Consider the following 57,165-nt stretch of genomic DNA (forward strand, 5'->3'; position numbering starts at 1 on the left):
CCAGTTTTTTTGAAACACGTATTCAGGGTGACAAATGGCCGCTGACGAAAAGGATAAACAGCCGGATGCCGTCTCTTCGGTGCAAAAAGTATTCGGGATTTTGCAGGCGTTAAGCGAAGAGCGCGATCACGGTATTACCGAGCTGGCACAACGGCTGATGATGTCCAAAAGTACGGTCTACCGATTCCTGCAAACTATGAAAGCATTGGGTTATGTCGCGCAGGAAGGGGAAAGTGAAAAATATTCGCTGACCTTGAAACTGTTTGAGGTGGGATCCAACGCGTTGCAGCATAGCGATCTTATCCGCAGCGCCGATGTACACATGCGCGAGTTATCGCGCCTGACCAAAGAGACAATCCATCTGGGCGCGCTGGATGATGACAGTGTGGTCTATGTGCATAAAATTGACTCGCTCTATAACCTGCGTATGGCCTCACGTATTGGTCACCGCAATCCACTGCACTCCACCGCACTGGGAAAAGTGTTGTTGGCCTGGCGCAGTCGGGAGGAGGTGAATGCCATTCTGGAGCGCATGACGTTCACTATTAACACCGCCAACACCTTACCGGACGCAGGCGCGTTACGCGAAGCACTGGGTCAGGTCAGGGCACAGGGTTATGGTGAGGATAACGAAGAACAGGAAGTGGGCGTGCGCTGCATCGCCGTGCCCATTTTTGATCGCTTTGGTGTCGCCGTCGCCGGACTGAGCCTGTCCTTTCCCACGCTGCGCTTTTCTGCCGCGAACAAGCAACAGTATGTGACGCTGTTACGTGAAGCGGGCCAACGTCTTTCGTCAGAGCTGGGCTATACCGGCAATGACGTGGGTTAAAAAAAAGCGGGCCAGTTGGCCCGCTCCTCCGTTATCCGTTGTCGACCACTTCGCTACTTTTCTTTAGCAGCGGGCAATCCGTCACGCCCACCACGCCGCTGTCTGTATGCAGATATTGCGCGGTCACCATCCCTCTTGCGGTCAGATAGTTACATTTCAGCCCCAGTCCCACGGCATTCTTGTTGCTGCCCGCCAGCACGCCGTAACCTGTGAACAGCATAGCCAGCCAGAGGATGCCGATAACGATAATCGCCCGAATGAAGAGTTTCATTGTATCTCCTTATGATACCCACGCAGCGTTCCAGTGACTGCTGCTTAACATGATGTACAGGATTAGCATGCCTCGCTTTCAGGCAGGATGCGATCAGAGATAACTGAAAGCGCAGAAAGCGCTATATCGCTGACGTCACCATTATCTTTTGCGGCGGCGCGGAGTAGAATAGACGGTCGTTCTTTTTTTGTGATTTCATCAGGTATCTTGAGGCAGTTATGAATGAGTTAGCCGCGAATGCGGGACCGGTAATCTTTTACGGCGTTTTTCTGCTGGCGCTGATTGTGGCATTAATGCTGTGGTTTTACGTTAATCGCGCCAGCGTTCGGGCGAACGAACAGGTTGCGTTATTGACGTCATTGTTAGAAGAGCAAAAGAAACAGAATGCACTGCTGCGGCGGATGATTGAGGCGCAGAATGGTGCAGATGAGCCGTCCCCCGAAGCGCCGTCGGAAAACGACGGACTGATTCGTTTAATCCCGGAACGTTAACCCTGCATGGAGGCCGGATGGCCTGGAAAAATCCCTGGTATGACAGCAGTAAACCCCATCACACCGCTGAGGGGTTTCGTAACCCTGAGCCCGACAGCCGCCAGCAAGGTGACCTGCAGCGCTGGCGACGTGAACGCAAAGCCCAGGGATTACCCCATCCGCCTCGTCAGGGCTATGACCAGTTTATTACGCAGTGGTGGCAACCTGCCGATCTGAACGGGGAGGATGACCGTCTCTGGTGGCTGGGCCATGCGGCGCTGCTGATGCGCATAAACCAACACTATATTCTGGTTGATCCCGCGCTGTCCCGGCGGGCTTCCCCTTTGCCGTTTATCGGACCTGAACGTAAAACGCCGTCTCCGCTGGCCATTGACCAGTTACCGCGGCTGGATTACGTCCTGATATCCCATAATCATTACGATCATCTGGATAAGCCCACCATCAAACAGATTGTGCGCCGCTTTCCGGACACTATTTTTCTGGTGCCGCTGGGGCTGGCGGAGTGGTGTAAGCGTCATGGGGTCAAACAGGTGCATGAGCTTGACTGGTGGCAACAGAAAGTGTTTGCGGGAATACAGTTTGATGCGGTCCCTGCGCGCCACTGGAGCATGCGCACCGTTACTAATCGCAACCGAACCCTGTGGTGCGGTTGGGTGATCAGGACCGCTTCGCTGCGGTTTTGGTTTTCCGGTGACAGCGGCTACAGCGACAGTCTTCTGGCGATTGCGCAGCATTATGGCCCCTTTAATCTGGCCGCTTTGCCGATAGGCGCTTATGCTCCGCGCTGGTTTATGGGGGCACAACACATGGATCCCCAGCAGGCGGTGGCGTTGTGGCGCGCGATAGGTCAGCCACTGACCCTTCCCATTCACTGGGGGGTTTTCGAACTGGCGGATGAGTCACTGGATGCGCCCCCGGCTGAACTCCAGCGAGCACTCGCGCAGAGCGGCGAGGGTCAGCAAAATTTTGCGCCCTGGAAAATTGGGGCGAGCCACAGTCTGAGCGATCTCAATCCGACCTAATCCGAAATACGGGGCCCTGTGTTTGTGAAACGGCAAGGCTCCGGCGTATTCGCTTTTTATTTCTTTTACGCGCTCGGGGTAATTCAAACGTCAGCTGTCAAGAAAATGATTAGTGCGGAGGGGAAGTCTCAACTTTTGATTTTACTAATAATAATTTTTATATTTGTACGAAATAATAAAAGCTGTACAAGCTGAAGCCGTCCGGGTTTACCGTTCCCCTTATCCATTCCTTTATTTGGTGCATTATTGCCATATTAGTGCATTGTAATTTATTTATTGTCATACATCATGATAAAAGCAGGAAAAGTAGTACGTTATCCCATCCGGGATGCAGGAAGCCTTTATTTTATCGTGAAGTTATGACGGTCGCTGGGTTTCGGTTCGCAGCATTTTGTACCATAAAGTACATTCTCTGGGAGCTACCCTGCAATTATGCAAAAACTAACGATCGACATATTAAAAATGGCTTGCCATTATTTAGCGGATATGTGATAACAATTCGTGGGTTAAACGAGGTACAGTTCTGTTTATGTATGGCATCTTCAGTAAAGAAGTTACGAGTAAAGACGTTGACGTTGAATACCGCTTCCTTGCCGAACTTTAATCAGTGCCTCATTCAGTAATGTCTCTGTTTTATCTGTAGGTTAGCCTCCGGGCAAATAAACACTTTAAGGAATTAGTAAAATGGCAAAGATTAAAGGTCAGGTTAAGTGGTTCAACGAGTCTAAAGGCTTCGGTTTTATCACTCCAGCTGACGGTAGCAAAGACGTGTTCGTACACTTCTCTGCTATTCAGGGCAACGGCTTCAAAACGCTGGCCGAAGGCCAAAACGTTGAGTTCGAAATTCAGGACGGCCAGAAAGGCCCGGCAGCTGTTAACGTTACTGCTATCTGATTTCGCCTCAGACGGGTGCCCTGCGCCCGGTCTCAGATATTAAAGCCTTGGCCTTCTGGCCGAGGCTTTTTTTACGCTTTCGCTCGGGTTCCCTGTCGAGTACACTGCTGCGCGTCGATAGATGCCGGAGCGCCATATGTCCTTGATCTGCCCACTTTGTCACTCTTCCCTGAACCTGACCGAACGCAGCTGGTGTTGCGAAAATCGCCATCAGTTCGATCAGGCGAAAGAGGGCTATGTCAATTTGCTGCCCGTTCAACATAAAGGCTCCCGCGAGCCGGGCGACAGCGCGGAGATGATGCAGGCGCGACGTGACTTTTTGCAGGCCGGTTACTATCAGCCCCTGCGGGACAAGGTGGTTGACGTGCTGAATCAGCATCTGCAGGTACCGGCCGCTCAGATCCTGGATACAGGCTGTGGGGAAGGGTACTACACCGGTGCGCTGGCGGATAACTTTGCGCCAGCGGGCAAGGTCTTTGGCCTGGACGTGGCCAAAATGGCCATTCGGCTCGCGGCGAAGCGCTATCCGCAGGTCCTGTTCTGTGTCGCCTCCAGTCAGCGTCTGCCGTTTGCGGACCATTCCCTTGATGCAGTGGTTCGCATCTATGCGCCCTGTAATGAAGCGGAGCTTAATCGCGTCATCAAACCCGGTGGATACCTGTTAACGGTTACGCCGGGCCCGCACCATCTGGCGCAGTTCAAAGCGCTAATCTATCGCGATGTTCAGCTGCACGCACCGGAAGGGAAAGTGTATCAGGGCTTTCAGCAACGTGCCCGGCATGCGTTGACCTATCCGATGGCCCTTACCGGACAGGCCGCCACCACGTTATTGCAGATGACGCCCTTTGCCTGGCGCGCGCGGCCAGACGTCTGGCAGACGTTAGCCGAAAGCGCGCAGTTTCAGTGCGAAGCGGATTTTGTGATAACCCTGTGGCAACGCGACTAACGCGCTTCGACCAGGGTTTGATAAATCCGCTCAAGATCGTCAAGCTGATGCACGGCGATCAGTAAGCGCCGCTGTTCAAGTTGGATGACTAAAATGCCGTCTTCAGACAGATTCATGCTCTGGATACGGGAATAGGCGATCCAGATACCCGCGAAGAACAATCCCTCCCGTTTCATGACCAGCGTGGGGCGGCGGAGCCAGAACAGCCAGAAGGACAAAAAGCACAGCATCATCAAGAGCGTGGTGGTCAGCATGGGTCCCTGATGCGTGACGTTGTTCCAGAGCAGGATGACCAGTAAACCAATAAAAATCAGGCTGTCGGCTTTATGACGGCGCTGCAGCGGCACACGTAACAACGTCGGGCCTTTACGTCGTGGCAGAATCGCCTCGTCGTAGATCTCAAACACCAGCAGAGCAGCGATGCAGAGGGCGATGATGATGTCCGTCAATGACATGGGGCTTCCTTTCGAGCTTCAGTGGATGTTACCGCCAAAAAAATCGGGAGCCTTGCTCCCGATTGCGTCAGGATTACAGCCCAAGCAGGCCGATCCAGTAGCCGAAGATACCGATAGCAAAGAAACCAACGATGATCCACAGGGCATTGACCTTACGCCGCAGCAGCCACATACAGGCAAAGGTCAACAGGAGCGGGACGATGCCGGGCATTAACTGATCCAGAATCGACTGGACGGTAGTGACTGTGGTCTTGCCGGTCTGGTCGGTAATGCGTGACACCACCAGCGGAATATTGACGTGCGTCCACTTATTGACCAGCGCGCCCATGACAAACAGCCCAAGGATAGAGGCACCTTCGGTCAGTTTTTGCAGGAAGCCACCGCCCATATCGCTGACGATATCAATCCCTTTCCGGTAACCGTAGGCGACACCGTAATAACGGGTGAGCAGGCGGGCCAGGTTAAACAGAATGAAGAACAGCAATGGACCAAGCAAACTGCCGCTCATTGCGATGCCCGCACCCAGGGCGGCAAACACCGGACGAACCGTTCCCCAGAAAATCGGGTCACCTACGCCAGCCAGCGGCCCCATCAGGCCCACTTTGATGCCGTTTATTGCACCATCATCAATTGCGGCACCATTGGCGCGCTGCTCTTCCATCGCCATGGTCACGCCCAGGACCGGGGCCGCAACATAAGGATGTGTGTTAAAGAACTCAAGGTGACGTTTTATCGCCTGCTTGCGGTCATCGTTGTTTTCAGGATAGAGACGGCGAATCACCGGCACCATAGAAAAACAGAATCCCAGCGCCTGCATACGTTCGAAGTTCCAGGAACCCTGAAACAGGTTTGAGCGTACAAAAACAGCACGGACATCGCCTGGCGTCAGTTTCTTTTCGACTTTTGTTATATCAACCATGTTGTCACCTGTTCCTTAATCGAGTTCGTTGTCAAGATCGTTAGCTGACGGCGAGGCCGCAGGCGCACCGGCGGTACGGTTATATTTCGGACTGAGCTGGATATAAAGCACGGCCATCACCACGCCAATCACCCCCAGCGCCACCAGGTTGAAACTGGTGAAAGCCGCCGTCACGAAACCGAGATAGAAGAACGGCATCAGGTAACCGGCCCGCATCATATTGATGACCATGGCGTAACCCACTACCACAATCATGCCGCCCGCAATGTTGAGTCCGTTCGTCACGACTTCAGGAATCGAACTGAGCAGAGAGTGCACCGCGTCCGTGCCAACCGAAATCGCAACGATCAACGCCGGAATGGCGATGCGCATGGCCTGAAGCAGCAGGGCGGAGACATGGATCCACGAAATGGCCGTAAGATTGCCTTTCTCTGCGGCTTTGTCCGCCGCATGCTGGAATGCCACGGTCAACGTGCGCACGATAATGGTCAGCACCTGGCCGGCGGCGGCGAGGGGAATAGCCAGCGCGATACCGGCGCCGACGCTTTGCCCACCTGCAATGACCAGAATGGTGGAGATAATGGACGCCAGCGCTGCATCAGGGGCGACCGCCGCACCAATGTTCATCCAGCCCAGTGCAATCATCTCCAGCGTTCCGCCGATGATGATGCCTGTCTTCATGTCCCCCAGTACGATCCCAATCAGGGTACAGGCCACCAGAGGGCGGTGAAACTGGAACTCATCCAGGATGGATCCCATACCGGCAATACAGGCGATAATAAAGATCAAAATAATTTGAAGTGTGGTTATTTCCATCATACTTCGTGTCCTCTACAGGATAGAAAAGAGTGCTGGCCCGTTAAGCGCCTACTTTGGCTATCAGATCCATCATTTTCAGTTTGGGATCACCTGAAACCTTGCGTACCTCAAGCTCGATATTGCGCTCATTGAGCTTTTGGAACGCGGCGATATCTTTCTCATCAACGGACACGGCATTGTTGACCTGCGTTTTGCCCTGCCGGAAGGCCATGCCGCCAATGTTGACGCTTTTGATATCGACGCCCTGTTCCACAACCCGCAAGACATCGGTGGGATTGGTGAACAGCAGCATGACGCGCTCACGGGCATATTTGGGGTTATTCCAGACGCGCACCATTTTATCGACGCCAACCACGTGCGCGGTCACGCCCGGCGGCGCGACCTGGGTTAAGAGTGTCTTGCGCACATTGTCGTTTGCCACCTCATCACTGACGACAATGATGCGGCTGACATTGGTCTCTTTGGTCCAGCGTGTGGCGACCTGGCCATGAATCAGGCGGTCATCAATACGGGCCAGGCAGATAATCATGTGTTCGTCAGGCGAGAGGGGTCTGACAGCGGCAGGGGTGGGAGGTGGAGTCGGTGCGGCAGCAACGGGCGCGGGTTTGACTTCAGGTTGGGCTTTCAGCGCTTTGACGCCTTCACGGCCAGTTTCAACCGCAATCGCCACCAGCTCATCGAAGGTTGGATTGTCATCCCGCGCCATCAGGGTTTCCACTAACATGGGAATATTCACCCCGGCCACGACCTCATAGCTGTCGTGATCCATGACCAGCCGACTTGCCGCATTAAAAGGACTTCCGCCCCAGGTATCTACCAGAAAAAGCACCCCCTTTGAGGTATCCAGTTCGGCCAGCTTTGCCTGATATTTTTCAATCAGCGTTTCTGCATTTTCGCCCGGTACAAAATCAATCCATTTGACGTTTTCCTGTTCGCCTAAAAGCATCTCTGCCGTTTTAAGCAGCTGTTCTGCTGCCCAGCCGTGTGTACCAATGATCAGAGCAATGGTCACGTGCTACCTCCGTTCGCTTGTTGATTCCATAAGGTGAGGAACCGTTAAGAATTATCGCGTTAACAATGCTGACTTCTTTATTGAGCCTGCCGGCCCGATATCCACATTGCAGGGATAACCAACTCACTACGTGCATGCCGGATTTATTTTAGTGACCGAAAAAATAAATTTTGTGATGTCGGTTGGCTATTTACAGCATAAAAGCGTGAAATTACGTTTTTATGGCGCATAAACGAAGTGATGACAGAATGTAAAAATAAGAAAATTTTTTGACCTTGTTGACCGAACTGATACATTAGCGATCTGTTAATTATTCAGGAGTAATGGGCTTCAGCCCACCCTTATGGACCGTCACCGACGTTGCTTAACCTTGTCTTTGCGCTCCTCAGCGCGTCAATTTACGCCAGACCGCGTTTTCTTTGCTTTTACACCTTGCTCACCGTCACGTCGTCAGACGCTGGTACGTTTTAGCGTAATCACATCCTTTTTCAGGAGTCACTAATGGAATTTCTGTTCGACCCCTCAATCTGGGCGGGATTGCTCACGCTCATCGTGCTCGAGATTGTGCTCGGCATTGATAACCTGGTATTTATTGCCATCCTGGCCGATAAGTTACCGCCGAAGCAGCGCGATAAAGCGCGTTTGATTGGCCTCTCGCTGGCGCTGATTATGCGTCTGGGCCTGCTGTCGCTGATCTCCTGGATGGTCACACTGACGCGGCCGCTGTTTAGCGTGGGCGGGTTTAGTTTCGCCGGACGCGATCTTATTTTGCTGGCGGGCGGTATCTTCCTGCTCTTTAAAGCCACGATGGAACTGCATGAGCGGCTGGAAAACCGTCAGCTGGAAAACAGCGGCAACCGCAGCTATGCCAGCTTCTGGGCCGTTGTGGCACAGATCGTCATACTTGATGCGGTCTTCTCACTGGATGCGGTGATTACGGCCGTGGGGATGGTGAATAACCTGCCGGTCATGATGACGGCGGTGGTGATCGCCATGATTGTGATGTTGCTGGCCTCTAAACCGTTAACAAAATTTGTTAACGCCCATCCTACGGTCGTTGTCCTGTGTCTCAGTTTCCTGCTAATGATCGGTCTGTCGCTGGTGGCGGAAGGGTTTGGCTTCCATATTCCTAAAGGCTATCTGTATGCGGCGATTGGTTTCTCGATCCTGATCGAGCTGTTTAACCAGATTGCGCGTCGCAACTTTCTTCGCCATCAGTCGCATCGTCCTATGCGTGAGCGTACCGCTGAGGCCATTTTGCGCCTGATGGGGGGCCGCAACCGCGTACAGACGGCCCCGGCCAGCACTGAAGAGCAGGCGATAGCCGTCGCGATCCCACAGGAAGCCTTTAAGGATGAAGAGCGCTATATGATTAACGGCGTACTGACGCTGGCTTCCCGTTCAATTCGCAGCATCATGACGCCGCGTGGCGATATCTCCTGGGTGGATGCCAGTCGTCCGGTAGACGAGATTCGTATCCAGTTGCTGGACACACCGCACAGCCTGTTCCCGGTCTGTCGGGGAGAACTGGACGAGATTATCGGCGTTGTCAGGGCCAAAGAGCTGCTGGTCGCACTGGATCATGGTGTGGATGTTGCCACCTTTGCGGCAAACACGCCGATTATCGTGGTGCCGGAAACGCTCGATCCGATTAACCTGCTGGGCGTACTGCGTCGTGCCAAAGGGAGCTTTGTGATCGTCACCAACGAGTTTGGTGTGGTACAGGGCCTGATTACCCCGCTGGATGTGCTGGAAGCGATAGCAGGTGAATTCCCGGATGAAGACGAAACGCCGGATATCATCATGGACGGCGACGGCTGGTTAGTGAAGGGGGGAACCGATCTCCACTCGCTCCAGCAGCTGCTTGATTTTCATGAGCTGGTGAAACCGGACGACGATCATGCGTCACTGGCAGGGTTGCTGATTGCTCAGAAAGGACAATTACCGAAGCCGGGTGACGTCATTGATATCGCGCCGCTTCACTTCCAAATTATTGAAGCGACAGAATACCGCATTGATCTGGTTCGTGTGACGCGCGATCCGCAGCATGACGAGGACGAAGAAGGTTAACCTCCCCGGAAAACGCAAAACGCATCACACTGTGATGCGTTTTTTTTACCCCAGGCATGGCACTACAGGTCGCTGGTCAGTTGATGTTGCCGTAGCCACGCGGGGAAATCCTCCAGCGGCATGGGGCGGGCAAAATAGTAGCCCTGCAGGTGATCCACGCCGCGGTCGCGCAGATAGTCAGCCTGCTCCGGGGTTTCCACGCCTTCCGCCACCAGGCTGATATTCAGCCGTTGCGCCAGTGAGATCACCATATCCGTTACGGTCGCGTTAATCGCATCCGTGCCAATCGAGGCGGTGAAGATTTTATCCAGCTTCAGCACGTCCGGTTGCAGGTCCTTCAGGTAAGACAGTGAACTGTGGCCTGTGCCAAAATCATCAATTGCCAGCCGTACGCCAATCTCATGCAGTTGTGAAATGACCGTTTGATCGACCACCGGCAGCGCATCACGTTCGGTAAGCTCGACGACCAGCTTTGGCACCGGATTGGCAGGCCACCAGATAGTTTGCAGATCTTCCAGAATGGCGCGGTCACGAAAATGACTGGCGGCGACGTTCACAGCAATGTGAAAATCCGGGCTGTGAGGCAGATCCGGCAAGGCTTCGACAACGCGATTTAACACGAAACGGGTTAAAGGTTTAATCAGATTCTGGCGCTCAGTCAGCGGAATAAACACATCGGGCGGGATCCAGCCTTGGCGCGGGTTATGCCAGCGCAGCAGGATTTCAATGCCGTCACACTGACCGTTTCGGGCATTGATGAGCGGCTGGCAGTAAACAATAAACTCCCTGGCGGTGATGCCATAGCTGATTTGCCAGCTCAGACTCATGCGGTTGGCGGTTGCCAGCCACATGACATAGCCTATTAACAAACTCAGCATTAGCGCCAGCGGCAACTGAGAAGGCAACGAGGCCAGTGCCAGACGGGATGGGGAAGGGCCATAAAGCGTTACCGTGTAGGGATAACGCAGTGACGCTTCATTATAGGTGACTTCATCTTCCGAAGGGACCGCCGACTCAATAAGCGGATTGCCGTATTCCAGGCTCTTGCCGTTAACGTTAAAGATGGCGCGTTCCACCCAGGGCGACTGCGGTTCCAGCAGATAACTGCTCATCAGTTCAATGTTGATGGCCTGCAGGATGCCTGAGCGGTTATCCAGCGTTGTTGGCGTCCAGAGTAATAAGACCGGCGAACCTTTAAGCAGATAGTCATCTGTAGACAGGATCATGCGCTTATCGTTAAGCGCCAGTTCAGGGTAGGTCTGACTAAAGGTGATATCCCGTGAGCCGAAAATACTGGAGCAGTACAGTAAGTCATCGTTCACCAGCAGAATCGCCCGCACGGTTTGTAAGGACGCAATCTTTTCGATTAAGGGAAAACGCGCGTCCTCACAGGGCATGCCCACTAAACCCAGCGTGTTATTGGCTGCCACATCCAGCGGAGAAAACATGCGATCAAAACGCGTAATCGCGTTATCGGCAAAGCTAATTGCACGCTGCTGAATCCGTGATTTTTCTTCGAAATAGCGCAAAGCCAGCGTTAACGTAAGAACAATAGAAGCAATCACCACAGCAATAAGCAAACGCTTACGTCTGTACTGTCCAACATATTGCTGGGCCATAAACATCAAGAATCACCTTCCCAAAACCAGAAAAATAGATATAGCTGGGTTGTTATCGGCACGGCCTGGAGCAAATTTAGGACCGGTGCGTAAAATGAAAGGCTGTGAAGAACGCGCTAAAGCGACTGTCGGGTCGCTTTAGCGTTGTTAATATTTATATCAGGCAGGACTTGCTAATGCACTGTTTAACGGGCGCAATTTAAAAATAAACAGACTGAATGATTAGTCACATTGAACTTTTATCGCCAGTCCGCCCCGGGATGTCTCGCGGTATTTCGCGTTCATGTCTTTGCCGGTCTCGTACATGGTTTCAATGACCTTATCCAGTGAGACGCGCGGTTCGCTGGTACGGCGCAGGGCCATACGTGCCGCGTTGATCGCTTTCACCGAGGCGATTGCGTTACGTTCAATACAGGGCACCTGAACCTGGCCGGCAACCGGATCGCAGGTCAAACCCAGATTATGTTCCATCCCGATTTCGGCGGCCACGCACACCTGCTCAGGGCTGGCGCCCAGCAGTTCGGCCAGACCTGCCGCAGCCATTGAGCAGGCAACGCCGACTTCCCCCTGACAACCGACCTCCGCGCCGGAAATAGAGGCATTCATTTTATACAAAATGCCAATGGCACCGGAGGCGAGGAAATAGCGAATAAAAATGTCGGGCGTGACGGGTTCAATGAAGTGATCATAGTAAGCCAGGACGGCGGGGACGATACCGCAGGCTCCGTTGGTCGGTGCGGTCACCACCCGACCGCCCGCCGCGTTCTCTTCATTAACCGCCAACGCAAACATGTTGATCCAGTCAATCACCACCATCGGATCGTTAGAGTGTTTGGCTGAGGAGATCAGCAAACGCCGCAGTGACGCCGCCCGGCGCGGTACCCGTAACGGCCCGGGCAGCACACCTTCGGTATTCAGACCACGGTCAATACAGGCCTGCATGGTTTGCCAGATGGTCGCAAAATATGCATTGATCTCTTCACGTGAGTGCAGTGCCAGCTCGTTTTTCATCACCAGCCCGGACAGGGAAAGTCCGGTCTCGCGACAGTGGGCCAGCAGTTCTTTGGCCGAGTGGAAGGGCCAGGGTACCGTGACTTCGTCCAGGGCCGACTGACCAAAATGCTCTTCATCGACAATAAAGCCGCCGCCGACAGAGTAATAGGTTTTAGACAGCACCAGCAGGTCGCCGGAGAACGCCAGCAGGCGCAGGCCATTTTCGTGCAGGGAGAGATTTTCGCTGCGGAACACCATACCGCCTTCACGCGGAAAATCGACTTCATGCGCGCCTTTGGCAAGGGGCAGGCGTTCACGTTGTTGCACATCCTTAATAAACGCGGGGATGGCGTCGATATCGACGCTGTCAGGCGATTCGCCGGCTAAGCCCATAATAATCGCTATATCCGTATGGTGACCTTTACCGGTCAGCGACAGGGAACCATAGACATCGACCGCAATGCGTGTCACCTCATGCAGCTTGCCTTGTTCAGACAACAACTCCACAAACTGTTTACCCGCTTTCATCGGACCGACCGTATGAGAGCTGGATGGGCCGATGCCCACTTTAAACATGTCAAAAACCGAAATCATGGGTGACACTCCTCACAAAAACTTGCAGACTGCCGTGGCAGTTAATGGCGCTAATAGTAAACGGCGAGGCAGGGTAAACGTGCTGCTTTTCGCATGAAATAAACTAATTAACTCCACCAGAAAAAATTATAGTGTGACATGGCGCAAAAGGCTGAATTCAGGCGCAGAAATGGGCTCGCCCTCAACTAAAATGCAATTTGCTGGCTCAGGGCACGAATAATGCCTGCTGTCATTCCCCACACCAGATAGCCCTGATAATGGGAAAGCCACACCGGGTGGCGAATGCCGGCACGATAATAGTCAAGTTCGGCGTAGCGGCTAAGACGAAGCGCTTCGGTCAGGGGCATTTCGAAGGCGCTCTGAACCTCGTCAGGATTAAGGCGCAATTCGAGGGTTGCAGGCACAATGCCGACCACCGGTGTGACCTGAAAACCTGTGCTGCTGGTCACCGGAGGCAGGCAGCCGAGCACCTCAACCCGATCGGGTGCGATGCCCACTTCCTCCTGCGCTTCTCGCAGCGCTGTCGCCACCAGTGAGCTGTCGTCGTGATCCTGCATCCCGCCGGGAAAGGCCACCTGACCGGCATGTTTACGTAAGGCGTGCGAACGTTGCGTCAGCAGCAAGCCGGGCTGTTGACGGGCAACGACGGGGATTAACACAGCGGCATGTCGCCCCGACAGCGGCTGGGCGTTATGCAGCGGCTGCTGCAGGAGAAAACGGGTGCGAAAATCAGCCAGCGTCAGCGCCATTCAGGCTCCTTTTTCCAGTGCAGGCAGAATGCGACTGACCTTATCCAGCGTTTCCTGATATTCCGAGGCCATATCACTGTCGGCGACCAGGCCGCCGCCCGCAGCGCAGTAAAGATGCTGACGCTCAGCAATCAGCGTACGAATGGTGATGCTGGTATCCATTCTGCCGCAGACACTGAGATAACCAATGCTGCCGCACCAGGCATTGCGGCGGTGAGGCTCCAGTTCATCAATGATCGCCATGGCGCGAATTTTAGGCGCACCGGTAATCGAGCCGCCGGGAAAACAGGCACGCAGCAGATCGCAGGCATGAAGATGATCCGGCAACGTGGCCTGAATAGTGCTGACCAGATGATGGACTGCCGGGAACGGCTCGACCACAAACAGTTCGGGCACGTGCACGGAGCCCGCGACGGCGACCCGACCGATATCGTTGCGCAGCAGGTCGACTATCATCAGGTTTTCTGCGCGGTCCTTCGCCGCCGTGCGCAGACTTTCAGCCTGGGCCGCATCCGCCTCAGGATCGGCCGCACGCGGACGCGTACCCTTGATGGGACGGGTGGTGATAACCTGCTGATCCAGTGCCAGGAAGCGCTCGGGAGACAGGCTCAGAATGGCGCTGTCGGGCAGGCGCAAAAATGCACTGAACGGGGCGCGATTGGCCTGGTTGAGCATACAAAATGCCCGCCATTCATCCCCCTGATAGCTGGCGCTGAAGCGCTGTGCCAGATTGACCTGATAGCAGTCACCGGCCTGAATATAGGCCTGTACCTTATTAAAACGTTCCGCGTAGTCGTCTATGCTGAGGTTTGACCGCCAGTCACTGGTAAGGGAAAACGCCGCCGCGTCACGTTCGGGCCAGTTTTCCAGCCAGGCAAGGCGCGAGGCGATATCGTCCAGGGCGACCAGGGTGAGTTTACCGAGGTGATGGTCGGCAATCAGTGCCCAGTTATAGATGCCCACGGCCATGTCTGCCGTAGTCAGATCGTGAAGGGCGGTATCGGGCAGCGTTTCAAAGCGTCGCCCCAGATCATAGCCAAACAGTCCCAGCGCTCCGCCCTGAAAGGGCAAATCGGGATGACGCGGTGGCTTAGCGCCCAGCGCATCACACTGCTGTTGTAATAAGGAGAGCGGATCGTCAGTATGCGTTTCAACGCGATCGCCCTGCTGAATTTCTGTTATGCTGCCACGGGTTGTCAGGGTGGTAAGCGGGTCCGCCGTCAAAATATCAAAACGGTTATCACTGTGACTGGCCTGGCCGGACGAAAGCAGCATCGCCCAGGGTAAATGCGCAATGCGCGAAAAATAGTGGGTGATGGCGTCGGGCGAATAACACAGGTTATGAGTTTGAACGATCATTGAGCACGAAATTTGACATCAGTAAGGCCGTTAGACTGACATATTTTTCCCTGACTGGCACCTGTTTGTTCCCCATGAAATAATGACAGCCCTTAACAGGAGAAAATGATGATGACAGGATTACCCGCACTCTCACACGATCAGCAGCAGCGCGCCGTAGAGCGCATTCAACAGTTAATGGCCGAAGGGATGTCCAGCGGTGAAGCGATTACCGTTGTGGCACAGGAGATACGTGAAAGCCATACAGGTGAAATGATCCGGGCGCGCTTCGAAGAGGACGATGAAGGCTGACGCCCGGGGCTCGGGATCAGCGGGCCGCGATAATTTTTATTTCAACTTTATACTTCGGATTCATCAACCCGGCCTGGACCGTACAGCGAACCGGGGCGTTATCGGGGGAAACCCACGCATCCCAGGCGCGATTCATCGCGGCGAAATCCGCCTTGTCGACCAGAAAAATGGTAGCGTCAAGGATTTTGCTTTTGTCGCTGCCTACGCGCGTCAGCAGGGCATCGATCACCGCTAACGCATTAGCCGTTTGCGCCTCGGCATCAGCGTCGAGGTTTTCGGGCACACTGGTGTAATAAATGGTGTCGTTATGAATAACGGCTTCGGACATACGGTGTTCGGGATCAACGCGCGTAATGCTCATTTTCTTCTCCTGATTTTCTGAACGCCTAGCCTGACATATTCCCGGTACGATTGTCATCCCTTGCAGAAGACGGTCGCCGTCAGTCGCGCAACCGTCAGCGAAAAGTGGTATAAAGCGTCGCTTACTTGTTCAGAACAATCAGGATTAACGCATGGCCAATACGCACTATCTCTTTTGGGTAATGTTCGGGGCACTGACGCTGCTGTTTATTGTGATCGCCACGTTTGTCGGTATGTCGCGTACCGCAAAACACGGTTTTTTTACGCTTGTCGTCCTGATGGCGATACTGGTTGCGGGTGCGCTCTACATCAGCCCGTGACGATAACGGGCGGCCTGGCCCGTCAGACTGACTGAACGCATCCGGTCAGCAGACTTCATGCAGAATGCTGCCGTTTGTGATTTCCTTCAGGGCTGCAATGCTGACATAATATACAGTGTTTTCGGCCGTAATTGAGAGGGTACGTGGCAGACGATTTTGCAATTGATGGCGCGCTGGCAAAAGGCATTGCGGGCTTTAAACCGCGTGAGGCCCAGCGTGAAATGGCGCAGGCGGTCACCGAGGCGGTACAGAATCAAGGTGAGCTGGTCGTCGAAGCGGGGACCGGCACCGGTAAAACCTATGCTTATCTTGCCCCGGCGCTGCGGGCGAAGAAAAAGGTGATCGTGTCAACGGGCTCAAAAGCCCTGCAGGATCAGCTCTACGCGCGCGATCTTCCCACCATTGCGAAAGCGCTTACGTTTACCGGTAAAACTGCGCTGCTTAAAGGCCGGTCCAACTATCTGTGCCTGGAGCGTATGGAGCAGCAGTCCGCGACCGGGGGCGATATGAGCGTTCAGGCTCTCACGGATTTTGTCACGCTCCGCAGCTGGGCCTCGCAAACCCCGGATGGCGATATCAGCACCTGTGCCGGCGTCACCGAAGACAGTCCGCTCTGGCCGCTGGTTACCAGCACCAACGACAACTGTCTGGGCAGCGACTGCCCCCTTTATAAAGACTGTTTCGTCGTTAAAGCACGTAAAAAAGCGATGGACGCCGATGTCGTCGTGGTCAACCACCATCTTTTCCTGGCCGATCTGGTGGTAAAAGAGGGCGGATTCGGGGAACTGATCCCTGAAGCGGACGTCATGATTTTTGATGAAGCGCACCAACTGCCGGATATCGCCAGTCAGTATTTTGGTCAGCAGCTGTCGAGTCGTCAGTTAGCCGATCTCGCCAAAGACATCATTATCGCCTACCGCACGGAAGTGCGGGACGTTCATCAGTTGCAAAAATCCGCTGACCGTCTGGCCCAGTGTGCCCAGGACTTTCGCCTGACGCTGGGAGAACCGGGCTACCGCGGCAACCTGCGCGACCTCCTCAGCGATAACAACATCATGCGCATGTTTACGCTGCTGGATGATGCGCTGGAACTCTGTTACGACGTGATCAAACTTTCGCTTGGACGTTCTGCCCTGCTGGATGCGGCCTTTGAGCGCGCGGCGCTCTATCGCACGCGACTGAAACGGATTCGTGCCATCAGCGAACCGGGCTTTAGCTACTGGTATGAATGTACATCGCGTCACTTTGTGCTGGCGCTGACGCCTTTATCGGTTGCCGAACGTTTCCGCGAGGTCATGGATAACCGTAAAGCGGCCTGGATTTTTACCTCTGCCACCCTGGCTGTAGATGAAAAGATGGATCACTTTGCCGAGCGACTGGGCGTCAGTCAGGCAAAAAACCTGATTCTCAACAGCCCGTTTGACTATGCGCGGCAGGCGCTGCTGTGTGTGCCACGCAATCTGCCTGAGCCCAATCGCCCCGGTGGCGCGCGTCAGCTGGCAAAAATGATGAAGCCGCTGATCGAGGCGAACAAAGGCCGCTGCTTCTTTTTATGCACTTCTCATCTGATGATGCGTGAGCTGGCCGCCGAGTTCCGGGCCTCCATGACATTGCCGGTGCTGGTGCAGGGCGAAACCAGCAAAGGACAGTTGCTCAAAGAGTTTATCGATAAAGGGAATGCTTTGCTGGTGGCGACCAGCAGCTTCTGGGAAGGCGTGGATGTGCGGGGAGATGCGCTGTCGCTGGTCATTATCGATAAGCTGCCGTTTACGTCGCCAGAGGACCCGCTGCTTAAGGCCCGGATGGAAGATTGCCGCATCCGCGGCGGCGATCCCTTCAGCGATGTGCAACTGCCGGATGCCGTGATTACGCTAAAACAGGGCGTGGGCCGGTTGATTCGTGATACGGACGACCGCGGCGTTCTGGTCATCTGCGACCAGCGGCTGGTGTCACGGCCCTACGGTGCACTTTTTCTGAGCAGTCTGCCGCCCACACCACGCACGCGTGATCTTGCGCAAGCTATTGCCTTTATTCATCAGCAACCTGGCGCGTAATTGTGTGCTAAGATGCGCGCCGTTTTGAATCTTCAGAGGTTGATATGTCGGTCCGAATTTTAGCGCTGGATACAGCGACAGAAGCCTGTTCTGCGGCATTGCTTAACGGGCAAGAGAGTGACGCACGTTTTGAAATTGCGCCGCGCGATCACACACAGCGCATTTTGCCGCTGGTCGCCGAGCTGCTGCAGGCTCAGCAACTGGAACTCACCGAACTCGATGTGCTGGCCTTTGGTCGCGGGCCCGGCAGTTTTACGGGTGTGCGTATCGGGATTGGTATTGCCCAGGGGCTGGCACTCGGCGCGGCGTTACCGATGGCGGGTATTTCCACCCTGGCCACGCTGGCGCAGGGCGCCTGGCGTCAGCACGGTGCCTGTCGGGTACTCACCGCGATTGATGCGCGCATGGGTGAAGTGTACTGGGCAGAATATCAGCGCGATGAGGACGGTATCTGGCAAGGTGAAGCAACGGAAAGCGTGCTTACGCCCGAGGCCGCGTTGGAGCGCATGCAGGCGCTGAGCGGGGAGTGGTATACCGCCGGTACCGGATGGCAGGCCTGGCCGGTACTGCAGCAGGGCCATGCACTCCAGCTCAAAGACAGCGGCGTTTTGCTGCCAGCGGCTGAGGACATGTTGCCCCTGGCGGCGCGCGCCTTAGCACAGGGGCAAACCGTGTTGCCCGAACAGGCTGAGCCAACCTATCTGCGTAATGAAGTGGCATGGAAAAAACTGCCGGGCCGCTGACAGGCAACGCAACTTATTGTTATCGGGGCACTCTAAACATCAACCTTCAGGAGAATGTCTATGTCAATGTGTCGTAGAGGCGTTGCCGGTGTGATGTTGGTCTGCGCCCTGGTGTTAAGTGGTTGTGTTTCCGTACCGGATACGATTAAAGGTCACTCAGCGTTGCCCCAGCAGGATTTACTGCGGGTGATGAGCAATCCGGCCCTCTATGTCGGCCAGGAGTCGCGTTTTGGCGGTAAAGTGGTCAACGTAATTAACCGCAATGGCAAAACCCGGCTGGAAATTGCGACCCAGCCGCTGGATGACGGCGCGCGCCCGGTGCTGGGGGCCAGCTCGGTAGGGCGTATCTATGCCGACATTCCCGGTTTTGTTGACCCGACGGATGTCAAAGACCAGTACGTCACCGTTCTCGGCACGATTAAGGGAACGGAGCCCGGTAAAATCGGCGAAGCAAACTACTCGTTTGTGGTCGTTGACGTTCGGGGTTACCAGCGCTGGCATTTGACCCGTCAGATCGTGTCACCGCCAGAGCCTCTCGATCCCTGGATTTGGTATGGCCCCACGCGCCATCGTGGTGGTTACTGGGGGCCGAATCCTTACTGGGGCATGTACAACCCCGGTCCGGCTCAGGTCGAGACCATCCTCACGCAATAGTGTGACATCCGTTTTGAACAGGCCCGGTCGCGGTGCTCGCAACCGGGCTTTTTATTTGCATCATTAACCAACACGAAATTTAGTGATGGGCTTCGCAACCTCAACATGCCAATAAGAGCAAACTGGTACAATCAGTTAAAATATTGTTAACAAATACGATTGTTGAGGCGGCGATGAGTACACAACAAGATTATCGGGGTGAATCCTTGAATAAGGTTTGGCTGAAACGCTACCCGGCAGACGTCCCTGCCGAAATTAATGCTGATCGTTATACGTCTCTGGTCGATTTATTTGAGCAGGCTGTCGTGCGTTACGCCGGACAGCCCGCATTTTACAACATGGGTCAAAAAATGACCTACCGCCAGCTGGACGAGAAAAGCCGGGCGTTTGCGGCATATTTGCAACACGAACTCAGGTTACAACCGGGCGCGCGCGTCGCACTCATGATGCCGAACCTGCTGCAATATCCGGTCGCGCTGTTTGGTGTGCTCCGGGCCGGCATGGTCGTGGTTAACGTCAATCCGCTTTATACCCCGCGTGAACTGAAGCATCAGCTAAATGATAGCGGTGCCAGTGCGATCGTCATCGTGTCGAACTTTGCACATACGCTGGAAAAAGTCGTCGCTGAGACGGCGGTCAAACATGTGGTGCTGACCCGGATGGGGGATCAACTGGCACCGGTAAAAGCCACGCTGGTGAATTTTGTGGTGAAGTATGTGAAGCGGCTGGTGCCCAAGTATCATTTGCCGGGGGCGATATCGTTTCGCCATGTGCTGGAAATGGGCGCGTCAATGCCGTATCGACGTCCACAGGTCAGTAATGATGATTTGGCGTTCCTGCAATACACGGGGGGGACGACCGGCGTCGCGAAAGGTGCGATGCTGACGCACCGAAACATGCAGGCAAACCTTGAGCAGACCAAGGCGACGTATGGCAAGTTACTCCGCGACGGCAAAGAGTGCGTCGTGACGGCCTTGCCGCTCTACCATATCTTTGCGCTGACCGTGAACGGCTTGCTGTTCGTGGAACTGGGTGGGCAAAACGTATTGATCACCAATCCGCGCGACATTCCCGCTTTTGTGAAAGAAATGGCGAAGTATCCTTTCACGGCGATAACCGGCGTGAACACGCTGTTCAATGCCTTACTCAACGACGATAATTTTAACAAACTTGACTTCTCGACGTTACGTCTGTCCGCGGGCGGGGGGATGGCGGTGCAAAAAGCAGTGGCGGAACGTTGGGAAAAACTGACCGGGCACTATCTGCTGGAAGGCTATGGGCTGACGGAATGTTCCCCACTGGTGTCGGTTAATCCCTACGACATTAACTGCCACACCGGCAGTATTGGTTTGCCGGTTCCCTCAACGGATGTCATTATTCTGGATGAAAACGGTAATGAAGTCCCCACTGGTGAGCCCGGCGAATTATGCATTCGTGGGCCGCAGGTAATGCTGGGTTACTGGCAGCATCCGGAGGCCACGGCAGAGGTCCTGAAAAATGGCTGGCTCCACAGCGGCGATATTGTTACCGTTGATCACGAAGGATTTATCCGCATCGTTGACCGCAAAAAGGATATGATTCTGGTTTCGGGCTTCAACGTCTATCCTAATGAGATAGAAGATGTCCTGATGCAGCATCCGAAAGTGCGTGAAGCGGCAGCCATTGGTGTGCCGAGTGAGTTGTCCGGTGAAGCGGTGAAGGTTTGTGTGGTCAAGAAAGATCAGTCGCTGACCAAAGAAGAGCTGCTGGACCATTGTCGCCGTCAACTGACAGGCTACAAAGTGCCCAGGATTGTTGAGTTTCGTGATGAACTGCCTAAAACGAATGTAGGAAAAATTCTGCGTCGTGAACTGCGCGACGAGGTGAAAACCAGCGCAAGCTGATTCGCCGTCAGGATTCAGGTTGAACGCCGGCACTGTCCGGCGTTTTTATTGCTTTTAACATGGAGCACCGCACGTTGTCAGCTGCGGTGGAAACTGAACGTGAACTATTCTCTGATCGATAACGATGATCACCTGGCCGAGGTGTGTCAAAAAGCACGCCAGCATACGGCTGTCGCCCTGGATACCGAATTTGTCCGTACCCGGACCTACTATCCTCAGCTGGGGTTAATCCAGCTGTTTGATGGCGAGCAGTTAGTCCTGATCGATCCGTTACCTGTCCGTGACTGGTCACCGTTTATTGCGCTCTTAACGGATACCCGCGTGACCAAATTTTTGCACGCCGGGGGGGAAGATCTGGAAGTGTTCCTGCACCGCTTTGGGGTACTGCCACAGCCCATGATCGATACACAGATTCTGGCGGCGTTCAGCGGTCAGCCACTTTCCTGGGGTTTTGCCTCAATGGTGGCGCATTTCACTCAGGTGGAATTAGACAAAAGTGAAGCCCGGACCGACTGGCTGGCCCGTCCGCTGACTGAGCGGCAGTGTCAGTACGCCGCAGCGGATGTGCATTACCTGCTGCCCATTGCGCATCAGCTGATGGCGCAGGTGGAGCAGGTGGGGAACGTGACGGCGGCACTGAGCGAATGTGAAAACCTGTGTCAGCGCCGTTTAGATGTGCTTGATCCCGAGGACGCATGGCGGGACATCACCAACGCCTGGCAACTGCGTCCGCGTCAACTGGCCGCGCTGCAGCGCCTGGCGGCATGGCGGCTTAACGTTGCCCGCGAAAAAGACATGGCGGTCAATTTTGTGGTGCGTGAAGAAAACCTGTGGAAAGTGGCGCGCTTTATGCCGGGCTCGCAAGGGGAGTTAGACCATCTGGGCCTGTCCGGTCACGAGATCCGTTTCCACGGCAGGGCAATGCTGGCGCGGGTTGCTGAAGCCGCCGCGCTGGAGGACAGTGCGTTACCACCGCCGTTAGCGAATCTGGTGGATCACGTGCATTACAAACGGGCTTTTAAAGCGATTAAAGCACTGGTACAGCAGGTCAGTGAACAGAGCGGATTAAGCCAGGAACTGCTGGCATCACGTCGACAGATTAATCAGGTGTTGAGTCAGCACTGGGGATTAAAGCCACAGAACCGTGAGCCCGAACTGCTGGCAGGCTGGCGCGGTGCGCTTCTGAAACCCGGCATTAGCGAGATACTTGCCGAGATATAAAAAAATTCCCCTGCTACTGCGCAGGGGAATCTCAGGAAACCAGACGCGTCATTTCGTTACGTCTTCCGTTTCAGGTAAGGTGACGTTCAGTTCCAGAATCGAGATATCATCTCCTTTCTGATCAAGCTGAACTGTCACCATGTCCGGATCAATCTTCACGTACTTGCAAATCACGTCCAGAATGTCGCGCTTGAGTTGCGGAAGATAGTGGGGCTCACTGTCGCCCCTTCTCCGTTCTGCCACAATAATCTGCAGCCGTTCCTTGGCTATGTTGGCAGTGTTCTTCTTCCGGGATAAAAAGAAATCGAGTAATGCCATGGTTTATCCCCCGAACAGGCGTTTCAGGAAACCCTTCTTCTCTTCTTCAATAAAGCGGAAGGGGCGAACTTCACCGAGCAACCGTTCAACGGTATCGGCATAGGCTTTACCCGCATCGGACTCCGCGTCCAGAATCACGGGTTCACCCTGGTTTGAGGCACGCAGCACAGACTGGTCTTCCGGGATGACGCCGACCAGCGGTATGCGCAGAATTTCCAGCACATCTTCCATGCTCAGCATATCGCCACGGTTAACACGACCCGGGTTATAGCGGGTCAGCAGCAGATGCTCTTTAACCGGCTCCTGGCTGGTTTCCGCACGGCGTGATTTGGACGAAATGATACCGAGAATACGGTCAGAGTCGCGAACCGAAGAGACTTCCGGGTTGGTGGTGATGATGGCTTCATCGGCAAAATAGAGCGCCATTAACGCACCGGTTTCAATGCCCGCAGGGGAGTCACAAACAATAAAATCGAACTCCATCTCCGCAAGATCATTCAGGACTTTCTCGACGCCTTCGCGAGTCAGCGCGTCTTTGTCACGGGTTTGTGAGGCAGGCAAAATATACAGCTGCTCAGTGCGCTTGTCGCGGATCAGGGCCTGATTCAGCGTGGCATCACCCTGAATAACATTCACGAAATCATAAACAACCCGGCGCTCGCAGCCCATGATCAAATCAAGGTTACGCAGGCCGATATCAAAGTCGATGACAACCGTTTTCTTGCCTTTCTGCGCTAAACCGGTGGCGATGGCCGCGCTTGACGTGGTCTTACCAACGCCCCCTTTACCGGATGTAACTACAATAATGCGTGCCATAAATATTGATTTCCTTAACGAAAGAAAAGGGGCCTAATTAAGTGTCTGGATAGTCAGCGCGCCATCCTGAAGGCAAAGCCGCGCTGCTTTAGCAAAATATTCTTCGGGGATCTGATCCATAATCCAGTACTCCCCGGCGATAGAAACCAACTCTGCGGACAGGTTGGTACAAAAAATCTGGCATTCTCTGTCGCCGCTGGCGCCTGCCAGCGCCCGACCACGCATCATGCCGTAAATATGGATATTGCCGTCAGCGACCAGTTCTGCACCGGCACTGACGCTACTGGTCACAATCAAATCCGCATTACGGGCATAGATTTGCTGGCCTGAACGGACCGGTGTATTGACGATGCGTGTCTTCGCGGCCAGAGGTTCCGCAGCAACCAGTTTGAGTTCAGGTTTTGGCTCCTCACGTTTCTGGCTCTCTTTCCCCTCTGCCAGCACCGGCAGACCGGCGCGGGCGATCAGCTTTTTCAACGCCTCGTCTTTGCAGCCACTGACACCGACAATACGCAGTCCCGTAGCGCTTACCGCCTGCAGCATCTGTTTCCAGTTTACGGCGGCATTGAGTGCCGCAACATTCAGCACCACTGGTGCGTTTTTCAGGAAATCGGGTGCCTGGTCAATTTTGTCCTGAAGCGCTTTGCGGATCACCTCTGGCTCATGGTGATGCAAATGAACAACAGACAAGGTAAAACTGCTTCCCTTAAATTCGATTGGCGATTGCGGCATCTGTCCCGACTCAGTCCTGTTTTACTACCCTGTGCTAAGCGATGATAAAAGCATCGTTAAAGCGCGATCGGCGAATATTCGAAGTACTGCAAGCATGTTATAGTTAGCGCTATATTCAAACAAGCCTCAGCGCGGGTTAATTCGAGTAAAAAATATGTTTTGTGTGATCTACAGAAGTCCCGTCCGTGACCAGACTTATCTTTATGTTGAAAAAAAAGACGATTTTTCGCGCGTGCCTGACGCGCTGTTGAAAGGCTTTGGTAAACCGCAATTGGCCATGGTGATTAACCTTGCCCAACGCGACAAGCTGGCCAACGCCGACATCAATAAAGTTAAGCAGGGTTTAAGCGAGCAGGGATATTATTTGCAAATTCCTCCGCCGATTGAAAGTTTGTTAAAAACCCATCTTGAGGCGGACAAAAAAGATTAACTCGGATTGTTCCGTTAATATTATTGATGTGCGGCAGTGAACGGCAAATTTATATTTTGCACCCGCGCTGAATATTAATTGTGCAGCGCCGCTGTTTTCCCCTTCCTGGTAACCTGCCGCACCGCGTTTTCCTGTACTGACGCACAAATAGCCTGGCGGGCAGGTTGACAATTCCTGCGCATCTGTCAGGTTAAATCATCGCAATGGCTACGCAGGGGAGCGCTGTGCGGTGCTGCCCTGTATGCTTTTAACCGTCGAAGACTGACCGTCCGGCATCATGAAACAGGGGATTAGCATGTATCAGCATCGTAACTGGCAAGGCGCTTTGTTAGATTATCCCGTCAGCAAAGTGGTTTGCGTGGGCAGCAACTATGCGAAACACATTAAAGAAATGGGCAGTGCGACGCCGACCGAACCGGTTATCTTTATTAAACCGGCTTCGGCCTTGTGCGATCTGCGGCAGCCTTTATCCATTCCTGATGCCTTTGGTGAAGTGCATCATGAAGTCGAGCTGGCGGTGTTGATCGGCACCACGCTAAAACAGGCCAGCGAAGCGCACGTGGCGAAAGCCATTGCCGGTTATGGTGTGGCGCTGGATTTGACGCTGCGCGATCTGCAGGCGGGCTTAAAAAAAGCCGGACAACCCTGGGAAAAAGCAAAAGCGTTTGATAACGCCTGTCCGCTGTCAGGTTTCATACCGGTCGCGGAGTTTGCGGGCGATCCCCAGAATACCGATCTGAAGCTGGTGGTAAACGGGGAAGTCCGTCAGGATGGCAATACGTCAGATATGATTCACAAAATCCTGCCGCTGATTGCCCATATGAGTCAGTATTTTACGCTACATGCTGGCGACGTCATTTTGACCGGTACGCCAGAAGGGGTGGGCCCAATGCGGTCAGGCGACACGCTGGAAGTCTCCTTTGCCGGTCACGGAATCAGTACGCGCGTGCTGTAAAACTTGCATCAGCGTGCTGATCGCTTTATAAGGTGCGGTTTACGCTAAATCTGGACAATCATCATGACTGAAACCCCTTTCTGGCAACACAAACGCCTGGCACAAATGAGCGATGAGGAATGGGAATCCTTGTGTGATGGTTGTGGTCAGTGTTGTCTGAACAAACTTCAGGACGCGGACACGGATGAAATTTATTTCACCAATGTCGCCTGTAATCAGCTCAACATCAAAACCTGCCAGTGCCGTAACTATGCGCGTCGCTTTGAATATGAAGAAGACTGTATCAAGCTGACGCGCGAAAATCTGACCACCTTTGACTGGTTACCGCGCACCTGTGCCTACCGTTTACTGGGCGAGGGGAAGCCGCTGCCTGCCTGGCATCCGCTGCTGACGGGCTCAAAAAATGCGATGCATGCGCAGCGAATTTCTGTACGTTACATTGCAGTGCGGGAAAGTGAAGTGCGCGACTGGGAAGATCATATTATCGATCGCCCTGACCGGAATGGCTAAGTCCTGATGATAAAGGCTGCCCCTGGCAGCCTTTTAACGGATTAACGACCGAATAAGTCGCGGCGTTTAGGTTTAAACGGCTGAGCAAGCAATACCAGCACACCCACCAGCAGATAAGCCGCGAAGATGCCGATCATCCACTGTGGCATGGCGAGTGATAAGAAGCGCCAGGCCTGTTCCGAACAATCGCCGCTGGCGACAAATACCGATGGCAACCATTTATCCAGCGGCAACCAGGCGGGGAAGCGGGCGGCAAAGTCACAGGTTACAAAGGGATTCGGATGCAGCAGGATCATGGTGTGTTCGTAAGAAAGGCGCAGGCCTTCCCATGCGCTGTATATCCATAACACAATCGCCACTAGTCGAACCGGCGAACGTGGCATCAGGAAGCCAAGGATGCCTGCGCCCATCACGCCAAAAAGCGCGCAACGCACGTAAATACACATGACGCAGGGTTTATAGCCCAGACCATGCTGAAACCATAATGCTGTCAGTTCCAACGCCAGAGCGGAAAGGGCCAATAATAACCAGGCACCGCGACCCCGCGAACATTGGTTTAAATATCGCAACATAGTGCATTCCCTGTAAACGTTAATGCCCCGCAGTGTAAACCAAAAGACGCGGCGCGCCATCCTGTGGTAAGAAAAAATCGTGTGCAAACCTAACCTGGCCCTGATCCAGATTAATTCTTTGTCTGTTCGCGAATGCGGCTGGCACCTTCTGCCTCATTCGGCGGATTATTCATCAACGCGCTGCTGCCCGAGGCGGTTTTCAGGGCGTAACCTAAGGCATCCTCGCACGTATGGCGCAGCATGGTAATCTGTCTTATTTTTGTGCTGAACCGCATTTTTAATCGTTGACAAGGCTATATCCGCTATAGGCGCTCTGGTATGATGAGTGCCCATTACGATCCAGAAAGCAATGAGAACACACAGTTATGGTTATTAAGGCGCAGAGTCCAGCCGGATTTGCTGAAGAGTATATTATTGAAAGCATCTGGAACAGCCGTTTTCCACCCGGATCGATCCTTCCTGCCGAACGTGAGCTTTCTGAACTGATTGGCGTAACGCGTACAACGTTACGTGAAGTGTTACAACGCCTGGCGCGAGACGGCTGGTTAACCATTCAGCATGGAAAGCCCACGCGCGTTAACGATTTCTGGGAAACGTCGGGTCTGAACATTCTGGAAACCCTGGCGCGCCTGGACCACGATAGTGTACCGGCTTTGATCGATAACCTGTTGTCGGTGCGCACCAATATTTCTTCTATCTTTATCAGCCGCGCGCTGCGCCACTATCCTGAGAAGGCGCGTGAGGTGCTGCAGGCCGTCGCGCAAACCGACGATCAGGTGGACAGCTATACGGAACTCGATTATCGGGTGTTTCGCGGCCTGGCGTTCGCCTCGGGCAATCCGATTTATGGCCTGATCCTGAATGGGTTGAAAGGGCTGTATACGCGCGTTGGGCGGCACTATTTCTCCAATCCGGAAGCCCGTAAAGTCGCCCGCGAGTTTTATCTGACACTGCTCGACCTGTGTGACAAACAGCCCACTCAGGATGAAATCGTGGAGTGTGTCCGGCATTACGGACGCCAGAGTGGAGATATCTGGCATTCGATGCAAAAGAGTATGCCGAACGACTTAGGCGCTAAGCGCTAAAAAAAACCGGACTGCGCGTCCGGTTTTTTTTATGCCTGTTTTAGAGGGGAACATTGCGCGGCGGATTGCGATCCAACAGTTCGACGCTGCCATCTTCATTCTGCTGTTCCAGAATCACATCAAAGCCCCACAGGCGGTGCACGTGCTTAAGCACCTCCCGACGGCTCTTATCGAGTGGTGCACGGCTTTGTGGCACGTAGCGCAGCGTCAGGGAACGATCACCCCGTAAGTCCACATTGTAAACCTGAATATTGGGCTCCAGATTACTCAGGTTGTACTGTGCCGAAAGCTGCTGCCGAATGGCCCGATAGCCGGACTCGTCGTGGATCGCGGCGATTTCCAGATAATTGTTGCGGTCGTCGTCCAGCACAGTGAACAGCCGGAAGTCACGCATGACCTTAGGCGACAGGAACTGACTGATAAAGCTTTCATCTTTAAATTCACGCATCGCGAAATGCAGGGTTTTCAGCCAGTCAGAACCGGCAATATCAGGGAACCAGTAGCGATCCTCTTCCGTCGGCGACTGACAAATACGTTTAATATCCTGGAACATGGCAAAGCCCAGTGCATACGGATTGATACCGCTGTACCACTGGCTGTTGTAGGGCGGTTGATAGATTACGTTGGTATGGCTGTGCAGGAACTCCATCATAAAGCGTTCTGACACTTTGCCTTCATCATAGAGGTGATTCAGGATGGTGTAATGCCAGAAGGTCGCCCAGCCTTCATTCATCACCTGAGTTTGTTTCTGCGGATAAAAATACTGACTCACCTTACGCACAATGCGCAGAATTTCACGCTGCCACGGCTCCAGCAGCGGCGCGTTCTTTTCCATAAAGTAGAGCAGGTTTTCCTGCGGTTCAGAAGGGTAGCGCGCCGCTTCAAAATGCGCGGCTTCTTTTTCACGCCGCGGTAAGGTGCGCCATAAGGTATTGACCTGGCTTTGCAGATACTCTTCGCGGCTTTTTTGCCTGGCCTTCTCTTCCTGCAGGGAAATTTTTTGCGGGCGCTTATAGCGGTCCACACCGTAATTCATCAGGGCGTGACATGAATCGAGCAGGCGCTCCACTTCTTCAACGCCATAGCGCTCTTCGCAGTCAGCAATGTAATTTCTGGCAAATAACAGGTAATCCACAATGGAGCTGGCATCGGTCCAGCTGCGGAAGAGGTAGTTATTTTTAAAAAAGGAATTATGCCCATAGCAGGCGTGCGCCATAACCAGCGCCTGCATGGTCATGGTGTTCTCTTCCATCAGATAGGCGATGCAGGGGTTAGAGTTAATCACGATCTCATAAGCCAGACCCTGCTGCCCATGCTTGTAACGTTGCTCAGTCTCAATAAATTTTTTGCCAAACGACCAGTGCGAATAGTTGATGGGCATACCGACGCTGGAGTAGGCGTCCATCATCTGCTCGGAGGTAATCACTTCAATTTGGTGCGGGTAGGTATCCAGACCGTAGTGTTTCGCTACGCGGTCGATTTCAGCGAGATAGACATCCAGTAACTCGAATGTCCAGTCGGGCCCGTCGCTGAGTCGTTTGCTGTCCATGATGGAATCGTCAAAGATTGTTGTCATAGCGCACCTCTGTTTTGGCGAACGGACTCACCCTGACGCGTTGTCCGTTACGATTTATTTAAGGCTCTTCCTGAGAAAGGAACCCAAAAAAACTGAGTGAACAGATCAATGATAGTTCACTGTCGCTTATCCGATCCGGGAACTCAAACGAATTCTTTGGCAGAAAAATCATTTCAGGTTTACCGCGCTGGGATTAAATAGCTCCACACACTGAATAGCTGTCACTTTTCAGCATTAAATGCTGAATTTTTTCAGAGGGGGAGATTATGAAGGATTCTCCTGTGAAAGGCATAATTAACCAGAACTGGTGTCATTTATGCCTGATTTTTTAATAAAGGACGCATAATTCTCTGAATTTGAGGGCGTGAAATGATTTTAGTTACCTGTAGGCGCAAAAAGAGGTGAAATGGATGGATTGTGTAAAGGATGTTTCCACTTTGTGATCACTCTGAATGTTAACCGGTGAGTAGTGGATTATGCTTTTTATTTTCGCGGGGGACTTATGCACGTAGTTATTCTTGGTAGTGGCGTTGTGGGCGTAACCAGCGCGTGGTATCTGGCGCGCGCCGGCCATCAGGTCACCGTGATCGATCGTCAGCCTCAACCCGCCATGGAAACCAGCGCGGCAAATGCCGGGCAGATCTCGCCAGGCTATGCGGCGCCCTGGGCTGCACCCGGTGTGCCGCTTAAGGCGATGAAATGGATGTTTCAGCGTCATGCGCCTCTGGCCATCCGGCTGGATGGCAGCCGCTTTCAGCTTGAGTGGATGTGGCATATGCTGCGTAACTGTGACATGCAGCACTACCAGCAGAATAAAAGTCGCATGGTCCGGCTTGCTGAATACAGCCGCGATTGCCTGAAGGCCCTCCGCGCCGAAACGGGCATTGCCTATGAAGGCCGACAGGGCGGCACGCTCCAGCTATTCCGTACGCAACAGCAATTCGAGAGCGCAAGCAAAGACATTGCCGTTCTGCGCGAGGCCGGCGTGCCCTATGAATTACTGGAGTCGCATCAGCTGGCCAGCGTTGAGCCTGCCCTTGCGGCGACGCAGCATAAACTTACCGGCGGTCTGCGATTACCAAATGATGAAACCGGCGACTGCCAGCTTTTTACCCAGCGCCTGGCCAAAATGGCCGAGGAAGCCGGTGTGGTCTTCCGCTTCAATACACCCATCGATCAGCTGCTGCGCGACGGTAACCGGATTTACGGTGTGAAGTGCGGCGATGAGGTGATTAAAGCCGACAGCTACGTCGTTGCGCTGGGCTCCTGGTCCACCGCGTTGATGAAAAATATTGTGGATATCCCGGTCTACCCTCTGAAAGGCTATTCCTTAACGATTCCGGTGACGAATGCCGATGCGGCACCCGTCTCCACCATCCTGGACGAAACCTACAAAGTGGCCGTCACACGTTTTGATAACCGTATTCGAGTCGGCGGTATGGCAGAAATTGTGGGTTTTAACACCAAACTGCCTGAAGCGCGTCGCGAAACGCTGGAGATGGTGGTTACAGATCTTTATCCTGAAGGGGGTGATGTCAGCCAGGCCAGTTTCTGGACAGGCCTGCGTCCTATGACGCCAGACGGTACGCCGGTTGTCGGGGCGACGCCGCTGTCCAATCTTTATCTGAATACCGGACACGGCACACTGGGCTGGACAATGGCCTGTGGCTCCGGTCAGTTACTGGCTGATGTCATTTCCGGCACGTCGCCAGCGATTGCATCGGACGATCTCACGGTCTTCCGTTATTTGCCTGGTTTTGCGGCCAGCCGATCACCGCTTCGTAACGTTAACGCTACACGTTAAGCCTTCAGGGAGAGGAAGTATGTCACGTCCAATTGTCGCAACCATCAATCAACAGGCGTTGCGACATAACCTGGCCATTGTGCGTCGTGCGGCCCCCGCATCACGTGTCTGGTCTGTGGTGAAAGCCAATGCCTACGGCCATGGCATTACCCGCGTGTGGGAAAGTCTGTCCAGCACCGATGGCTTCGCGTTACTGAATATGGAAGAAGCCATTCTGCTGCGGGAGCAGGGGTGGAAGAAACCCATCCTGCTGCTTGAAGGCTTTTTTCACCCTGACGATCTGACCTTAATCGATCGTTACCGTCTGACGACCAGCGTGCACAGCAACTGGCAGATTCATGCCCTGGCCAATGCGACGCTCTCGGCGCCTGTCGATATTTACCTGAAGATAAACAGCGGTATGAACCGACTGGGCTTTCGCCCTGAACAGGTAAATGGCATCTGGCATAAACTGCGTGCGCTGGAAAACGTCGGGGATATTACGTTGATGGCGCATTTCGCTGATGCCGAAAATCCCGACGGCATTGTAGCGCCGCTACAGCGAATCGCCGACGCCACCGAAGGGCTGGACAGCCCGGTCTCGCTGTCCAATTCGGCCTGTACGTTGTGGCATCCTGAGGCGCACCGGGACTGGGTGCGACCGGGGATCATTTTGTATGGTGCGTCACCCAGCGGTGACTGGCAGGACGTGGCCAGCAGTGGACTTCAACCGGTGATGACCCTGTCCAGTGAAATCATTGGTGTGCAGCAGCTTCAGGCCGGAGATGGCGTGGGTTATGGCTATCGCTACCGGGCATCCCAGCCGCAGCGAATAGGTGTTGTCGCCTGTGGCTATGCCGACGGTTATCCTCGCCATGCGCCCAACGGGACGCCGGTTTTTGTTGATGGCGTGCTGACGCAGGTCGTGGGTGCGGTGTCGATGGATATGATTACCGTTGATTTAACACCCTGCCCACAGGCGGGCATTGGTTCACCTGTCGAGCTGTGGGGAAACAATGTCAAAATCGATCAGGTAGCAAAAGCGGCCGGAACGGTAGGTTATGAGCTGATGTGTGCCCTGGCTCCACGCGTTCCGGTAAACGTTATTTAATCGCTGTAATCCGGCTGTGCATGTTTTTACTGCAGCGCCAGGCGAGGAACGCCAGCGCTGCACCCAGCAGCATCATCAACGCCAGCGACATTTTCTCTGCCAGTGGCAGGGCGACAATAAGCAAACTCCCCGCTGCACCGCCTGCCATCTGAATAAAACCCTGTAACGCCGATGCGACACCAGCCTGCTGTTGGTAAGGTTCCAGCGCATAGCTGGTGGCCGGGCCGACGGTGAAGGCCAGTCCGGCTACGGCCACGGCGACAGGGAACATATACAGCGCCCAGTGTGACTGCAGGCTGTCAGGCAGCAGTGTCATACCGGCCAGCAGCAGGCCAGCACCCAGTAGCATGGTCAGGCAACCCATCGCCAGGCAAAATGGCCTGCCCGCCTTACGAATCGCCTTGTTCACCACCACACTCACCAGCATGATCCAAAAGCCATTCGCGCCAAAGGCAAAAGAGAATGCCAGAGGCGACAGGCCGCCCTCGGTCATCAGAATGTGGGGTGCCAGTGAAACATACGTCAGCACCATGCCCAGTGCGCCCGCATTCGCGAAGGCAAAGGCCAGAAAGCGCGGCTGACGTAAAATGGCGGCATACTGATTAACGGGAAGCCCTTTTACACGCAGCGTATCGGCCGGACGGGTTTCCGGCAGCCAGATAATGACCATCAGCATCACGACGGCGGCATAAGTATACAGGAACCAGAAGGGCGCGCGCCAGTCAAAGGCGCTGGCCAGCAGTCCACCCAGCAACGGTGCCAGTGCGGGCACGATATTCAGTGCGCCATTCAGAAAGCCATAAGCCCGGGCGGCATCATCACCACTTAACCGGTCGCGTACGCCGCTGAACGCAACGACGGCACTACAACATACTGCACAGCCCTGTACGACGCGGGCCAGCAGGAACAGCGGGAAGGAGCTGGCGGTGGCCGCAATGGCGCTGCCCGCTATGTAGAGCGTCAGGCCCAGCAGCGCAATAGGTTTACGCCCACAGTTATCGACCAGCGGGCCGCTCACCAGCTGACCCAGTCCCATTATCAGCAGGAAAAGGGGGATCGTTGTTTGTATCAGCGTCACCGGTGTTGACAGACCGTCTGCGATCTGCGGCAGCGTGGGTAAATAGAGATCGATGCCTAAAGGCGCCAGGAGCACCAGGCTTAACAGCAACAGGGTATATTTTTGCATAGCAACCAGAGGGTAAACGTACGATAAAGCGAGGGAAGAGGGTAATGATTAATAAAGCAAAAGGAAAGCGAATTACCAGCGAAATGGCGATGCCTGTCTGAAACAGGCATCGCAGGCTAAATCAGTACGCGCCGTCGCGGCGTAATACCACACCGGCTGTTTTAAACAGGATGGCAATATCCGTCCAGAGCGCCCAGTTTTTGACATACCAGGAATCAAAGTAGACACGGGTATCGTAGTCAATGTCGTTACGTCCGCTCACCTGCCACAGGCCGGTCATCCCGGGCTTCGCCATCAGATAGTAATCCACGTCGCCGGCATAACGTTCCAGTTCCGCTTCGATAACCGGACGTGGGCCGACCAGGCTCATTTCACCCCGAATCACGTTCCAGAGCTGAGGTAACTCATCCAGGCTGGTTTTGCGCAGGAAGCCCCCGATGCGGGTAATGCGCGGATCATTTTTCAGCTTGAAGTCTTTGTCCCATTCGCGACGCGCTTCTTCGCTGGTCGCCAGCAGGTTTTCCAGCACCTCTTTGGAATTGGTGACCATCGAACGGAACTTCAGACATTTAAATTTCTTGCCATCCTGACCCACGCGCTCGTGACCATAAATGGCATTACCGCCATCACGCTTCACCATATAGCAAAGTAAGGCAAAAACCGGTGCCAGGAAGAGCAGCAGCAGCGAAGCTACCACAATATCAAATCCCCGTTTCAGGAAGCGTGACGAATGCTTCGCCAGGTTATTGCTGACGCGCAGAATCATCACTTCATGGCTGAAGATAAAGGACATGTCTGTGCCGTAAAGCGGTACACCGCGTAATGTTGGGATAACCGACACGGAACGGCAGTTCATTTTGGACAAGAATTTCAGCCAGCGGTCGCGCTCAGGCTGCTGTTCGTATTCCATTGCCACAATGAACTGCACATTGTCACGGTCGATGGTCTGCCAGTTAATATCGTTGGCGGAGATAACAGGCACACCATTAACGCTCTGCTGCAGCGGTGCGTCTTCAACGGAAATAAACGCCTGAACGTTATACCCGAGAATCTCCTCGCTTTGTAATGCGGCGTAAGCTTCGGTAGCGTTACGGCCCGAGCCAATGATGATGGTTTCTTTTTGCCATTGTCCGGCCCGGTTAATCGCGCTTTTCACGCCTGCACGCATTAACGGCAGCAACAGCAGGGCATAGCTCCAGCTGAACACCCAGACCATGCGGGAGAAGTCCCATTTGGAGAAGGCGATTAACGCCAGATCCAGCAGAGAGAACACGACGAGGGTTTTAACAATCTCTTTCAGTTCAAACCAAAAGGGTTTGCGGTAGGTATAGTGACGCAGGCGCATCCAGAACCAACCGGTGCAAAGCACCGACATAATAAACTGCGCAATAAAACGGTTCTCAATTTGATGGGGTGGAATAAAGGCATCAAGGTCGCCCCAAATTCCCTGCACGGTCGCGGCAGAGAGAAACAGCGCTAAATTCAGCGCAATGAGATCTGAAAAACTTAACGCAAGCTTTACAAGAATATTTTTACGAAGACCGCTCCACGAGCGAGTCGCATTGTTCATTACAATTGTACTTGCCATAAAACCTGCTCTCTTTAATGAAGTAAAAGATGGCCTGACCAGAATCAAGTACGCGTTCAGGGGTTAACGACTGAAAACCCGAAACCGGGACGTTTTCAGTTTGTTACAGTCATTAGAGCCATTAACGCTGCAAAAAACAGATTCTCTAAACGTGAGACAAGTCACGTAAAAATGCAGCACTGGAGAAGAGTATGCAGGAGATGTTTGACAGAGTTAATACGGAATAATTCTTAAAAAGTCAGGGGATAATCGCGCGGGTTTTGTTTAAGTTATTGATATGCAGAATATTGTATCAGAGATAAGCGTGATGCACGGAGATATTCAGGTCCATTTTTAGGAATTACCGCCAAACGGGCTGACTGGCGGTAATCCTCCGGGCTTACGCGGGTTTTTTTAATACCCAGCGGTCTTGTTGTTTATCGTAATGACCGATCGCTAATATCACTTCTTTACCGTCGATCCAGGCCGGTACGCTGGTTTCCTGATCCCAGCCGTCAAGCTGATAACTCAGGCCGGGATTGGTGTGGCAGGGAATACTCACCGTCACCGGGTCTTCGCTGCTGAATTCCGCATCAACAATTTCATAGCGACCAATTTTAACCACGTGACTCATGGATAACTCCCGTTTTAACTGAATGTTATAAAAGCGTAGTGCAATTCAGCTAATTAAACCGCGCTATTTAAATAAGATTATTCTTTGTCTTCATTGGGGCGCACGCCAATTTTAACAATATGATTATCTTCTTTCTCCGCTACCGTCCATGTCAGTTGATTCCATTCTATCTGGTCACCGACCACAGGTGCCCCGCCTAACATACTCATCATCAACTGACCCAGCGACTGTTGCGCGTTCGTATCTTCGTCGAGTTCAAGGCCATAAATCTGCGCGACATCATGAAGTCGCGCGTCGGCATCCAGAATAAAGTCGCCGAAGAAACGTTGATCCAGCGAGACAGGCGGCGACTGACTGAACATTTTGCCCAGCGCAGGCAGATCGCGCTCACGGCCAATCACACAAATCACGTCATTCTCTTTTAAACGCGTTGCGCCGTTGGGGTGCATTAACACGTTATCCCGAAACAGTGCGGCGATACGGGTTTCGCGTGGCATCTGTAAATCCCGCAGTGCCGCGCCCACGCACCATTTGTCGGCGCTGAGCTGATAGACGAACTGCTCCCACGGATTCTCCGGATGAATATCCAGCCCGATACGGCTAATCGGAGAGGCGGTAGGCGGAACCACCACTTTGGCTTTCTTCGCCGCAAAGCCCAGCGAGGTGCCCTGTAGCATCAGGGAAACCAGCACCACGAAAAACGCAATATTAAAATAGAGCGAGGCATTTTCCAGACCGGCCATCATCGGGAAGACGGCCAGGATAATCGGCACTGCTCCGCGCAGACCGACCCAACTGATAAAGATACGCTCCCGCGCCGTGAAGCCACGGAACGGTAACAGGCCGATAAACACCGACAGCGGACGTGCCACCAGAATTAACCACAGGGACAGAATCATCGCCGGAACAGCGATATGCCAGAGGTCGGAGGGCGTGACTAACAATCCCAGTACGATAAACATGCCGATCTGGCTGAGCCAGGCCATACCGTCAAAGGTCTGCAAAATGCCGAAACGGTTGCGGATAGGGCTGTTACCCAGTAAGAAGCCGCACAGATAGACGGCGAGGATGCCGCTGCCTTCCAGCACGGTGGTCAGCGCAAAGACCAGAATGCCGCCGCTCAGTGCCAGTAAGGGATACAGGCCGGGAGCCAGATTCATGCGGTTAATCAGTTGCTGCAGGGCCCAGCCACCGCCCAGACCGAGGACAATCCCCAGACCGAACTGCTGAATCAGATGCACCACGAACATCCAGTCCAGACCGGTTCGTCCCTGCTCAATCATTTCGATCAGCGTAATGGTCAGAAACACCGCCATTGGGTCATTGCTGCCGGACTCAATTTCCAGCGTGGCACTGACACGTTCATTCAGACCTTTGTCACCGAGCAGGGAAAATACCGCTGCCGCGTCGGTGGAGCCGATAATCGCACCAATCAGGAAGCCCTGCATCATATCGAGCCTGAACAGCCAGGCCGCGACCATGCCAGTCAGGCCTGCCGTAATGATCACGCCTACGGTTGCCAGTGATAAGGCCGGTCCGAGCGCCACCTTAAAGGAGCTGGCTTTGGTGCGCATGCCGCCGTCCAGCAGGATGATTGCCAGGGCAAGGTTAGAGATCAGGTAGGCCGCCGGATAGTTATCAAATGCGATGCCGCCAATACCGTCAATGCCGGCCAGCATGCCCAGCGCCAGAAAAATCACCAGGATAGGAATGCCCAATCGGGACGAAAAGGAACTGAGCAAGATACTCGACGCAACCAGCACGGATCCAATAATGAAAAGACTATAAACAATAGTGTGGTTCAAACGCGGTCTCCTGAGATACGGCAGACAATGTTAACTAAGGTGTAGAAACATCCATGCTATGTCTGCAAGATAATGTTTTATCAATGAGTTGTCATTGTCATTTTGCAATTTATCTTAATTGCTAATGCACTGGATAATCCCAGTTAACAAGGCTAATAGGGGAGTTAGATAGCTTGCAGCAGGCAAGACCGCATTTTAAGAGGTTATAAATACAATAAAAAAGCCGACTGGGCGTCGGCTTAGTGTCTCAGGCTTCCATTGCCTGTTTGTGAAACAGCTCACGAAACACAGGATAAATATCTTCGGGCTCCCGGATGTGCTGGATCGCAAAGTTGTCGAACATTGACTGCAGATGTTCGTATTCGCGCCATAAGGTCTGATGCGCGCGACGTGTTATCTCGATGTAGGTGTAGTAACGCACCACCGGCAACAGGTTTTTTGCCAGAATCTCGTGGCAGAGCGGTGAATCGTCTGCCCAGTTGTCACCATCCGACGCCTGCGCGGCGTAGATATTCCATTGCGCCGGATCGTAGCGCTCCTTCACAACCTCATCCATCAGTTTCAGTGCGCTGGAGACGATGGTGCCGCCGGTTTCCTGCGAATAGAAAAACTCCTGCTCATCGACTTCTTTTGCCTGAGTATGATGGCGGATGTAGACCACCTCGACGTTTTTATAAGTCCGGCTGAGGAACAGATAGAGCAAAATATAAAAGCGTTTTGCCATATCTTTCGTCGCCTGATCCATTGAGCCGGAGACATCCATCAGGCAAAACATGACCGCCTGGCTGGAAGGCTCGGGCCGCTTCTCGAAGTTTTTATAGCGCAGGTCAAAGGTGTCAATAAAGGGCACTCTGTCAATGCGCGCGCGCAGTTCGGCAATCTCCTTGCGCAGGCGTTCCTCTTCGAGTAACTGAGCGGGCTCTGACTTTTCTACTTCGCTGAGGGCATCCTCAAGCTCATGGAGCCGGCGGCGCTTACCTGCCGTCATCGCTGTACGTCGGGCCAGGGAATTTTGTAAAGAACGGACCACGCTGATGTTAGCGGGAACGCCATTCGAGGTAAATCCGGCACGGTGCGTTTTGTACTCATTCAACTGGCGGTGCTGATTTTTCCGCAGATTGGGCAGCGCCAGATCCTCAAACAGCAGATCCAGATATTCATCTTTGGAAATTTGAAAAACAAATTCATCCTCACCTTCACCATCCTGACTGGCATTTCCCTGACCTGAACCGCTACCGCCCCCGCCTTGTGGGCGTTCAACACGGTCATTTTGCACGAAGTGATCATTGCCTGGATGAACGCGATGACGTTGTCCACCACGCCCCTGATGAAAAATGGGTTCATTGATATCATCTACGGGAATAGAGACGGATTCGCCACTGCTGACGTCGGTTACCGAGCGTTTGTTAATGGCCTCGGAAATCGACTGCTTAATCTGCGACTTGTAACGACGTAAGAAGCGCTGGCGATTAACCGCACTCTTGTTTTTACCGTTCAGTCGGCGATCGATAAAATAGGCCATGATGTTCCCCCAAACTACATTGCAAGCAGGCCGGGCTGACCCGACCTTAATATGACCGGTGCTATCCCGCACCGGTTTGCTTACAGACTTTGATCAGGACGATTTACGCACGCGCAGATACCATTCACACAGCAGGCGAACCTGTTTGCGGGTATAGCCTTTTTCCATCATGCGATCGACAAAATCGTCGTGTTTCTTCTGCTCATCCGTAGAGGTTTTGGTGTTGAACGAGATAACCGGCAACAGCTCTTCGGTATTGGAGAACATCTTTTTCTCAATGACCGTACGGAGTTTTTCATAGCTGGTCCAGTTGGGATTTCTGCCATTATTATGCGCTCTTGCACGCAGCACAAAATTGACAATTTCATTACGGAAATCTTTAGGGTTACTAATCCCGGCAGGCTTCTCAATTTTCTCCAGCTCGGCATTCAGCGATTCGCGGTCAAATAATTGTCCGGTATCCGGATCGCGATACTCCTGATCCTGAATCCAGAAATCCGCATAAGTTACATAACGGTCGAAAATATTCTGACCATATTCGGAATAGGATTCCAGATAAGCCGTTTGAATCTCTTTGCCAATAAACTCCGCATATTTAGGAATTAAATAGCCTTTGAGATGCTCAAGGTATTTTTCCGCCTGATCCTGTGGGAACTGCTCACGTTCAATCTGCTGTTCCAGCACATAGAACAGGTGCACCGGGTTGGCGGCAACTTCAGCATGGTCGAAGTTAAATACGCGTGACAGGATTTTAAAGGCGAAACGCGTTGACAGGCCATTCATGCCTTCGTCCACGCCCGCATAATCGTGGTACTCCTGCCAGGATTTCGCTTTCGGGTCGGTATCCTTCAGGCTTTCACCATCGTACACGCGCATTTTGGAGTAGATGCTCGAGTTATCGGGATCTTTCAGACGCGACAGGATAGAGAAGCGCGCCAGCGTCTCAAGCGTGCCAGGTGCACAAGGCGCAGTGGACAGCTCACTGTGATTCAGCAGCTTTTCATAAATCTTAATTTCCTCAGACACGCGCAGGCAGTAAGGCACTTTAACGATGTAAACACGGTCGAGGAAAGCCTCGTTGTTTTTATTGTTGCGGAAGGTCACCCATTCGGATTCGTTTGAGTGCGCCAGGATGATGCCGTTAAACGGCAGGGCTGAAATCCCTTCCGTACCGTTGTAGTTTCCTTCCTGCGTGGCAGTAAGCAGAGGGTGCAGAACCTTAATCGGCGCTTTAAACATCTCAACGAATTCCATGATGCCCTGGTTAGCCCGGCACAGTGCGCCAGAGTAACCGTAGGCATCAGGATCGTTTTGCGCGTGGTTTTCAAGTTTGCGAATGTCGACCTTACCGACCAACGCAGAGATATCCTGGTTGTTCTCATCGCCCGGCTCTGTCTTGGCGATGGCTAACTGCTCAAGAATCGACGGCCAGACTTTAACGACTTTAAAGCGTGTAATATCTCCGCCAAAGTCATGCAGACGTTTGGCGGCCCAGGGCGACATAATGGTGCCAAGGTAGCGACGCGGTACGCCGTACTCTTTTTCCAGAATGTTAGCGTCTTCCTGCGGGTTGAACAGGCACAGCGGATGGTCGTTGACCGGACTGCGTTCGCCGTCGGCGCTGAGCACGTAGATAGGGACGCGTTGCATCAGCGATTTCAGGCGCTCAGCCAGGGAGGACTTACCGCCACCCACCGGACCCAGTAAATAGAGAATCTGCTTCTTCTCTTCAAGGCCTTGCGCTGCGTGTTTCAAATAGGACACGATCTGCTCAATCGCTTCCTCCATACCGTAAAACTCTTCGAACGCTGGGTAACGTCCCATAACCCGGTTAGAAAAGATTCTGGAAAGGCGTGGCTCCTGGGCAGTGTCGACCATTACTGGCTCACCAATAGCCATTAAGAGTCGCTCTGCTGCGTTGGCGTATGCACTGCGATCCTGTTTACAGATAGTCAGAAATTCCTGCAGTGTGAACTCTTCGTCCTTGGCAGCTTCATAACGCTGACGATAGTGATCGAATATATTCATAGCGATGCCCGTCCTTTCGTTTTTAGCACAGGTAAAGGAGCAATAATCAGTGCTCGTACAGCTCCCGGAAGATATTAATCTGTTTACTACAGCAACCCTTATGCCAACCTGATCGTTCTTATCGGGATGCACAACTTTTATGGTTACTTGGTAAGTACAAAAACTCGGGTATTAAGTTTAACTGTAGAAGGCATTCAGGAAATTTCATCATAGATTTTTGATTAGTGAGCCACATATCAATAACAAAATCATTTTGTTGCGAAACGTTTTTCCTCAGTTAACCCCCGTTCTGTGATGCCTTCAACCCGGTTATGCCACATTCTGCGGCAAACGCGGTAGATGATTTTGATATAAGGTTAATTCAGTCTGTAAAAAGCGTTAGACTCTATGTGTGATTGTTATATTTATGGAATGAATAAATTGTGAACCAATTCAAACTTAACGTGCTTATTGCACTTATCCCTTGTTATTTTCTGGGCCAGTCAGTACAAGCCGCACCCTTATCACTCGGTGCATCAGTGATTTATGCGCAGTCACCTTATCGTGGTGGACAGGACCGCTATTTGCCTGTTCCCATCATCAATTACGAAGGGGAAAAATTCTGGTTTAACACCCTGCAGGGTGGCTATTACGTGTGGAAAGACCCACAGGATCAGCTCTCTCTGTCGCTGTTGGGTTCGCCGCAGCAATACGACCCGGATGACAACGATCTGGGGGATATGAAGGGGCTGGATAAGCGCCGAATGACGTTGATGGGCGGGGTGACTTACCGGCACACGGATGACTGGGGCATCATACGGACCTCATTGTTAGGCGATGTGCTTAACAACAGCAACGGTATCGTCTGGGATTTGACCTATCTTTACCGTTTCAGCTTTGGCGACTTTACCTTTACGCCGGGAATTGGTGCATTGTGGAACAGCGCGAATCAAAACCGCTACTACTATGGCGTATCGGGTAACGAAAGCGATCGGACCGGAATTCGTCGTTATCATCCGGATGACAGCTGGTCGCCTTATGTGGAAATGAACGCCAGCTATAGCATTACCCCGCAGTGGAATGCCAGTCTTTCAGGGCGTTACACCCGCTTTGCCAGCGAAATCAAAGACAGTCCGATGGTTGATAAAAGCGGACAGTTTACGGTCTGGACAGGCGTCAGCTATACCTTCTGATGCGGCGCACCCCGCGAGTGCAGGCTGTGCGCTCTCAGGGTGCATATGCCCCCATTTAGTGCAGGAGAACCTGATGACAAAATATATCGATATTGCAGGTCAGCGTCAGATTCCGGCAATCGGTCTTGGCACCTGGTATATGGGGGAGGATCCCGCCAGCCGGCAACAGGAAATCAGTGCGCTTCAGGCAGGGCTGGATGCCGGTTTGCGGCTGGTGGATACCGCTGAAATGTATGCAGAGGGTGGCGCCGAAGAAGTGGTAGGCGATGCCCTGAAGGGACGGCGTGATGAGGCCCTGCTGGTATCGAAAGTTTATCCATGGAATGCCGGGAAACAGGATGCCATCGCCGCCTGCGAGGCCAGCCTGCGTCGTCTGCAAACGGATCGAATTGATTTGTATCTTTTGCACTGGCGCGGCAGTGTGCCACTCGACGAAACCATCAGCGCGATGCAGACCTTGCAGCAGCAGGGCAAAATTCGTGCGTGGGGTGTTTCAAATTTCGACAGCGAGGACATGGACGCCCTGTGGGCCGAAACGGGTGGCGAAAATTGTGCCACCAATCAGGTGCTTTATCATCTGGGTTCCCGCGGTATTGAATACGATTTGCTACCGCTCTGTCGCCAGTGCGCGATGCCCGTCATGGCGTATTGTCCCCTGGCACAGGCCGGTCGGTTACGCAGTCAGCTGTTTACCGACCCCGCTCTGAACGCAATTGCCCGCCAAAAAGGCATCACCGTGGCACAGCTTCTGCTGGCCTGGGCGATTCGGGATGGCGATGTCATTGCCATCCCTAAAGCCAGTTCACTGGTACATGTTCGTGAAAATGCGGCTGCGCTGGACATTACCCTGAGCGAGGAGGACTGTCTCAGACTCGACAGGGCTTTTCCGCCGCCACAACACAAACTGCCGCTGGATGTGGTCTGAACGCGCCTCAGGCCTTATTTTTCAAACGTATTGTCGTCGCCAGTCGGGCAGGGTTGTCGCCTGCACTGCGCAACGGTTTGCTGATGCGCGCGGTTTCAACACACACCATCGTTTTATAACCCTCATTTGGCATGTCCGCCATGCTACACGACAGCGCCACACCGGGATTCCACGTGACAACGTCACTATGGTGATGGTGGTACACTTCAATTTGCCGTTTTCCAGCCAGATCGTTGATAACTGAACAGTCTTTTGGCGCAGTGAAGATACGATCCACGCGCTCGGTAAAGCGCTGTTTACCCTCGCTCTGACCCGGCTGGTTATCTTTGACCTTGTCGATGTAATGTTCACCCAGTCCGGTGACCTCAACGCTCGCACTGTCCGCCACGTTAAAATAGCTGTGTAGCGCGGCTGTCGATTCATAATCACCGTAGGCTTCCAGCTCAATTTCGCAATGCTGGCCCAGACGGAAGCGGGCGATAAGGGTAAAGTCATGCGGCCACAGTTTCAGCGTTTGTGGGGTACTTTCCAGCACAAATGTCAGCAGCACGCCGTCTTCGTTTTCATCATGCGCAGAGAGCGTCCATGACTGATTTCGGGCAAAGCCATGGGCAGGCTCTCCTGCCGGTCCAAACCAGGGCCAGCAAATCGGTACACCGCCGCGAATCGCCTTACCAGGCAGGAAAGGGCTCTTATCGCTCAGCCAGATGACGGGCTTCTCACCGCTCGGTTGCCAGGCAATCAGATGCGCGCCCTGTAAGGTCACGGCCGCCCGTACACGCGGATGGCTGACAATGATAACCGGGAGTTCACCCACCTGACGTTGCGACAGATAAGGCGTGATTTGTTTAACCACGGGAAGGGAAAAGAGTTTGTCTTGCATGCCTGACTCCATAGTGAAGGGATCAAAAAAAGGGTGACCGAAGTCACCCTTATTGTCTCGTGTCTGGCTGCCTTATTTAGCAGCAACCAGCGCAATCAGGTCGAGAACTTTGTTTGAATAACCGGTTTCGTTATCGTACCAGGAAACCAGTTTAACGAAGTTGTCATTCAGCGCGATACCGGCTTTGGCATCGAATACTGAGGTCAGAACTTCGCCGTTGAAGTCGGTAGAAACCACGTCATCTTCAACGTAGCCCAGCACGTCTTTCATCTCGCCTTCAGCCGCGGCTTTGATAGCGGCACAAATTTCTTTGTAAGATGCAGCTTTTTCCAGACGAACGGTCAGGTCAACAACAGAAACGTTAGGCGTAGGTACGCGGAATGCCATACCGGTCAGTTTGCCGTTCAGTTCTGGCAGCACTTTACCTACCGCTTTAGCGGCGCCGGTAGAAGACGGGATGATGTTCTGTGATGCACCACGACCACCGCGCCAGTCTTTGTGAGACGGGCCATCAACGGTTTTCTGCGTTGCGGTAGTGGCGTGTACGGTGGTCATCAGGCCTTCAACGATACCAAATTTATCGTTAATGACTTTTGCCAGCGGGGCCAGACAGTTAGTGGTACAAGAGGCGTTAGAAACGATGTCCTGGCCCTGGTATTTGTCGAAGTTAGCACCACGAACAAACATTGGGGTGTCATCTTTAGATGGACCGGTCAGAACCACTTTTTTCGCGCCAGCAGTGATGTGCTTACGTGCGGTTTCGTCGGTCAGGAAGATACCGGTTGCTTCAGCAACGACGTCAACGCCCACTTCGCCCCACTTCAGGTTAGCCGGATCTTTCTCAGCGGTAACACGGATTTTCTTACCGTTAACAACCAGAGCGCCGTCCTGTACTTCAACGGTGCCGTCAAAACGGCCGTGAGTAGAGTCGTACTTCAGCATGTACGCCATGTAGTCAGCGTCCAGCAGGTCGTTGATAGCAACGATTTCGATGTCAGAGCGCTGTTGAGCAGCACGGAAAACGATGCGACCGATACGGCCAAAACCGTTGATACCTACTTTGATAGTCATATATTCCACCAGCTAGTTGTTAGTGAATAAAAGGTTGGCTGTAAAATTACAAAAACCTTACCAGGCGTCAAGCGGAATCGTGTCAATTGTTGCGACAGGTCAATCCACCGAACAGGAATTATTTGACGCGCAACCGCTTGCGCGCTTCCGCGAACATCGTGCTCTGTTGAAACCTTCGCCGAATATATAGGGATATGCCAGAGAAAAGGTGATCAAAATCACAAATCCACCTTGTAAGATACGGACCGAAGGGCAGAGCACAAAAAAAGACCCGACTAATGTTGATCATTTGTTAGAATACTAGTCGATTTTTTCAGAATGACATCCCGGAATTGCTCAAATGCCTAAAGAAACCGCACCCGACGCAAAAATCGCCCAGTTAACTGAGATGCAGCGCTATGTCACGCAACAGCGTGGCACGGAGCCGCCGTACAGCGGTGCGCTGCTGCATAACAAGCAGGAAGGGATTTATCACTGCCTGGTGTGCAACGCGCCCTTGTTTCTTTCAGAGACGAAATACGATTCAGGCTGTGGCTGGCCGAGTTTTTATGAGCCCGTCAGCGATGAGGCTATTCGTTATCTGGAAGATAACTCGCACGGTATGCAGCGTATTGAAATCCGTTGCGGCAACTGTGATTCTCATCTCGGCCATGTTTTCCCTGATGGGCCGCAGCCGACCGGTGAGCGTTACTGTGTGAACTCAGCCTCGCTGAACTTCACCAGTCCACAAGGCGACGAGATTAAGGGCTAACAATGAAACAGCAACTTGAAGCCATGCTTGATGCTATGACACCCGAAATTTATGAACGCCTGATGACGGCCGTTGAAACCGGAAAATGGCCGGATGGAGTGGCGCTGACGCAGCAACAGCGTGATAACAGCCTGCAGTTGGTTATGATGTGGCAGGCGCGCAATAATGATGCGCCACAGCATATGACCATCGGCAAAAATGGCGAAATGGTGACCAAATCGAAAAAGCAGTTAAAAGAAGAGTTTGGTATCGAACCGGACGTCACGCGCATTCATCTGCATTAATGGCGCGGTAAGTCGCCAGTCAGCCACGCGCAGGCGGGCATCGTATGGAAGAGCAAAAAGGGCTGGCGTATAGCCAGCCCTTTTTCAGATAATGACGGCGCCCTGAGCCGCCATCTGCGCCAGCGCGATGTCGCTGTCTTCTGGGTTGAGATTAACGCCACGGCAGCCTGCCGCCACGACCTCGACCTGATAACCCAGTTCAAGTGCATCCAGCACGCTGTACTTCACGCAGTAATCCGTCGCCAGGCCCAGCATGACCAGATGCGTGATATCGCGTGCGCGTAACCAACTGTCCAGTTCTGTCTTGCGTCGGTGTCCGTTGTCAAAAAAGGCGCTGTAGCTGTCTACGTCCTGATCCTGCCCTTTATGGAAAACCGCGTCGAACAGGCTGCGATCAAGTCCGGGATGAAAATCAGCCCCCGCAGAATGCTGCACGCCATGATCCGGCCACCAGATCTGTGGCAGGCCGTTGAGTTCACCGAGGGTATAGACAGGTTCGCCGGATACGGAAGCAAAACTACCGTGATCGGCTGGATGCCAGTCCTGCAGGGCTACGACGCACTCACCATTCTCATGAAAAGCACGGGCGTAGCGGTTAGCAACCTCGACCGTATGATCGCCTTCTTTGACGGCCATTGGGCCGCCGGGGCAGAAGTCGTTCTGGATGTCGATAATGATTAATGCCCGTTTCATTGCCGTTGACTCCATCTTAGTGGTCTGTCAGTTCGCCACGCAGGTTCTGCTGCATTTTGGCGCGGATCTGATCGCTGGACAGATCCTGGCTCAACAGATAGTGAAGTTTCGTCAGCGCCGCTTCAACCGTCAGATCAAAGCCGCTGATGACGCCAGCGTGCTCCAGAGCATTCCCGGTGGCGTAGCCACCCATATTGACCTTGCCAGAAATACACTGGGTCAGGTTGACGACCACAATGCCGCGTTCGCTGGCCTGCTGAAGTTCAGACAGAAACTCGGCGTTTTGCGGCGCGTTACCGACACCGTACGAGCGTAAAATCAGCGCCTTAACCGGCTGACGTAAAAAGTTACGCACGACATCTGCAGAGATGCCCGGATAAATTGTCACCACGCCAATAGGTTGCGGGGTAATGGTATGAACAATCAGCTCGCCTTTGCCCTGAGGTGCAGGCGGCGTATTAAGACGACGGATATGAATCCCGGCTTCCAGCAAGGCTGACAGGTTGGGGGACGCAAAGGCGTTGAAACCGTCCGCGTGCGCTTTAGTGGTACGGTTACCGCGATAGAGTGTGTTGTTGAAAAACAGCGTCACCTCATTGATGGGATAATTCGCAGCGACGTAAAGGGAATTAAGCAGGTTTTGTTGGCCATCGGAACGCAGTTCGGCTAACGGAATCTGTGAGCCCGTAACGATGACCGGCTTAGCCAGATTTTCTAGCATAAACGACAGGGCAGAGGCGGTAAATGCCATGGTATCCGTGCCGTGCAGAATGACAAAACCATCATAGCGATCATAGTTCAGCCGGATATCTTCGGCGATCGACTGCCAGTCCTGCGGGGTCATGTCAGAAGAGTCAATCAGAGGCTGATACTCATGAATCGTGAAGTCAGGCATTTCCGGGCGATGGAACTCAGGCATCTTCGCCAGTTCCTGCTGCAGATGACCAGAAACCGGAATATAACCTTGAGCAGAACGTTGCATACCGATGGTACCGCCCGTGTAGGCAACGTAAATATTTTTCTTTTGCATAGGTAAACTCAGACTTGCCGTAAAACGGGCAGTATAAGGGGAACAGCAGGGAAAAGCAGCCCGACAAGCAGTCGGGCTGAGAGGTTTATCGCACTTCGCCGCAGTTCAGGCAGAAGGCATAGCGGTTTTGCGGATCGTTCAGATGGTCAAACAGGCCGGGCTGATTCTTCATCGCGCTCATCACATCGTACATGGGCGCAGGCAGCCAGGCTTTCATCGTGTCAGGCAGCACGGCCTGAACAGACGCGTTCATCTGATTCAGCATCACGTCAAGGAAGCCGGGATCTTCCTGATACCAGTCAAGCTCTGGCTGGGAAACCTTCGCCAGCTCAGCCGCTTTTTTCACCGCATCGTCAAAATCGCCCAGCGCATCGACCAGACCATTGGCTTTGGCATCGCTGCCCGTCCAGACGTGCCCCTGCGCGATGGCATCGATCTGTTCCGGTGTTTTATGGCGCGATGTCGCCACCAGTCCCACGAAGTTGTGGTAGCCGTTTTCAATGGTCAACTGCATCAGTTGCTGCACTTCCTCAGGCAGCGCTTTGGTGCTTGCGACGTCTGCCAGGGGTGAGGTCGCGACGCCATCGGTATGCACACCAATCGAGGCCAGGCTGTTCTCCAGCGTGTTAATCACGCCAAAGATGCCGATAGAGCCGGTCAGCGTGCTGGGGCTGGCAATAATGTAGCTGGCTGGCGTCGAGATCCAGTAGCCGCCCGAGGCTGCCATACCGCCCATGGAGACCACAATCGGTTTGCCTGCCGCTTTCGCTGCGGCCAGTTCCGAACGAATCGCTTCGGACGCCGTAACGCTGCCGCCCGGGCTGTTCACCCGCAAAATAATGGCCTTGATTTTGGGATCCAGTCGGGCATCGCGAATCTGCGCCGCTGTCGTATCGCCGCCCACATTACCCGGCGTTTCATCACCATCAATAATGGCACCGCTGGCAAGAATCACGGCAATGTTGCCTTTTTGCTGGCTGGCATCCTGTTTAACGTTGTAATCATAAATGCTGACGTTACGGTAATCATTGTTTTGCTTATCGAAGCCAAATGCCTGGATAAGCGCCTGGTCCGCGTCAGCGCGTGAGCCCAGCACATCGACCAGTTTGTTATCCAGCGCATATTTTCCGGTATCGCCCTTAACGGCCTGCAGACCTGCGATAATAGCGGCAGCGCCAGGGAACAACTGCTCAGGCGTAATCTGGCGGTTAGCAGACACGGTATTCAGGTAATTTTGCCAGAGCTGGCCAATCCAGCGGCTATCTGCGTCACGCGCCGCTGGCGACATATCGTCACGCAGGAAGGGCTCAACGGCTGATTTATAGGTGCCCACGCGGAAAACGTGTGAATTGACTTTCAGCTTGTCGAGCAACGTTTTGTAGTAGAGACCGTTGGTGGCAAAGCCGTGCAAATCAACGGTGCCCTGTGGCGACAGATAGATTTTCGTCGCATAGCTGGCAAGGTAGTACTGCGCCTGGCTATAGCTGTCGCCTAAGGCGTAAACAGGCTTACCGCTGTCGCGGAACTCGCGTAACGCTTTACCTACATATTGCAGAGAAGGCTGATCGCCCCCAGCAAAATCACGCAGGTCTAAAACCAGACCTTTAATATTGCTGTCACCTTTGGCCTGACGAATAGCATCTACTACATCAAACAGGGAATTTTCCTGCAGACGATCGCTACTGGTGCCTAATAACTGACGACCAATTTTGCTCAGACGGTTGCTGACGGAGGGTTTGTCGACCAGCACACCGGTCAAATCCACTTTTAGCGCACCTTGCTGTACCGGGGCGGAGGAACGGCTGCCTGAGCCGCTGATCTGAAGCCAGATCCCCACATAGACAATAATTAAGAAAACCAGAAACAGGTTGAGAATACATTCCCTGATAAAATTCAACACTCGCCAGGTCCAGCGGAACAGACCCGCAATTATTCGCCACAGTGTGCGCATCACATTCTCCATTTTGATATAGCCGGAAATAGCCACCAGGCGGGCCAGGTCTCCGTTAACGACCTCATCCTAAAGAGCAGCGAAACAAAAGTCAGCAGGAAATCACCCTGGACTGTTACAAAAAATCCACTTGTGCCAGGATTACCCGTGCTTTTACTGTCAGGAGAAAAACATGGACGCACTAGAATTACTGGTTAATCGTCGTTCGGCCTCGCGTCTGGCGGAACCGGCCCCCAGCGGTGAAGCGCTGGATAACATCCTGCGCGCGGGCATGCGCGCACCCGATCACGGCGGCCTGCAACCCTGGCGATTTATTATTGTTGAAAATGAAGGCCGCGATCGCCTGAGTCAGCTACTGGAAAAAGCGGCGCGGGACAACCAGATGGATGAGAAAGCCATCAATAAAGCCAGTCAGGCGCCGTTCCGTGCGCCCATGATCATCACCGTCGTGGCGCACTGCGAGATCAATCACAAGGTGCCGCGCTGGGAACAAATCGCCTCTGCCAGCTGTGCCGTGATGGCGATGCAGATGGCTGCTGTCGCTCAGGGCTTTAATGGCATCTGGCGGAGCGGCGTCTGGACCGACGATCCGCAGGTGCGTGAGGCGTTCGGCTGCCGTGAGCAGGACGCGATTGTGGGCTTTCTCTATCTGGGCACGCCGCAGCTTAAGTCCAGCACCACCGTGGTTCATCCCGACACGGCACCCTTCGTCCGCTATTTCTGAACCTGTCTGAACCACGCGATGCGCGGTAAACTGCGCACGTAATGAGCGAAGCGTTTCCTCGCAAATCCGGCACGCTTATCAGCAGCGTGCCGCCAGGCTACTATAGCGCTGTCTTCACTGGCAGCGCCGCGTGCTGTGTCCGGGGAAACCGGCTGCCTGCATCCGATGGCGCCAGGCCGTGATCCTGCACTGTCGTCGTGCACGGGGCAGGCGCTGCCATCATTGTTGTTCGCTGACGTTAAGGATTACCCGATTTAATGCGTTTGTTTATAGCAGAGAAACCCAGCCTCGGACGGGCCATTGCCGATGTGTTACCTAAACCGCACCGCCGCGGTGACGGATTCATTGCCTGTGGCAATGATCAGGTCGTCACCTGGTGCGTAGGGCATTTACTTGAGCAGGCGCAGCCCGATGCTTATGACGGCCGTTACGCACGCTGGTCACTGGCCGATCTGCCCATTATTCCTGAAAAGTGGCGCCTGCAGCCGCGGCCCTCTGTCGCTAAGCAGCTTAAAGTGGTTGAGGGGTTGCTGGCGCAGGCGGACGAAGTGGTTCACGCCGGTGACCCGGATCGGGAAGGGCAACTGTTAGTGGACGAAGTGCTGGATTACCTGCAACTGCCGGCCGAGAAACGCAGTAAGGTGCAGCGCTGCCTGATCAACGATCTCAATCCTCAGGCGGTCGAACGCGCAGTCAGTCGCCTGCGTGAAAACCGTGAGTTTATCCCCCTGTGTGTTTCCGCCCTGGCTCGCGCCCGGGCGGACTGGCTGTATGGCATCAACATGACCCGCGCCTGGACGTTAATGGGCCGTAATGCCGGTTACGATGGCGTATTGTCGGTGGGGCGGGTGCAAACACCCGTGCTGGGGCTGGTGGTGCGCCGCGACGAAGAGATCGAAAACTTTGTGCCGAAAGACTATTTTGAAGTTAAAGCGCATATCGTGACGCCAGATGACATCCGCTTTGTTGCCAACTGGGTCCCCAGTGAAGCCTGTGAGCCCTGGCAGGATGAAGAAGGGCGCTTACTCAAGCGGAGTCTGGCAGAGCATGTGGTTGCCCGCATTACCGGTCAGCCTGCGCGTGTCACCGCATACAGTGATAAGCGCGAAAGCGACACTGCGCCACTCCCGTTTTCGCTCTCGGCACTGCAGATTGAGGCGGCAAAACGCTTTGGCCTGAGCGCGCAGGCGGTGCTGGATATCTGTCAGCGCTTGTATGAAACCCACAAACTGATTACCTATCCCCGTTCCGACAGTCGCTATTTGCCCGATGAGCATTTTGCTGGTCGTCACGCAGTGCTGAATGCCATTCAGGTTCACCAGCCCGATCTGACGCCGCCTGCGGAGTTTGATGCCGATCGTAAAAACCGCTGTTGGGACGACAAAAAAGTGGATGCGCACCATGCCATTATTCCCACAGCACGCGCCAGCGCTGTCAGGCTGAATGACAATGAACAGCAGGTTTATGGCCTGATCGCGCGTCAGTATCTGATGCAGTTCTGCCCGGATGCGATGTTTCGTAAATGCACTATTGAACTGGATATTGCGGGCGGTAAATTCGTGGCGAAGGCCCGCTTTCTGGCTGAGGCGGGCTGGCGTGCTTTGCTGGGCAGTAAAGAGCGTGATGAAGAAAATGACGGCATGCCGCTGCCGGTCGTGGCGGAAGGGGACGTCCTGCTGTGTGAGCACGGCGAGGTGCTGGCCAAGCAAACGCAGCCACCTCGCCATTTTACGGATGCCACGCTTCTGTCAGCCATGACCGGTATCGCGCGTTTTGTTCAGGATAAAGAATTAAAGAAAGTGCTTCGTGCGACCGATGGTTTAGGAACGGAAGCCACGCGCGCGGGGATCATAGAATTATTGTTCCGCCGGTCATTTTTACAGAAGAAAGGGCGCTATATTCATTCTACCGACACGGGTAAGGCGTTGATCCATTCGTTACCGGATCTGGCAGCCCGGCCGGACATGACCGCCCAGTGGGAATCGACACTGACACGGATTAGTGAAAAGGCCTGCCGTTATGATGAGTTTATGCAACCGCTGGTGCACACGCTGAGTGGGCTTATTCATCAGGCACGGCAGCAACCGTCGGGACAGGCGTTTCGTGGGTTACCGTCCACCGGACAAAAACGTCCGCAGCGCAAAGCACGGCGTAAAACTAAGGAAACCGAATAATGCGTAAAACTGCACTGCTCATGCTGGCCGCACTGATTGTCTGTGGGCCGGCCCAGGCGAATTATCATCCGTCTACAGGCGGAACTAATACGGATGTGATTGTTGATATGCCGCGGGAAGCCTGGACTCAGGGACAAAATAATCAGCAGAACTGTATGCAGTGCTGTATTTTCGAAAACCGCAATTATACCGAGGGCGCAGTCGTGAAATCAGAAGGCGTCCTGTTACAGTGCGCGCGTGACGAAAAATCGCTGGGGACGAACAACCTGATCTGGAAAATAGTGAAATAGAAAACGCGTGGTGGGCGGGCGCACCACGCATCAGCGCTATCAGAAGCGGAAGGTTGACCAGACCGGGGCATGGTCAGAGGGTTTTTCCATGCCACGAATATCGTAGTCAATACCGCTCTCAATGCAGTGCGAGGCCAGCCCGGTGCTGGCCAGCAGCAGGTCAATGCGCAGACCGCGATTGTCATCGAACCCTTTAGAACGGTAATCGAACCAGGAAAAACGGTCACAGGTATCGGGATTATGCGCACGCCAGGTATCGACCAACCCCCAGCTCAACAGCCTGTCCATCCATTCCCGCTCTTCGGGCAGGAAAGAACACTTACCGGTACGCAGCCAGCGTTTACGGCTGTCTTCGCCAATCCCAATATCCAGGTCGGTGCTGCTGATATTCATATCGCCCATGATCAGCACGGGCTTATCCGCCGTAAGACTCTCGCTCAGATAGCTTTGCAGATCGCGGTAAAATTTTTCTTTGGCCGGAAACTTTGTCGGGTGGTCGCGGCTCTCGCCCTGCGGAAAATAGCCATTTATCACGGTAATATCGCCAATCGGGCTGGGGATTTCAGCCATGATCAGGCGACGCTGCGCATCCTCGCCATCGCCCGGAAACCCCCGACGCACGGAGACCGGCTGAACCTTGGTCAACAGTGCCACACCGTAATGGCCTTTCTGACCGTGATAAAACACGTTGTAGCCCAGCTTAGCCACATCCTCGAGCGGGAACATATCATCATGGACTTTCGTTTCCTGCAGACCAATGACGTCAGGCTGATGCTTCTCGACCAGTGCTTCGAGTTGATGGGGACGTGCCCGCAAGCCGTTAATATTGAATGAAATAAATTTCATGAGATAACCTTCAGCGAATGATAGGCAGGATGGTAGCGATTTTTGCCGGAAATGTCATGACAGAGCAGGGCAATTTCAGCGAGTGGTGGACAGCACGGGCGAGAGAGCACGACACACGGTCAGCGGGAACAGAAAACCAGAGTGGTTTCCAGAGGCGTTTACTCAGGCGATGCCCGGCACGAACGCTGAACAAAGGCTCTTATCTTTCTCCGCGCAGAACAGTTTTATAACGGCATGACGTGCTAAAGGGAAGAGAGTGGTGGGAGAAGGATGATTCGGCGCGTTGCGCCTCACCCTACTGGCCGCGCTAATGCGCGTTGTCTCGCGGTGCCCGACGCGAACGCTGAACAAAGGTCTTATCCCTTTCCTCGCAGAACAGGTTGACTGAGTTGCATGTCGGAATGAAGTTGCTAAATACGAGATGGTGGTGGGAGAAGGATGATTCGGCGCGTTGCGCCTCACCCTACGGGCCGCGCTAATGCGCGTTGTCTCGCGGTGCCCGACGCGAACGCTGAACAAAGGTCTTATCCCTTTCCTCGCAGAACAGGCTGACTGAGTTGCATGTCGGAATGAAGTTGCTAAATGCGAGATGGTGGTGGGAGAAGGATTCGAACCTTCGAAGTCTGTGACGGCAGATTTACAGTCTGCTCCCTTTGGCCGCTCGGGAATCCCACCGGGGATGATTTGTAGGCTCAGGCAGCAGATTCAGATGGTGGTGGGAGAAGGATTCGAACCTTCGAAGTCTGTGACGGCAGATTTACAGTCTGCTCCCTTTGGCCGCTCGGGAATCCCACCAGGGACTGAATTGTTGTGCTCTGAAGCGGGGCGCATCATACCAAATGGATTCAGACTGTAAAGCGGACTCAGGTAAATCACGAACCGTTTGCCCACTTTTTACGCGTAGCGCTGGAATGTCAGCCAGTCCAGCGCCCGTGGCGGTTAAAGAATAATCGTACGGTTGCCGTAAACAAACACACGCTGACCCAGCACTTTATCTAACGCGCGGCTCAGCACATTCTTTTCTACATCACGTCCGGCACGCATCATCTCTTCTGCTGTATAGCTGTGATCGACGTTGATGACGTCCTGCATAATGATCGGACCTTCATCCAGGTTGTCATTAACGTAGTGCGCCGTCGCACCAATGATTTTAACGCCGCGTTCATAAGCCTGGTGATAAGGGCGTGCGCCGATAAAGGCAGGCAGGAACGAGTGATGAATATTGATGATCTGATTCGGGTAGCGCTGGACGAAGCCCGGCGTCAGCACGCGCATATATTTGGCAAGCACGACATAATCTGGCTGGTAACGATCAATTTCGTCCGCCATCTTATTATCATGCTCTTCCCGCGAAAGCCCTTCATGACTGACCAACACAAACGGAATATCAAAACGCTCGACCAGCGAGCGCAGCGTTTCATGGTTACCGATGACGGCGGCTATTTCCATATCCAGCCCGCCAAACGCGCTCTTCATCAGCAGGTCGCCCAGGCAGTGGGCTTCTTTGGTGACCAGAATAACGACGCGGCGACGGCCTGCGCTGTGCAGTTCACGTACCGAGCCCTGAGGAAGGGCGCTGTCGAGATCGGCCAGTAAAGTATTGTCGTTAAAAATCCCTTCCAGCTCTGTGCGCATGAAAAAACGCCCGGTGCGATGATCAACAAACTCATTGTTTTGCACGATATTCAGTTCGTGCTTGTAACAAATATTGGTGATTTTGGCGATCAGACCTTTTGCATCGGGACAAATGGTTCGTAAAACTTTTCTTTGCATGGTTTGCGCTTGCATCTCAATCAGAGTCCTGTCAAAGCATTAAGGGTAAAACCGTTACGCAGGCAACTGCCTTAACCGCAACATTTTTTGTATTTTTTGTCGGCGCCACATGGACAGCGATCGTTGCGCCCGATGGCGGGCGTCATTCCGTCGACATAGTACCAGCGACTGTCCTCGCGAAGAAAGCGTGAACGCTCGTACATCGCCCGATTAACACCGTTTTCAGCAAAACGTGCAAAAAAAGTGACGAAAGATTCGTCTTTGTGGCGCCCCTCATCACAACGTGTGATGTTCAGGCTGAGCCATTCAGTACCCGCGAAACTTTCAGTCACTAAGTCAGCCAGCGCCGGAACGCGGCTGGTGGGATGCCAGGTGGCGACGAGGTAATCGACGTCTTGTTTGACATAAGCGCAGTAGCGGGAGCGCATAAGTTGTTCAGCTGATAAGGGAATTTCTGTTCCTTTAACAAAGGGCTGACAACATAGGCTATACTGCTTGCCGCTACAGCATGGGCAAGATTCGGACACACATTCTCCTGTTAATAACAGTGATTGTTAATGATATCGTTTACTTTATCCGACCCACGCGTGTGATGCCATGTATTGACGCCAGGACCCGAGTAAGATGAGAAAGCAAAAAATTGGATTGGCTCTGGGTTCCGGTGCCGCCAAAGGATGGGCGCATATTGGCGTTATCGAAGCGTTGGAGAGCGCAGGTATCAACATTGATGTCGTGGCAGGCTGTTCCATCGGTGCACTGGTGGGCGCAGCTTACGTCAATCATCGTCTCCCGCACATGAAAAAGTGGGTGAGTGCGTTTAGCTACTGGGATGTCATCCGTCTGATGGATCTGTCCTGGCAGCGAGGCGGACTGTTACGCGGAGAACGGGTATTCAACCATGTCCGGCAACTCATTACGCACGACGCGATTGAATCGTGCGGAAAGCCGTTTGGTGTGGTGGCAACCAATTTAAGTACCGGTCGCGAGCTGTGGCTGACCGAGGGTGAATTACATCAGGCGGTACGTGCGTCCTGCAGTATGCCAGGTTTATTACCGCCCGTCGGCTACAATGGATATTGGCTGGTGGATGGTGCGGTGGTGAATCCGGTACCGATCTCCCTGACGCGCGCGCTGGGGGCGGATGTCGTGATTGCTGTCGATCTTCAGCATGACGCGCATCTGATGCCGCAGAATGCGATGGCGCTGACGCCCCAGAGTTCAGAAGAACATGCGGCGGCTGTGGCGCTCAATCTCGACTGGCGTGGGAAACTGCGACAGCGTCTGGTCAATTTTACGCAGCGCCGGGCCTCGCAAATGCCGGGCGCCATGGAGATCATGGCCACGTCCATCCAGGTGCTGGAAAATCGCCTGAAGCGAAACAGGATGGCAGGCGATCCGCC

The 57,165-nt window shown here is 53.6% G+C and carries 57 protein-coding genes, 2 tRNA genes, 2 other RNA genes and 1 pseudogene (1 of these 62 running past the window's edge); 28 read left to right on the forward strand and 34 right to left on the reverse strand.

Going from position 1 to position 57,165, the window contains the following annotated elements:
• Positions 1-34: 34 nt before the first annotated feature.
• Entirely contained in the window at positions 35-829 is a 795-nt protein-coding gene (gene kdgR / locus C1N59_RS09050) for a DNA-binding transcriptional regulator KdgR (RefSeq protein WP_394550632.1), read from the forward strand.
• Positions 830-860: 31 nt separating this feature from the next.
• Here the strand turns inward: kdgR and C1N59_RS09055 are convergent, their stop codons facing one another.
• Entirely contained in the window at positions 861-1,100 is a 240-nt protein-coding gene (locus C1N59_RS09055) for a YobH family protein (RefSeq protein ID WP_394550634.1), read from the reverse strand.
• Positions 1,101-1,318: 218 nt separating this feature from the next.
• Here C1N59_RS09055 and C1N59_RS09060 point away from each other — a divergent pair, with 218 nt between their 5' ends.
• From C1N59_RS09060 to rlmA, 5 genes and pseudogenes are all read left to right on the forward strand, one after another.
• On the forward strand, positions 1,319-1,591 hold the full coding sequence (locus C1N59_RS09060; protein WP_054633667.1) for a YebO family protein: 273 nt from the start codon (positions 1,319-1,321) through the stop codon (positions 1,589-1,591).
• A gap of 17 nt (positions 1,592-1,608) precedes the next feature.
• Entirely contained in the window at positions 1,609-2,613 is a 1,005-nt protein-coding gene (locus C1N59_RS09065; protein ID WP_054633668.1) for an MBL fold metallo-hydrolase, read from the forward strand.
• A gap of 529 nt (positions 2,614-3,142) precedes the next feature.
• A pseudogene (locus C1N59_RS09070) lies at positions 3,143-3,261 on the forward strand (DUF2627 domain-containing protein).
• 36 nt (positions 3,262-3,297) lie between these two features.
• Positions 3,298-3,507 carry a transcription antiterminator/RNA stability regulator CspE gene (gene cspE / locus C1N59_RS09075; protein WP_001062678.1) on the forward strand — a complete coding sequence of 70 codons (210 nt, stop codon included), beginning with the start codon at positions 3,298-3,300 and terminating at the stop codon, positions 3,505-3,507.
• 136 nt (positions 3,508-3,643) lie between these two features.
• Complete coding sequence (rlmA, locus tag C1N59_RS09080) at positions 3,644-4,453, forward strand: 23S rRNA (guanine(745)-N(1))-methyltransferase (RefSeq protein ID WP_054633669.1); 810 nt, start codon at positions 3,644-3,646, stop codon at positions 4,451-4,453.
• Here the strand turns inward: rlmA and C1N59_RS09085 are convergent.
• The 4 genes from C1N59_RS09085 to manX form a co-directional block, all read right to left on the reverse strand.
• On the reverse strand, positions 4,450-4,908 hold the full coding sequence (locus C1N59_RS09085; protein ID WP_394550637.1) for a DUF986 family protein: 459 nt from the start codon (positions 4,906-4,908) through the stop codon (positions 4,450-4,452). The two genes, rlmA and C1N59_RS09085, sit on opposite strands and share 4 nt — an antisense overlap.
• Positions 4,909-4,981: 73 nt before the next feature.
• On the reverse strand, positions 4,982-5,827 hold the full coding sequence (locus C1N59_RS09090) for a PTS mannose transporter subunit IID (RefSeq protein WP_006119465.1): 846 nt from the start codon (positions 5,825-5,827) through the stop codon (positions 4,982-4,984).
• A gap of 15 nt (positions 5,828-5,842) precedes the next feature.
• Positions 5,843-6,643: a PTS mannose/fructose/sorbose transporter subunit IIC gene (locus C1N59_RS09095; protein WP_033742216.1), complete on the reverse strand. Its 801-nt coding sequence runs from the start codon at positions 6,641-6,643 to the stop codon at positions 5,843-5,845.
• 43 nt (positions 6,644-6,686) lie between these two features.
• Complete coding sequence (gene manX, locus C1N59_RS09100) at positions 6,687-7,658, reverse strand: PTS mannose transporter subunit IIAB (RefSeq protein WP_039343077.1); 972 nt, start codon at positions 7,656-7,658, stop codon at positions 6,687-6,689.
• 501 nt (positions 7,659-8,159) lie between these two features.
• On the opposite strand from manX, the gene C1N59_RS09105 reads away from it, so the two are divergent.
• Entirely contained in the window at positions 8,160-9,728 is a 1,569-nt protein-coding gene (locus C1N59_RS09105) for a TerC family protein (protein ID WP_039343074.1), read from the forward strand.
• Between the two features lie 62 nt (positions 9,729-9,790).
• Here the strand turns inward: C1N59_RS09105 and C1N59_RS09110 are convergent, their stop codons facing one another.
• From C1N59_RS09110 to pabB, 4 genes are all read right to left on the reverse strand, one after another.
• Complete coding sequence (locus C1N59_RS09110; protein WP_033741915.1) at positions 9,791-11,353, reverse strand: EAL domain-containing protein; 1,563 nt, start codon at positions 11,351-11,353, stop codon at positions 9,791-9,793.
• A 216-nt stretch (positions 11,354-11,569) separates the two neighbouring features.
• Entirely contained in the window at positions 11,570-12,934 is a 1,365-nt protein-coding gene (locus tag C1N59_RS09115) for an L-serine ammonia-lyase (RefSeq protein WP_033741913.1), read from the reverse strand.
• A 185-nt stretch (positions 12,935-13,119) separates the two neighbouring features.
• The gene (locus C1N59_RS09120; protein ID WP_006119458.1) at positions 13,120-13,683 is read right to left on the reverse strand and encodes a CoA pyrophosphatase; all 564 of its coding nucleotides are present in this window, start codon (positions 13,681-13,683) and stop codon (positions 13,120-13,122) included.
• A complete protein-coding gene (gene pabB / locus C1N59_RS09125; protein ID WP_033741911.1) occupies positions 13,684-15,042 on the reverse strand; it encodes an aminodeoxychorismate synthase component 1 in 1,359 nt (452 codons plus the stop codon).
• Positions 15,043-15,150: 108 nt separating this feature from the next.
• On the opposite strand from pabB, the gene C1N59_RS09130 reads away from it, so the two are divergent.
• Positions 15,151-15,333, forward strand: coding sequence for a YoaH family protein (locus tag C1N59_RS09130; RefSeq protein ID WP_006119456.1), 183 nt, complete (start codon positions 15,151-15,153; stop codon positions 15,331-15,333).
• A gap of 16 nt (positions 15,334-15,349) precedes the next feature.
• Here the strand turns inward: C1N59_RS09130 and C1N59_RS09135 are convergent, their stop codons facing one another.
• Complete coding sequence (locus C1N59_RS09135) at positions 15,350-15,694, reverse strand: RidA family protein (RefSeq protein WP_006119454.1); 345 nt, start codon at positions 15,692-15,694, stop codon at positions 15,350-15,352.
• 151 nt (positions 15,695-15,845) lie between these two features.
• Between C1N59_RS09135 and C1N59_RS09140 the strand changes: the two genes are divergently transcribed.
• The 6 genes from C1N59_RS09140 (at position 15,846) to rnd (ending at position 22,568) form a co-directional block, all read left to right on the forward strand.
• Positions 15,846-16,013, forward strand: coding sequence for a hypothetical protein (locus tag C1N59_RS09140; protein WP_006119453.1), 168 nt, complete (start codon positions 15,846-15,848; stop codon positions 16,011-16,013).
• A 143-nt stretch (positions 16,014-16,156) separates the two neighbouring features.
• Positions 16,157-18,067: an ATP-dependent DNA helicase gene (locus C1N59_RS09145; protein WP_394550640.1), complete on the forward strand. Its 1,911-nt coding sequence runs from the start codon at positions 16,157-16,159 to the stop codon at positions 18,065-18,067.
• Between the two features lie 44 nt (positions 18,068-18,111).
• The gene (gene tsaB / locus C1N59_RS09150; protein ID WP_006119451.1) at positions 18,112-18,810 is read left to right on the forward strand and encodes a tRNA (adenosine(37)-N6)-threonylcarbamoyltransferase complex dimerization subunit type 1 TsaB; all 699 of its coding nucleotides are present in this window, start codon (positions 18,112-18,114) and stop codon (positions 18,808-18,810) included.
• Positions 18,811-18,870: 60 nt separating this feature from the next.
• Positions 18,871-19,464, forward strand: coding sequence for a Slp family lipoprotein (locus C1N59_RS09155; protein ID WP_058701809.1), 594 nt, complete (start codon positions 18,871-18,873; stop codon positions 19,462-19,464).
• Positions 19,465-19,670: 206 nt separating this feature from the next.
• Entirely contained in the window at positions 19,671-21,347 is a 1,677-nt protein-coding gene (fadD, locus tag C1N59_RS09160; protein WP_394550812.1) for a long-chain-fatty-acid--CoA ligase FadD, read from the forward strand.
• Between the two features lie 99 nt (positions 21,348-21,446).
• A complete protein-coding gene (gene rnd / locus C1N59_RS09165) occupies positions 21,447-22,568 on the forward strand; it encodes a ribonuclease D (RefSeq protein ID WP_033741901.1) in 1,122 nt (373 codons plus the stop codon).
• Between the two features lie 48 nt (positions 22,569-22,616).
• On the opposite strand, the gene minE is transcribed toward rnd, so the two are convergent.
• From minE to minC, 3 genes are read right to left on the reverse strand one after another with little or no spacing between them, the layout of a single operon-like run.
• Positions 22,617-22,886 (reverse strand): cell division topological specificity factor MinE, encoded by a 270-nt coding sequence (gene minE, locus C1N59_RS09170; protein ID WP_006119446.1) that lies wholly within the window; start codon positions 22,884-22,886, stop codon positions 22,617-22,619.
• 3 nt (positions 22,887-22,889) lie between these two features.
• Positions 22,890-23,702: a septum site-determining protein MinD gene (gene minD / locus C1N59_RS09175; RefSeq protein ID WP_006119445.1), complete on the reverse strand. Its 813-nt coding sequence runs from the start codon at positions 23,700-23,702 to the stop codon at positions 22,890-22,892.
• Positions 23,703-23,735: 33 nt separating this feature from the next.
• Positions 23,736-24,434 carry a septum site-determining protein MinC gene (gene minC / locus C1N59_RS09180; RefSeq protein ID WP_006119444.1) on the reverse strand — a complete coding sequence of 233 codons (699 nt, stop codon included), beginning with the start codon at positions 24,432-24,434 and terminating at the stop codon, positions 23,736-23,738.
• 154 nt (positions 24,435-24,588) lie between these two features.
• Between minC and C1N59_RS09185 the strand changes: the two genes are divergently transcribed.
• From C1N59_RS09185 to C1N59_RS09195, 3 genes are all read left to right on the forward strand, one after another.
• The gene (locus tag C1N59_RS09185) at positions 24,589-24,864 is read left to right on the forward strand and encodes a YcgL domain-containing protein (RefSeq protein ID WP_006119443.1); all 276 of its coding nucleotides are present in this window, start codon (positions 24,589-24,591) and stop codon (positions 24,862-24,864) included.
• Positions 24,865-25,159: 295 nt separating this feature from the next.
• A complete protein-coding gene (locus tag C1N59_RS09190) occupies positions 25,160-25,819 on the forward strand; it encodes a fumarylacetoacetate hydrolase family protein (protein WP_058701812.1) in 660 nt (219 codons plus the stop codon).
• A gap of 63 nt (positions 25,820-25,882) precedes the next feature.
• On the forward strand, positions 25,883-26,329 hold the full coding sequence (locus tag C1N59_RS09195; protein ID WP_033741898.1) for a YcgN family cysteine cluster protein: 447 nt from the start codon (positions 25,883-25,885) through the stop codon (positions 26,327-26,329).
• A gap of 41 nt (positions 26,330-26,370) precedes the next feature.
• Here C1N59_RS09195 and dsbB read toward each other — a convergent pair whose 3' ends face one another.
• Both dsbB and C1N59_RS09205 read right to left on the reverse strand, forming a co-directional pair.
• Positions 26,371-26,901: a disulfide bond formation protein DsbB gene (gene dsbB, locus C1N59_RS09200; protein ID WP_039343052.1), complete on the reverse strand. Its 531-nt coding sequence runs from the start codon at positions 26,899-26,901 to the stop codon at positions 26,371-26,373.
• 110 nt (positions 26,902-27,011) lie between these two features.
• Positions 27,012-27,176 carry a hypothetical protein gene (locus C1N59_RS09205; protein ID WP_394550644.1) on the reverse strand — a complete coding sequence of 55 codons (165 nt, stop codon included), beginning with the start codon at positions 27,174-27,176 and terminating at the stop codon, positions 27,012-27,014.
• Positions 27,177-27,266: 90 nt separating this feature from the next.
• On the opposite strand from C1N59_RS09205, the gene fadR reads away from it, so the two are divergent.
• Positions 27,267-27,986, forward strand: a complete 720-nt coding sequence (gene fadR, locus C1N59_RS09210) for a fatty acid metabolism transcriptional regulator FadR (RefSeq protein WP_033741897.1) — start codon at positions 27,267-27,269, stop codon at positions 27,984-27,986.
• Positions 27,987-28,026: 40 nt separating this feature from the next.
• On the opposite strand, the gene C1N59_RS09215 is transcribed toward fadR, so the two are convergent.
• Positions 28,027-29,562, reverse strand: a complete 1,536-nt coding sequence (locus C1N59_RS09215; protein ID WP_033741895.1) for a SpoVR family protein — start codon at positions 29,560-29,562, stop codon at positions 28,027-28,029.
• A gap of 502 nt (positions 29,563-30,064) precedes the next feature.
• Between C1N59_RS09215 and C1N59_RS09220 the strand changes: the two genes are divergently transcribed.
• Complete coding sequence (locus C1N59_RS09220; protein ID WP_006119433.1) at positions 30,065-31,366, forward strand: D-amino acid dehydrogenase; 1,302 nt, start codon at positions 30,065-30,067, stop codon at positions 31,364-31,366.
• Between the two features lie 19 nt (positions 31,367-31,385).
• Positions 31,386-32,456 carry a catabolic alanine racemase DadX gene (gene dadX, locus C1N59_RS09225; protein WP_394550646.1) on the forward strand — a complete coding sequence of 357 codons (1,071 nt, stop codon included), beginning with the start codon at positions 31,386-31,388 and terminating at the stop codon, positions 32,454-32,456.
• On the opposite strand, the gene C1N59_RS09230 is transcribed toward dadX, so the two are convergent.
• The 6 genes from C1N59_RS09230 to yeaG all read right to left on the reverse strand — a co-directional run bounded on the left by C1N59_RS09230 (position 32,449) and on the right by yeaG (position 41,198).
• Entirely contained in the window at positions 32,449-33,642 is a 1,194-nt protein-coding gene (locus C1N59_RS09230) for a multidrug effflux MFS transporter (protein ID WP_394550648.1), read from the reverse strand. The genes dadX and C1N59_RS09230 overlap by 8 nt on opposite strands.
• A 121-nt stretch (positions 33,643-33,763) precedes the next feature.
• Positions 33,764-35,230, reverse strand: coding sequence for an undecaprenyl-phosphate galactose phosphotransferase WbaP (gene wbaP, locus C1N59_RS09235; RefSeq protein WP_033741889.1), 1,467 nt, complete (start codon positions 35,228-35,230; stop codon positions 33,764-33,766).
• Positions 35,231-35,609: 379 nt separating this feature from the next.
• Complete coding sequence (locus C1N59_RS09240; protein WP_033741887.1) at positions 35,610-35,843, reverse strand: DUF1480 family protein; 234 nt, start codon at positions 35,841-35,843, stop codon at positions 35,610-35,612.
• Between the two features lie 77 nt (positions 35,844-35,920).
• A complete protein-coding gene (locus C1N59_RS09245; protein ID WP_033741886.1) occupies positions 35,921-37,648 on the reverse strand; it encodes a potassium/proton antiporter in 1,728 nt (575 codons plus the stop codon).
• A 247-nt stretch (positions 37,649-37,895) separates the two neighbouring features.
• The gene (locus C1N59_RS09250) at positions 37,896-39,170 is read right to left on the reverse strand and encodes a YeaH/YhbH family protein (RefSeq protein WP_205953230.1); all 1,275 of its coding nucleotides are present in this window, start codon (positions 39,168-39,170) and stop codon (positions 37,896-37,898) included.
• A 93-nt stretch (positions 39,171-39,263) separates the two neighbouring features.
• The gene (gene yeaG, locus C1N59_RS09255) at positions 39,264-41,198 is read right to left on the reverse strand and encodes a protein kinase YeaG (RefSeq protein ID WP_006119423.1); all 1,935 of its coding nucleotides are present in this window, start codon (positions 41,196-41,198) and stop codon (positions 39,264-39,266) included.
• 422 nt (positions 41,199-41,620) lie between these two features.
• Here yeaG and C1N59_RS09260 point away from each other — a divergent pair, with 422 nt between their 5' ends.
• Both C1N59_RS09260 and C1N59_RS09265 read left to right on the forward strand, forming a co-directional pair.
• Positions 41,621-42,370 carry a MipA/OmpV family protein gene (locus tag C1N59_RS09260; RefSeq protein WP_006119421.1) on the forward strand — a complete coding sequence of 250 codons (750 nt, stop codon included), beginning with the start codon at positions 41,621-41,623 and terminating at the stop codon, positions 42,368-42,370.
• A gap of 73 nt (positions 42,371-42,443) precedes the next feature.
• Entirely contained in the window at positions 42,444-43,295 is an 852-nt protein-coding gene (locus C1N59_RS09265) for an aldo/keto reductase (RefSeq protein ID WP_394550650.1), read from the forward strand.
• Positions 43,296-43,302: 7 nt separating this feature from the next.
• Here the strand turns inward: C1N59_RS09265 and C1N59_RS09270 are convergent, their stop codons facing one another.
• Both C1N59_RS09270 and gapA read right to left on the reverse strand, forming a co-directional pair.
• Positions 43,303-44,178 (reverse strand): D-hexose-6-phosphate mutarotase, encoded by an 876-nt coding sequence (locus tag C1N59_RS09270; protein ID WP_058708074.1) that lies wholly within the window; start codon positions 44,176-44,178, stop codon positions 43,303-43,305.
• A 72-nt stretch (positions 44,179-44,250) separates the two neighbouring features.
• Positions 44,251-45,249 (reverse strand): glyceraldehyde-3-phosphate dehydrogenase, encoded by a 999-nt coding sequence (gapA, locus tag C1N59_RS09275; protein WP_006119418.1) that lies wholly within the window; start codon positions 45,247-45,249, stop codon positions 44,251-44,253.
• Positions 45,250-45,589: 340 nt separating this feature from the next.
• Between gapA and msrB the strand changes: the two genes are divergently transcribed.
• On the forward strand, positions 45,590-46,000 hold the full coding sequence (gene msrB, locus C1N59_RS09280; RefSeq protein ID WP_006119417.1) for a peptide-methionine (R)-S-oxide reductase MsrB: 411 nt from the start codon (positions 45,590-45,592) through the stop codon (positions 45,998-46,000).
• 2 nt (positions 46,001-46,002) lie between these two features.
• A complete protein-coding gene (locus tag C1N59_RS09285) occupies positions 46,003-46,284 on the forward strand; it encodes a YeaC family protein (protein ID WP_006119416.1) in 282 nt (93 codons plus the stop codon).
• 84 nt (positions 46,285-46,368) lie between these two features.
• Here the strand turns inward: C1N59_RS09285 and pncA are convergent, their stop codons facing one another.
• The 3 genes from pncA to sppA all read right to left on the reverse strand — a co-directional run bounded on the left by pncA (position 46,369) and on the right by sppA (position 49,958).
• Positions 46,369-46,977: a bifunctional nicotinamidase/pyrazinamidase gene (gene pncA / locus C1N59_RS09290; protein WP_006119415.1), complete on the reverse strand. Its 609-nt coding sequence runs from the start codon at positions 46,975-46,977 to the stop codon at positions 46,369-46,371.
• Positions 46,978-46,993: 16 nt separating this feature from the next.
• Positions 46,994-48,007, reverse strand: coding sequence for an asparaginase (gene ansA, locus C1N59_RS09295; protein WP_394550653.1), 1,014 nt, complete (start codon positions 48,005-48,007; stop codon positions 46,994-46,996).
• An 85-nt stretch (positions 48,008-48,092) separates the two neighbouring features.
• A complete protein-coding gene (sppA, locus tag C1N59_RS09300; protein ID WP_394550655.1) occupies positions 48,093-49,958 on the reverse strand; it encodes a signal peptide peptidase SppA in 1,866 nt (621 codons plus the stop codon).
• A gap of 172 nt (positions 49,959-50,130) precedes the next feature.
• Here sppA and C1N59_RS09305 point away from each other — a divergent pair, with 172 nt between their 5' ends.
• The 3 genes from C1N59_RS09305 to C1N59_RS09315 all read left to right on the forward strand — a co-directional run bounded on the left by C1N59_RS09305 (position 50,131) and on the right by C1N59_RS09315 (position 53,146).
• Positions 50,131-50,682, forward strand: a complete 552-nt coding sequence (locus C1N59_RS09305) for an NAD(P)H nitroreductase (protein WP_006119410.1) — start codon at positions 50,131-50,133, stop codon at positions 50,680-50,682.
• A 257-nt stretch (positions 50,683-50,939) separates the two neighbouring features.
• Positions 50,940-52,856: a DNA topoisomerase III gene (locus C1N59_RS09310; protein WP_033741875.1), complete on the forward strand. Its 1,917-nt coding sequence runs from the start codon at positions 50,940-50,942 to the stop codon at positions 52,854-52,856.
• Positions 52,856-53,146: a YnjH family protein gene (locus tag C1N59_RS09315; RefSeq protein ID WP_006119407.1), complete on the forward strand. Its 291-nt coding sequence runs from the start codon at positions 52,856-52,858 to the stop codon at positions 53,144-53,146. Before C1N59_RS09310 ends, C1N59_RS09315 begins: the two co-directional genes overlap by 1 nt.
• Before the next feature lie 39 nt (positions 53,147-53,185).
• On the opposite strand, the gene xthA is transcribed toward C1N59_RS09315, so the two are convergent.
• From xthA to C1N59_RS09350, 7 genes are all read right to left on the reverse strand, one after another.
• Complete coding sequence (gene xthA, locus C1N59_RS09320) at positions 53,186-53,992, reverse strand: exodeoxyribonuclease III (RefSeq protein ID WP_054633684.1); 807 nt, start codon at positions 53,990-53,992, stop codon at positions 53,186-53,188.
• A gap of 254 nt (positions 53,993-54,246) precedes the next feature.
• A non-coding RNA gene (locus C1N59_RS09325) (RtT sRNA) lies at positions 54,247-54,373 on the reverse strand.
• 41 nt (positions 54,374-54,414) lie between these two features.
• Positions 54,415-54,541: non-coding RNA, RtT sRNA (locus C1N59_RS09330), on the reverse strand.
• A 41-nt stretch (positions 54,542-54,582) separates the two neighbouring features.
• Positions 54,583-54,667, reverse strand: a tRNA-Tyr gene (locus tag C1N59_RS09335).
• Positions 54,668-54,702: 35 nt separating this feature from the next.
• Positions 54,703-54,787, reverse strand: a tRNA-Tyr gene (locus tag C1N59_RS09340).
• Positions 54,788-54,931: 144 nt separating this feature from the next.
• Positions 54,932-55,780, reverse strand: coding sequence for a formyltetrahydrofolate deformylase (gene purU / locus C1N59_RS09345; RefSeq protein ID WP_006119405.1), 849 nt, complete (start codon positions 55,778-55,780; stop codon positions 54,932-54,934).
• 56 nt (positions 55,781-55,836) lie between these two features.
• Positions 55,837-56,292, reverse strand: a complete 456-nt coding sequence (locus C1N59_RS09350) for a YchJ family protein (protein ID WP_006119404.1) — start codon at positions 56,290-56,292, stop codon at positions 55,837-55,839.
• Positions 56,293-56,389: 97 nt separating this feature from the next.
• Between C1N59_RS09350 and rssA the strand changes: the two genes are divergently transcribed.
• Positions 56,390-57,165 carry the 5' portion of a patatin-like phospholipase RssA gene (gene rssA / locus C1N59_RS09355; protein WP_039343037.1) on the forward strand. The gene runs 136 nt beyond the window's last position, so 776 of the gene's 912 nt are visible here — the first part of the coding sequence; its start codon is at positions 56,390-56,392; its stop codon lies beyond the right edge, outside the window.

The organism is Pantoea sp. SGAir0183 (genome assembly GCF_043545505.1).

Coding starts and splice junctions, on each gene's coding strand:
- kdgR (WP_394550632.1), top strand. CDS start 35: ATGGCCGCTGACGAAAAGGATAAACAGCCGGATGCCGTCTCTTCGGTG.
- C1N59_RS09055 (WP_394550634.1), bottom strand. CDS start 1,100: ATGAAACTCTTCATTCGGGCGATTATCGTTATCGGCATCCTCTGGCTG.
- C1N59_RS09060 (WP_054633667.1), top strand. CDS start 1,319: ATGAATGAGTTAGCCGCGAATGCGGGACCGGTAATCTTTTACGGCGTT.
- C1N59_RS09065 (WP_054633668.1), top strand. CDS start 1,609: ATGGCCTGGAAAAATCCCTGGTATGACAGCAGTAAACCCCATCACACC.
- cspE (WP_001062678.1), top strand. CDS start 3,298: ATGGCAAAGATTAAAGGTCAGGTTAAGTGGTTCAACGAGTCTAAAGGC.
- rlmA (WP_054633669.1), top strand. CDS start 3,644: ATGTCCTTGATCTGCCCACTTTGTCACTCTTCCCTGAACCTGACCGAA.
- C1N59_RS09085 (WP_394550637.1), bottom strand. CDS start 4,908: ATGTCATTGACGGACATCATCATCGCCCTCTGCATCGCTGCTCTGCTG.
- C1N59_RS09090 (WP_006119465.1), bottom strand. CDS start 5,827: ATGGTTGATATAACAAAAGTCGAAAAGAAACTGACGCCAGGCGATGTC.
- C1N59_RS09095 (WP_033742216.1), bottom strand. CDS start 6,643: ATGGAAATAACCACACTTCAAATTATTTTGATCTTTATTATCGCCTGT.
- C1N59_RS09105 (WP_039343074.1), top strand. CDS start 8,160: ATGGAATTTCTGTTCGACCCCTCAATCTGGGCGGGATTGCTCACGCTC.
- C1N59_RS09110 (WP_033741915.1), bottom strand. CDS start 11,353: ATGTTTATGGCCCAGCAATATGTTGGACAGTACAGACGTAAGCGTTTG.
- C1N59_RS09115 (WP_033741913.1), bottom strand. CDS start 12,934: ATGATTTCGGTTTTTGACATGTTTAAAGTGGGCATCGGCCCATCCAGC.
- C1N59_RS09120 (WP_006119458.1), bottom strand. CDS start 13,683: ATGGCGCTGACGCTGGCTGATTTTCGCACCCGTTTTCTCCTGCAGCAG.
- pabB (WP_033741911.1), bottom strand. CDS start 15,042: ATGATCGTTCAAACTCATAACCTGTGTTATTCGCCCGACGCCATCACC.
- C1N59_RS09130 (WP_006119456.1), top strand. CDS start 15,151: ATGATGACAGGATTACCCGCACTCTCACACGATCAGCAGCAGCGCGCC.
- C1N59_RS09135 (WP_006119454.1), bottom strand. CDS start 15,694: ATGAGCATTACGCGCGTTGATCCCGAACACCGTATGTCCGAAGCCGTT.
- C1N59_RS09140 (WP_006119453.1), top strand. CDS start 15,846: ATGGCCAATACGCACTATCTCTTTTGGGTAATGTTCGGGGCACTGACG.
- tsaB (WP_006119451.1), top strand. CDS start 18,112: ATGTCGGTCCGAATTTTAGCGCTGGATACAGCGACAGAAGCCTGTTCT.
- C1N59_RS09155 (WP_058701809.1), top strand. CDS start 18,871: ATGTCAATGTGTCGTAGAGGCGTTGCCGGTGTGATGTTGGTCTGCGCC.
- minE (WP_006119446.1), bottom strand. CDS start 22,886: ATGGCATTACTCGATTTCTTTTTATCCCGGAAGAAGAACACTGCCAAC.
- minD (WP_006119445.1), bottom strand. CDS start 23,702: ATGGCACGCATTATTGTAGTTACATCCGGTAAAGGGGGCGTTGGTAAG.
- minC (WP_006119444.1), bottom strand. CDS start 24,434: ATGCCGCAATCGCCAATCGAATTTAAGGGAAGCAGTTTTACCTTGTCT.
- C1N59_RS09185 (WP_006119443.1), top strand. CDS start 24,589: ATGTTTTGTGTGATCTACAGAAGTCCCGTCCGTGACCAGACTTATCTT.
- C1N59_RS09190 (WP_058701812.1), top strand. CDS start 25,160: ATGTATCAGCATCGTAACTGGCAAGGCGCTTTGTTAGATTATCCCGTC.
- C1N59_RS09195 (WP_033741898.1), top strand. CDS start 25,883: ATGACTGAAACCCCTTTCTGGCAACACAAACGCCTGGCACAAATGAGC.
- dsbB (WP_039343052.1), bottom strand. CDS start 26,901: ATGTTGCGATATTTAAACCAATGTTCGCGGGGTCGCGGTGCCTGGTTA.
- C1N59_RS09205 (WP_394550644.1), bottom strand. CDS start 27,176: ATGCGGTTCAGCACAAAAATAAGACAGATTACCATGCTGCGCCATACG.
- fadR (WP_033741897.1), top strand. CDS start 27,267: ATGGTTATTAAGGCGCAGAGTCCAGCCGGATTTGCTGAAGAGTATATT.
- C1N59_RS09215 (WP_033741895.1), bottom strand. CDS start 29,562: ATGACAACAATCTTTGACGATTCCATCATGGACAGCAAACGACTCAGC.
- C1N59_RS09220 (WP_006119433.1), top strand. CDS start 30,065: ATGCACGTAGTTATTCTTGGTAGTGGCGTTGTGGGCGTAACCAGCGCG.
- dadX (WP_394550646.1), top strand. CDS start 31,386: ATGTCACGTCCAATTGTCGCAACCATCAATCAACAGGCGTTGCGACAT.
- C1N59_RS09230 (WP_394550648.1), bottom strand. CDS start 33,642: ATGCAAAAATATACCCTGTTGCTGTTAAGCCTGGTGCTCCTGGCGCCT.
- wbaP (WP_033741889.1), bottom strand. CDS start 35,230: ATGGCAAGTACAATTGTAATGAACAATGCGACTCGCTCGTGGAGCGGT.
- C1N59_RS09240 (WP_033741887.1), bottom strand. CDS start 35,843: ATGAGTCACGTGGTTAAAATTGGTCGCTATGAAATTGTTGATGCGGAA.
- C1N59_RS09250 (WP_205953230.1), bottom strand. CDS start 39,170: ATGGCCTATTTTATCGATCGCCGACTGAACGGTAAAAACAAGAGTGCG.
- yeaG (WP_006119423.1), bottom strand. CDS start 41,198: ATGAATATATTCGATCACTATCGTCAGCGTTATGAAGCTGCCAAGGAC.
- C1N59_RS09265 (WP_394550650.1), top strand. CDS start 42,444: ATGACAAAATATATCGATATTGCAGGTCAGCGTCAGATTCCGGCAATC.
- C1N59_RS09270 (WP_058708074.1), bottom strand. CDS start 44,178: ATGCAAGACAAACTCTTTTCCCTTCCCGTGGTTAAACAAATCACGCCT.
- gapA (WP_006119418.1), bottom strand. CDS start 45,249: ATGACTATCAAAGTAGGTATCAACGGTTTTGGCCGTATCGGTCGCATC.
- msrB (WP_006119417.1), top strand. CDS start 45,590: ATGCCTAAAGAAACCGCACCCGACGCAAAAATCGCCCAGTTAACTGAG.
- C1N59_RS09285 (WP_006119416.1), top strand. CDS start 46,003: ATGAAACAGCAACTTGAAGCCATGCTTGATGCTATGACACCCGAAATT.
- pncA (WP_006119415.1), bottom strand. CDS start 46,977: ATGAAACGGGCATTAATCATTATCGACATCCAGAACGACTTCTGCCCC.
- ansA (WP_394550653.1), bottom strand. CDS start 48,007: ATGCAAAAGAAAAATATTTACGTTGCCTACACGGGCGGTACCATCGGT.
- sppA (WP_394550655.1), bottom strand. CDS start 49,958: ATGCGCACACTGTGGCGAATAATTGCGGGTCTGTTCCGCTGGACCTGG.
- C1N59_RS09305 (WP_006119410.1), top strand. CDS start 50,131: ATGGACGCACTAGAATTACTGGTTAATCGTCGTTCGGCCTCGCGTCTG.
- C1N59_RS09310 (WP_033741875.1), top strand. CDS start 50,940: ATGCGTTTGTTTATAGCAGAGAAACCCAGCCTCGGACGGGCCATTGCC.
- C1N59_RS09315 (WP_006119407.1), top strand. CDS start 52,856: ATGCGTAAAACTGCACTGCTCATGCTGGCCGCACTGATTGTCTGTGGG.
- xthA (WP_054633684.1), bottom strand. CDS start 53,992: ATGAAATTTATTTCATTCAATATTAACGGCTTGCGGGCACGTCCCCAT.
- purU (WP_006119405.1), bottom strand. CDS start 55,780: ATGCAAGCGCAAACCATGCAAAGAAAAGTTTTACGAACCATTTGTCCC.